Genomic DNA, 57281 nt, shown 5'->3' with positions numbered 1-57281 from the left:
GAAGCCGACGGCCCCCGTCAGCGGGTCGGCCGCCTGTCCGTCACAGCCCATGTGTGCATTGTCACCCGAATGCCGCGCAGGGGGGCGGGATCGTCTTCCCGAGGCTCAGTGGTCGGGGGTTCAGCGGGCCAAGAGGGAGTCGAGGCCCTGGCGCACCACCCGGTCGAGGTCTTCGCGGTACTTGAGCACCGCGCCGAGCGTCGCGGCGGCAGACTGCGCGTCGAGCGCGTCCTTACCCAGGGCGGACAGTGCGCGCGCCCAGTCGAGAGACTCGGCGACCCCCGGCGGCTTGAGCAGTTCCATGCGCCGCAGCGCCTGCACCGCGGCGGCCACCTGCGCGGCGAGGGAGGCGTCGATGCCGGGGATCCGCCGCCGCAGGATCGCGACCTCCTGGGGCAGGTCCGGATGGTCGAGCCAGTGGTACAGGCACCGGCGTTTGAGGGCGTCGTGCACGTCGCGGGTGCGATTGGACGTGAGCACCGCCAGCGGGGGAGCGGCCGCGCGCACCTCGCCGTACTCCGGGATGGTCACGGTGTTCTCGTCGAGCACCTGCAACAGGAACGCCTCGAACTCGTCGTCGGCGCGGTCCACCTCGTCGATCAGCAGCACGCACGGCGCATCGGTCAGCGCCTGCAACAGCGGCCGGGTCAGCAGGAAACGCCGGGTGTACAGCGAGCGCTCGGCCTCCTCCGGGTCCAGGCTGCCGGCGGCCTCGAGCGTGCGCAGATGCAGCAGCTGCCGCGGGAAATCCCAGTCGTAGAGGGCCTGCGTGGCATCGATGCCCTCGTGGCATTGCAAGCGGATCAGCGGCAGCCCCAGTGCCTCGGACAGCGCGGTGGCCAGCGAGGTCTTTCCGGTGCCGGGCTCGCCCTCGCAGAACAGCGGGCGCTGGAGCTGCAGCGCCAGGAACGCCGCCACCGACAAGCCCTCCCCGGCGAGGTACCCGGTGGTGTCGAGGGCCTGCGCGAGGTCCTGGGGTGAGCGTGGGGCGGTCACGGTGCGAGCCTAGGTGACCCGGCCGTGGCGCCGCAGCGCATCGGCGGTGTCGGCATCGTCGCCCGTCGCGAGGTCGTCGCACGCGACGAGGAGCACGTCGGTGCGTCTGTGCAGCCACGGACCGGCGCCACGGTCGCCGGTGACGGACGCGGCCAGGTCCGCCCAGTGCCGACGGCCGACGAGGACGGGATGGCCGGGCCGGCCGCCGTAGGTCGCGCGCGCCAGCACGCCGGACGGGTCGGGTGCGCGTTGTGCGGATTCGAGCAGGCGTGCGACGACGTCCGGCCCCACGTCCGGCAGGTCGGCGAGGTGGATCAGTGCGGCGTCGGGAGCGCCGGCCCCCGCGGGGAGGGCGCGGAGGCCGGCGCGCAGCGACGCGGCGAGGCCCGCCGCCCAGTCCGCCGCGAAAACCGTGCGTGCGTCCGGGGGCACCAGGGCGGACGCCTCGTCCGCCGCCGCCCCGAGCACCACGACGACGGGGGCGCACCCGCCGTGCGCGAGGGTGCGAGCGGCGCGTGCCACCATCGCCTCGCCGTCGAGCCTGGCGAGCGCCTTGGGCCGCCCGAAACGGCTGCCGCGCCCCGCCGCCAGCACCACACCGGCGACGGAGATCATGGCGCTGTCCGTGTGCCCTGCGCCGTGCCTGCGGTGCGGCGGCGCGGACGGAACGCGGGGGCGAGCGCCGCGAGTCCGACGGCGAACAGCAACGGCAGCACGAAGGCGGCCCGCAGGTTGCTCAGTGCCGCCACGCCGCCGACGATGCCGCCGCCGATGATCGTGCCCGCATAGTTGAACAGGTTGATGCGGGCGATGACGGCGTCCGCCTGCCCGGGGGCCAGCCGGCCGGCCGCGCCGAAGCACAGCGGTGCCACCAGCGGCGCGCCCAGGCCGACGATGAGGAAGCCGGCGAGCGCCATGGGGATCGACTGCGCGGACACCACCAGCGCCAGCCCGACGATCGCCACCGCCGCGCCCGCCCGCACCACGGCGATCTCCCTGAACCGGCGCACCCACAGATCGCCGGTGAGCCGTGAGAGCAACGCGGCCACCTGGTACGCGGCCATCGCGAGCGCGGCGGTGCCGGAACTGGCGAGGACCACGTCGGTCATGAACAGTGCGGACCAGTTGCCGACGGCGAAGTCGATCCCGTAGAACAGCGCCATCGCGGAACCAAGCGCGAGGAACGGCCACAAGGGGATGCGCGGATGCGCCGGGGCGTCGTTCTCTGTCGTGGTGTCGTTCTTCGTCGGCGCCGCTCCGTCGGTGGGCCGGAACAGCCGCGGGGACACGGCCACAGCGGCGAGCGCGACGAGTCCGATGCCCACGAAGAGCGTGACGTGCAGCCCCAGGTCCAGGCCGGAAAACGCGGCCACCCACAGGGCGCCGCCGATCGCGCCCACGCTCCAGGCCGCATAGAACGACGACATGATGAACCGTCCCGCGCGGTGCTGGAGGGACACGCCCTGCATGTTCGTCGCGGCGTCCACCATGCCCAGGCCGACGCCGTAGACGGCGAACCCCGCGATGAACACGATGAGCCCCGGCGCCACCGTCACGGCGAGCACGGCCGCGACGATGACGGCGAACCCGGTGCGCAGCGCCGCGCGGCTGTCGGTGCGGGCGGCGAGCGCCTCGGCGAGCAGGCTGCCCGCGCCGGCGATGACCGAAGCGAGCACCACGACGCCGACGATCGCGGCATCGTCCAGGCCGTACCTGTCGCGGAACTGCGGCAGCAGGGTGAGCAGCATCGAGAGCGTGAACCCCTGGAGCCCGAACGCCACCGAGACGGCGATGCGCGGGGGAGTGTTCGAGGGCTTCGAGGGTGGGGGCGGGGTGCTCACCCGTCGATTGAACCACCGCCGGAGCGGCGCGCGTCACAGTGCCCGGGAATTGCCGGTCATTCGTCCAGTATGGCGGCAGGGTGTCACGACCCGGGAGCGCGAAAACCCCGCGTCCGACTTTGGAGGCGGGGTTTTCGGTGTGGAGCGGACGACGGGATTCGAACCCGCGACCCCAACCTTGGCAAGGTTGTGCGCTACCAGCTGCGCCACGTCCGCATATCGCACCGTCGACGTCGGCCGTACGGCCGACGCACTCCGTGGTGCGAGGAGAACGATAGCGGACGGGGTGCCGGCGCACAAAGCGGGGGTGTGGGGTGCAGGGTACGGGGCGCGTGAGCGTGGCGTTCCCGCGCGGGTGCGAGGTCGGCGAGGGGGCGTGCGTCTGGTGGGGGCCTGCATCCGGGGGGCGCGTCCGGCAGGGGGCTGGATCGGGTGGCCAACGACTCTGCTCCGGCTGCGAGCCGGTCCGCGCGTCGTGTGGCATTCGCCGGTGCGCGGGTCCATCAACTCGGGGTTCGAGTGCCGGTCCGCAGTCCGCGAGCGGCTCGGGCCGGCTTCGCGGTTGAACGGTCTCGCGCATTGCAGGATGGCTCGCGTGTGGAAGTCCGGTTCGCAGGGGGTGCGGCTCGCAGAGGGAAGTCCGGCTCGGGGCGTGGAGAACCCGTACGCGCTCTGCGGTCCGGCTCTCGCGGAGCGGAACTGAGCAGAGTCGCCGAATGCGTACGTGCGTCAGTGCAGCACAGAAAGGCCCGGCACCCTGATCGGGGTGCCCGGCCTGCGTGGTGCGCGATACTGGGATTGAACCAGTGACCTCTTCCGTGTCAGGGAAGCGCTCTCCCGCTGAGCTAATCGCGCGGGACCTCACTGCGAGGTGGAGACGGGAATCGAACCCGTGTTCACGGCTTTGCAGGCCGTTGCCTCACCACTCGGCCACTCCACCGCGAGGGTTTGCGGACCCTCTCGAGCGGACGACGGGATTCGAACCCGCGACCCCAACCTTGGCAAGGTTGTGCGCTACCAGCTGCGCCACGTCCGCACGCTCCAAGGGAGGCCCAGCCACCGGCTGCGCTCTCCGTGGTGCGAGAAGAACATTAATGGACGCGGTCGCGGATTCACAAATCGACTGGTCACGGCGTGTCCGAAGCCATGTGGTGGAGGTGTCGGCCGGCCGTGCCCGGCAACTTGGCAGTGTCGTCCCGCGCCGGGCTCCGGTTCTGCTGCTGAAGGTGTGCCTGGCGTCGGCCGCTTCGCGCAGCGACGACGGCCGACCATGACGGTCATCGACGGTCTCAGCGCGTACGAAGCGGCGCGGCGCCCACGGCCGGATCGCGCGCTGGCCTGGCGATTTCACCGTCGGGATCCGACCGTGTTAGTGTTCCTCCTCGGAACGGCCCGCCGATGCGGGAACGTTCGCGGTCCCGTGGCTCAGTGGAAGAGCGTCCCGTTCACACCGGGAAGGTCGCTGGTTCGAACCCAGCCGGGACCACAAGGTCAGAGCTTTTTTGCAGGGTAGGCGGGCGGCAAGCGTGCCGTAGGCTCTTCGGAAAACAGTCAATCTGTGTCGTAGGTCGCGGATACGGTTCGTAGCGTGGACTCATTTGAAGCCTCGGGCACCTTCTGGTTGCCGGCGAACGACTCCAAACGTATCGAGGGAACTCTGGCTTGGGAGCCCGGGTCTCGGGCACGACTCATACTTAAGTCCCGCGTGGTCGACGAATTGGCGAGACCGTTAGAGGTCACAAGCACGGGGGCGACAGTAAGTCACAGTGGCGACCCCGCTCGGATTGTGGCCGACGGAGTGCCTCGGGTAGTACTCGGTGAAACCGGAGCAGGGCCAGTAACGTGCGTTGACTCGTATCTCATGCACCCTCCGATGAGCGGATTTGATGTGGCGTCGATGTTTCAACAGGTCTGGGACCCACTCATCTTGATCGTCGGGGCGCAGTTGCCCGATGGGCACGCCGCGACGCTCGACGCTGTGCGCTTCGTCCTGGATAGCCCAGGCTGGTGGGAGCAGCTACCCAACGCCGGTTCAGCGAAGAGTGAAGCGGGCGAGGTGCTGTGCGAACGCGGCAACGACGGGCTGATGCGGTTGGAGTTTCGACCATCGTTCACGCTCAGGCTGCGCTCCGCTGACCGGGCTGTGCGTTCGGTGATGACACTGATTAAGCTTGCCGTCGACGTCGACCTCATACCGCTGTGCGTTCAGGTCCGCGAGACTGGACAAACCGACTGGCTCGACGTGAAGACCCGAGACCAGGACTCGAACAAGACGTCGTGGCCCGACCCCGACAACCTCTTGCCGCCGGCGTCAGTAACGTTAGAGAGGATCGCCAGGTGGCTGGCAATCGAGCAGTCGATGGATGGGCTCGCCGCGGCGGTGGCCGATCCCGTCAAGGGCCAAGCGATTCAGGTCCAGGCTTTGGTTGCGTGCTCGCTGGTCGAGGGGATTCACAAACGAATAGATGGGCGGGAGCGTACCTATAGAGAGCGCGCCAGCGACCTGCACGAAATTGCTCAGAGGGTCGCGCCAAATGTCACCGATCCAGTCACGAGCTGGGCAGACCTAGTGAAGACGACTCGCCACGATCTGGCTCACCACAACACTGTCCGGTCATTTGAGGAGCACTTCTACAACTGGTTGATATCGGAGTCGTCGGTGAGTTGGGTGCTGAGGTTGTGCCTGTTGTCGCATGCCGGATTTGGCGACCAGGAGATCGCGGAGGCGCTCGTCAACCATCAACGGTACGAGTTCTATCGAGAGAACCTCAAGATGCATGTGCAAGAGCAAGCTGCGATCTAGTGGCCTATGGGTGGGGTTCTGTTCCGGTCGATCTGGGCGATAATGGTGTCGGCGTCCTGCGTCGATAGAAACGAGGTGGCACGGGGATTCGATCCGGTGATGAATGCGCGGACGGCCTGGGTCAGCTCGCGCATCGAGCGGAAGGTGCCGCGGTGGATGGCCTGGCGCTCGATGATCGCGAACCACGTCTCGACCAGATTCAGCCAGGACGCCGAGGTCGGCGTGAAATGGACGCGGATGCGCGGGTGGCCTTCGAGCCAGGCGTTAACGTCCGTCGTCTTGTGGGCGGCGTAGTTGTCCATCACCAGGTGCAGGTCGCAATCCGGGGTTGGCGATCCCCTGGAACCGTGGAAGCCTGATCTTGCTGGGTGGGCTTCTCACCGCTGGGGGTTTTCCGTCCCGGCTCCGCGGCGCCGCCCGCAGCCGGTGTCGAGGTTGGGTCGTACCCGCCGTCATCCCACACCCGCCGCGGCACTGAGCCGCGCGGCCATGGTGCGCATAGTCTCCCGCAACGATTCCGGTTCGAGTACCTCGACGGGTGCCGCGAACGCGGAGAGCTGGAACGCGAGCCAGGGCAGGTCCCGGGTGTGCGTGGTCAGCAGGCACCGCTGCGGCCCGTCGTCGTCGACGGTGCCGGCGTGCGACGGGACCACCCGACGTACCGCGCCGCCGGGCAGCCCCACCCGTACGCGCGCCACCACCTCGTCGCCTCCTCCCGTGACCGATTTCCGGATGTACTCGTCGGGGTCGGGGACCGGGCGCGGCGTGAAGCCGAAGGTGGTCGTGTACAGCGAATCTGCGGACACGCGGTCGAGGCGGAACGTCCGCCAGTCGCCGCGCCCGGTGTCGAAGGCCATGAGGTACCAGCGCTGGTGCAGCGACACCACGTGGCACGGCTCCACGTCGCGTTCGGTCTCCGCGCCCGTGCGGTCCTGGTAGGCGAACCGCATCCGGACCTTCGCCCGTGCGCCGCGTGCGAAGCCGAGGAGGACCTCGGGTCGCACCGTCTCCGGGCCGCGGGGGAGCACCGAGGTGGATCCGGACAGTGCCGAGACGACGGGACGCAGCCGGGCGGGCATCACCTGGTCGAACACGGTGAGCGCGCGCAGCGAGTCCTCGCCGAGGCCGTCGATGCCCGTGCCTGCGGCCAGCCGCAGGCCCACCGCGACCGCGACGGCGCTTGCGTCGTCGAACACCAGCGGCGGCATGGCGCTCCCGGAGGCCAGTCGGTAGCCGCCCCCGCGCCCGTGCGCGGACTCGACGGGGTAGCCGAGTCCCCGGAGCCGGTCGATGTCGCGGCGCACCGTGCGGTCGGTGACCTCCAGGCGGCGCGCCAGCTCGGCCCCGGACCAGTACGGACGCGCCTGGAGCAGACCCAGGAGCCGGAGCAGGCGGGCGGCGGTGTCGGTCATGGATCGATGATCGCACGGATCAACGGACCGATACTGTCCGCAGACACGTTCAGAGTGGTTCTGGCAGGACCAATCGGAAGCCGAGACACCTCGGGACCCACGTTGAAGGAGTGCACGATGCCGTTCCTCACTCGAACCGTCACCAGCGAGAACGACGGGCTGTCCGCATTCGCGGCGCAGCAGTTGCGGCAGATCGCGGCGAGCCTGCACGGCCTGTCCGACGAGCAGATCCGCTCGATCCCGAGCGCGTCGAAGATGAGCCTGGGCGCGCTCGCCCGGCACGTGCTGTTCGTCTCGTCGAAGGGGTTGCTGGCGCAGCTCGATCCGGACTTCGTCCCCGACGCCGGCGCTTACGACGACGCGGACTGGGCGGCCGGCGGCATCCAGCCCGGCGCGGTCCGCGACGGCGATACGGCGCGGAAGCTCATCGACGAGCTCCGGGCCCAGGCCGACTGGGTGGAGGAGCATCTGGCCGCCGCCGACCTGGAGCGCCCCGTCCCGGTTCCGGACCAGCCGTGGTTCCCCGACGATCTGGAGTCGTGGCCGCTGCGTTGGGTGGCCTTGCACGCCATCGAGGAGTACGCCCGCCACGCCGGGCACGCGGACATCATCCGGGAGTCGATCGACGGCAAGGGCGCCTACGAGCTCAACGACCTTGCAGACGGGGTCGCGGTGGCCACCGCCTGACGCCCGTCGCCGGACACGGATCGCGTCCGCACTTACACCGGCGCCGTATCTGCAGCGGACGGTACTCGGGCGCGCCACCTGCAGCGGCGCGCCCGAGTACCGATACGATCGTATGGATAGGCGGCTGCCGGGTATGCAGTCGCCGCGACGAGCGAGTAGGAGCCCCGCAGCCGTGTCTTCCGGAGCCGTGAACAGCCTTGCCGCCCCGACCGTCCGGGTCCCGGCCGGGACGTCCGTCGGGAGGGCGGTCCACGATGCGGGCCTGCCGGGCAAGGGCCCCGACGCGATCGTCGTCGCACGGGACGGCGAGGGGCGGCTGCGCGACCTGGCCTGGGTGCCGGACGTCGACGTCGAGGTGGAGGCCGTCGCGGCGGACACCGACGACGGCCGCAGCGTGATCCGGCACTCGTGCGCGCACGTGCTCGCCCAGGCGGTGCAGGTCGAGTTCCCGGAGGCGAAGCTGGGCATCGGCCCGCCCATCGAGAACGGTTTCTACTACGACTTCCAGGTGGCAGAGCCATTCACCCCGGAGGACCTCGCCCGCCTCGAGAAGCGGATGAAGAAGATCATCAAGGGGTCGCAGCGGTTCTCGCGCCGGGTGGTCGAGGATCTCGACGACGCCCGGGCCGAGCTGGCGTCCGAGCCGTTCAAGCTCGAACTGATCAGTGATAAATCGACAGGCGACAAGTCGCCATTCGACGACCCGGAGGTCATGGAGGTGGGCGGCAAGGAGCTGACCATCTACGACAACCTCGATCCCCGCACCGGTGAGCGGGTGTGGGCGGACCTGTGCCGCGGCCCGCACATCCCCACCACCAAGCACATCCCCGCCTTCAAGCTCACCCGCAGTTCGGCCGCGTACTGGCGGGGCGACCAGAGCCGCGAGGACCTGCAGCGGGTCTACGGCACCGCGTGGGAGTCCAAGGAACGCCAGGACGAATACCTGGCGCTGCTGGCCGAGGCGGAGAAGCGCGACCACCGTCGGCTGGGCGCGGAGCTCGACCTGTTCAGTTTTCCCGACGAACTCGGCTCGGGGCTGCCGGTGTTCCACCCGCGGGGCGGGATCGTGCGCAAGGAGATGGAGGACTACTCGCGCCGTCGGCACATCGAAGAGGGCTACGAGTTCGTCAGCACCCCGCACATCACCAAGGGGAACCTGTACGAGGTGTCCGGCCACCTGGACTGGTATCGGGAGGGCATGTTCCCCGCCATGCACCTCGACGCGGAGTACAACGAGGACGGCACGCTGCGCAAGCCGGGGCAGGACTACTACGTCAAGCCCATGAACTGCCCGATGCACAACCTGATCTTCCGTTCGCGGGGCCGCTCATACCGGGAGCTGCCGCTGCGGCTGTTCGAGTTCGGGTCGGTGTACCGGTACGAGAAGTCCGGCGTCGTGCACGGCCTCACCCGCGTGCGCGGCATGACCCAGGACGACGCGCACATCTACTGCACCCGCGAGGAGATGCGCGCCGAGCTCACCCGCACGCTCGAGTTCGTGCTGGGCCTGCTCAAGGACTACGGCCTGGACGAGTACTACCTGGAGCTGTCCACCAAGGACCCCGACAAGTACGTCGGCGACGACGCCACCTGGGAGGAGGCCACCGAGACCCTGCGCGAGGTGGGTGAGGCCTCCGGCCTGGAGCTGGTGCCGGACCCGGGCGGGGCGGCGTTCTACGGGCCCAAGATCTCCGTGCAGGTCAAGGATGCGCTGGGGCGCAACTGGCAGATGTCGACCATCCAGCTCGACTTCAACCAGCCCGAGCGCTTCGAACTCGAGTACACCGGCTCCGACGGTGCCAAGCACCGCCCGGTGATGATCCACCGGGCGCTGTTCGGCTCCATCGAGCGCTTCTTCGGCGTGCTCACCGAGCACTACGCCGGCGCCTTCCCCGCGTGGCTCGCGCCGGTGCAGGTGATGGGCATCCCGGTGGCGGAGGCCTTCGAGGACCACCTTTTCGGAGTCGTTTCGCGTCTCAAGAGGGCGGGCGTGCGCGCCGAGGTGGACACCTCCGATGACCGCATGCAGAAGAAGATCCGCACGCACACCACGCAGAAGGTGCCGTTCATGCTGCTGGCGGGTGAGCGCGACGTGGAGGCGGGAGCCGTGAGTTTCCGCTTCCGCGACGGCACCCAGGTCAACGGCGTGCCGGTAGACGAGGCCGTCGCGCTCATCACCGGATGGGTCGGCAGGCGTGAGAACGCCTCGCCCACGGCGGAAGCGGTGCAGGCTTCGTCCGAGCAGGGGGAGGGCCCGGAGTGACGGGGGAGAGCCCGGCGGCGCGGCGGGAACACACGGCGGATGCCGGTCCGAACCCGTTGGGCGGTCCCGGGGGCGCGGGGATCCGTTCCACGGGGGTGGGGGACGACGACCGGCTCGAGCGCATCTGGACGCCGCACCGACTCTCGTATGTGGCAGAGGCGCCCACCGTCGCGCCCGGCGAGTCCAGCGGATGCCCGCTGTGCGACATCCCGCGCATGCGCGACGAGGACGGCCTGGTCGTCGCGCGCGGCGAGTCCGTCTACGCCGTGCTCAACCTGTACCCGTACAACCCGGGGCACCTGATGGTGCTGCCGTACCGGCACGTCGCGGGGCTAGAAGACCTCGACGAGGGCGAGAGCGCCGAGCTCATGGCATTCACCCAACAGGCGCTGCGCACCATCCGCGCCGTGTCGCACCCGCATGCGTTCAACGTGGGGATCAACCTGGGCTCCGCCGCGGGGGGCTCGCTGGCCGCGCACCTGCACCAGCATGTGGTGCCGCGTTGGGGCGGGGACGCCAACTACATCACGGTCGTCGGCGGTACCAAGGTGCTGCCGCAACTGCTCGGCGATACCCGTTCGCTGCTCGCCGAGGCGTGGTCCGCATGCTGAGCGTCTTCGCCCGCGCGTCGGTGTCCAAGGTGACGCTGCCGATGGGCCGCAAGCTCGTGCGCATGGGCGTGACGCCCGACGTGATCACGGTCGCCGGCACGGTGGCGTCCATCGCCGCCGCACTGACGCTCTTCCCGATGGGGCACCTGTTCTGGGGTGCCCTGGTGATCTGGTTCTTCGTCATGTTCGACATGCTCGACGGTGCCACCGCGCGGGCCCGCGGCGGTGGCACCCGCTTCGGCGCGGTCCTCGATGCCACCTGCGACCGGATCGCCGACGGCGCCATCTTCGCGGGTCTCGCGTGGTGGGTGGTCTACAGCCTCGACGACACGACGCAGTACCGGCTGCTGCTCGTGGCCACGCTGATCTGCCTGGTCACCTCGCAGGTCATCTCCTACGCGAAGGCCCGAGCGGAGGCCAGCGGGCTCAACGGCGACGGCGGTCTGATCGAGCGGCCGGACCGGCTCATCATCGTGCTGGTCGGCGCCGGTTTCACCGGGATCTTCGACCAGCCGTGGATCCTCTTCGCAGCCATGTGGATCCTCGCCGCCGGCAGCGTGATCACCGTGGGGCAGCGCATGCGGTCGGTGCGCGGCTCGCCCGGCGCGCGCGACTTGATCCCGCTCGACCGCCCGTCGCCGGAGGGCCCGTCGCCGGAGGGACAGTCGTGACGGCGCAGCCGCGCCCGACGGCGCACTCCCGCCCGGCCGCGCAGACGAGCCGGTCCGAGAAGTTCAGCGACGCCGGGTACGCGGCAGGCTGGCGGGCGGTGCGCCTGCTGCCGGAGCGGGTCGCGCGCGGCGGCTTCGACCTGGGCGCCGACCTGGCGTGGCGGCGTGGTGCGGGCCAGGGCCAGCTGCGGGCCAACCTGGCCCGGGTGATGGGCTCGACGCCCGAGCGCGTGCCCGACGCCCTGATTCGCGCTTCTCTCCGCTCGTACGCGCGGTATTGGCGCGAGGCCTTCCGGCTGCCGTCGATGGACCTGGCACGGATGGCCGCGGACGTCGACTCGGCGGTACAGGGCCAGGAACATCTGAACACCGCGATGAACGCTGGCCGGGGCGCGGTGCTGGTGCTGCCGCACTCCGGCAACTGGGACGTGGCCGGCGTGTGGCTGGTGCACGCCTGGGGGCAGTTCGCCACCGTCGCCGAGCGGCTCAAACCGGAATCGCTCTTCCAGCGATTCGTCGACTACCGCGAGCGCCTGGGCTTCGAGGTGTTCCCGCTCAGCGGCGGCGAGGAGCCGCCGTTAGGCGCGCTGCGCTCGCGGCTCGAGCAGGGCAAGGTGGTATGCCTGCTCGGCGAACGCGATCTCACCGGCCGCGGCATCCCCGTCGACTTCTTCGGCGAGCGCACGAGCATGCCCGCCGGCCCGGCCCGGCTCGCGGCGGAGACCGGCGCTGCGCTGCTGCCGGTGCACTGCTGGTTCACCGACGGCGGCTGGGGCTTCTCCATCGCGCCGCCCGTCGATGCCACCCGGGGCGTGGAGGCGGCCACACAATCGGTGGCGGAAGTCTTCGCCGCGAACATCGCTGCGCATCCGGCCGATTGGCACATGCTGCAGCCGCTGTGGTGGTCGGACCTGTCGGACGAGCGACGCGCCCGGCTCGGTAACAGGTAGGCGACGGTGACCGAGAGGGATCCGGGGCGCCGGCTGAGCATCGGGATGATCTGCCCGTACTCGTTCGACGTGCCCGGCGGGGTGCAGGCGCACGTGAGCGAGCTGGCGCAGGTGTTCCTCGCACGCGGCCACCACGTGAGTGTGCTCGCCCCGGCCTCGCAGTCGGTGGAGCTGCCGCCGTACGTCGTGTCCGCCGGGCGCGCCGTGGCCATCCCCTACAACGGGTCGGTGGCGCGGCTGCGCTTCGGCGTCGGCACCTATGCGCGCATCCGCCGGTGGATCCGCGACAACGACTTCGACGTGCTGCACGTGCACGAGCCCAACGCGCCGAGCCTGTCGATGCTGGCGCTCAAGGTGGCCGAGGGGCCCATCGTCGCCACCTTCCACACGTCCACCACGCGGTCGCTGGTCCTCGCCACCTTCCAGGGCGTGCTGCGGCCCTACCACGAGAAGATCTCCGGGCGCATCGCCGTGTCCGAGCTGGCGCGGCGCTGGCAGGTGCAGGCACTCGGCGCCGACGCGGTGGAGATCCCCAACGGCGTGGACGTGTCCTCATTCGCGGACGCCCCCGTGCTGGACGGGTATCCGCGGAGCGGCGGGACGGTGCTGTTCCTCGGCCGCTACGACGAGCCGCGCAAGGGTATGGGGGTGCTGTTGGACGCGCTGCCTGCGCTGGTGGAACGCCATCCCGACCTGCAGGTGCTGGTGGTCGGCCGCGGCGACGAGGACGAGCTGCGCTCCCGCGCCGGGCGCCTGGCCGGGCACCTGCGGCTGCTCGGTCAGGTCAGCGACGAGGAGAAGGCGTCGGCGATGCGCAGCGCCGACGTGTACGTGGCACCCAACCTGGGCGGCGAGAGTTTCGGCATCGTGCTCGTCGAGGCGTTGTCCGCGCACACCCCGGTGGTGGCGAGCCGCCTCGACGCGTTCCGCCGCGTGCTGCGCGACGGGGAGGCGGGGGTGCTCACCGAGATCGGCGATCCGCGCTCGCTGGCCGCCGGGATCGACCGGGTGCTCACCGACACCGGGCTGCGCGACGGTCTGGTGGCCGCCGGGGACCGCGTGGTGCGCGGCTACGACTGGCCCGTGGTCGCCGACCAGATCCTGCGGGTGTATGAAACCGTCATGGTGGGCGACAGGCGCGTGCGGGCGGTGGGCGAATGACGATCTCCGCACTGACCATCACCGTCGTCGGCCTCGTCGTCGCGCTGCTGGTGCTCGCCGCGCTGTGGGCGTACGGCACGGCGAACCGGCTCGACCGGCTGCACGTGCGCACGGACCTGGCCTGGCAGGCGCTCGACGCGGCGCTCGCCCGGCGCTCCGTCGTCGTCCGGGCTCTCTCCCACGACCTCGAGCTGTCTTCGGCGGGCGAGGAGTCGTCAGCGGGAGAGGAATCGTCTGCGGCACGCGGCGACGCGGCGGTGCTCGTGGACCTGTCGCTGCGGGCCGAGCGCGCCGACAGGTCCGATCGGGAACGGGCGGAGAACGCGCTCTCCCGCGCCCTGGCGGGGGTCGACGCCTCGACGGTGCGCGCCGTGCATGCGGCGGAGCTCGCGGACGCCGATGCGCGGGTGCTCATCGCCCGCCGCTTTCACAACGACGCCGTCCGGGACACGCGTGCGCTGCAAGGCGGGCGGCTCGTGCGGTGGCTGCGGCTCGGGGGCACGGCGCAGATGCCCGCCTACTTCGACATCACCGAGGAGTCGCTGCGCAACGCGGTGTCCGCGTACCCCGCCGCCGGGGCGAGCGGCTCCGACGAAGCGGAGAACGGTAAGGATGCGCACGTATCCGCCGGCAACGGCAACAGAATCTCGGCCCGGGTTCTGCTGGTGGACGACGCGGCGCGGGCGCTGCTGGCGCGCGGACGCGACCCGCACCGCTCCGAGGCGCCGTTCTGGTTCACCTTCGGCGGCGGCGTCGAGGCGGGCGAATCGTTGCGGGAGGCGGCGGTGCGCGAATTGTGGGAGGAGACCGGCCTGCGTGTGCGGCCCGAGGAGCTGTGCGGGCCCATCTGGCGTCGGCTGTCGTTGTTCCCCTGGAACGGGTCGATGATGCATTCGGAGGAGCACTTCTTCGTGCTGCGCACGGAGACTTTCGAACCGCAGCCGGGGGCACGGACCGAGCTCGAGCGCGACGCGTTGCTGGGGCACCGGTGGTTCTCCTCCGACGAGCTTGCGGACCTGGCGGGATCGGCCGTCGCGGTCTACCCGCAAGACCTCGCCGAGCTGCTTCCCGACGCCCTCGAGTGCCTCGGCGGGCAGCGCGCCCACGAGGTCCGCACGATCCGCTGACCGGCTTCCCGACCGCAGAATCAGGGTGCGGGGGGTAACGGCATAAGATGGGCAACGACACCCCGCGACAACACACCAGGGAGCACTTCGTGACCAACTCCGCGAACAATTCGACCAACGGTTCCGAGTCGACTGTCGGCACCGCGCGCGTCAAGCGCGGCATGGCCGAGATGCTCAAGGGCGGGGTGATCATGGACGTCGTCACCCCGGAGCAGGCGAAGATCGCCGAGGACGCGGGCGCCGTCGCCGTCATGGCGCTCGAGCGGGTCCCGGCGGACATCCGCGCCGAGGGCGGCGTATCCCGCATGAGCGACCCGGACATGATCGACGGCATCATCGACACCGTCAGCATTCCGGTGATGGCCAAGGCACGCATCGGCCACTTCGTCGAGGCGCAGATCCTGCAGTCGCTCGGCGTCGACTACGTCGACGAGTCGGAGGTGCTCACCCCCGCCGACTACACCAACCACATCGACAAGTGGCAGTTCACCGTGCCGTTCGTCTGCGGCGCGACCAACCTGGGCGAGGCGCTGCGCCGCATCACCGAGGGCGCGGCGATGATCCGTTCCAAGGGCGAGGCCGGCACCGGTGACGTCTCCAACGCCACCACGCACATGCGCAGCATCCGCGCCGAGATCGCCAAGCTCACCACGATGGCCCCGGACGAGCTCTTCGTCGCAGCCAAGGAGCTGCAGGCGCCGTACGAGCTGGTGGCGGAAGTCGCGAAGGCCGGCAAGTTGCCCGTCACCCTGTTCACCGCCGGCGGCATCGCCACGCCGGCCGACGCGGCGATGATGATGCAGCTCGGCGCCGAGGGCGTGTTCGTCGGCTCCGGCATCTTCAAATCCGGCAACCCCGCCGAGCGTGCGTCCGCCGTGGTCAAGGCCACTGCGTCCTACGACGATCCGGACCAGCTCGCGAAGATCTCCCGCGGCCTCGGCGAGGCGATGGTGGGCATCAACGTCGACGACATCCCGCAGCCGCACCGCCTGGCCGAGCGCGGCTGGTGAGCTGACAGGCTCCGACTCCGGCCTGCGTGTCGCGCCGGACGGAGTCGGGTGCATCGTGCCGGTCACCCGGCTCCCGCGGGCGGGTCCCGACGGGCCTGCACTACGCTGGGCGAATGACGGATATCCGCGCGGTCCTCGATCTCGAACGCCTGGAACGGGACATCTACCGTGGGCCCGTCGTCGACACCCTCCTCAAGCGCACTTTCGGCGGCCAGGTGGCCGGGCAGGCCCTCGTTGCGGCGGAACGCACCGTGGATCCGCGCTTCCAGGTGCACTCGCTGCACGCGAATTTCCTGCGGCCCGGCAACCCCGCGATGCCCACCGTGTACCTGATCGACCGGGTCAAGGACGGCCGCAGCTTCTGCATGCGCAGAGTCAGCGGCGTGCAGGACGGCGAGACGATCTTCGCGATGTCCGCGTCGTTCCACGTCCACGAGGATGGTCTCGAGCACCAGGACCGCATGCCGGACGTGACGGGGCCGGAGCAGCTACCGGATCTGCGCAGCAGCGGTGACCCGGACGACGGCCTGTGGTTCGGTCAGGAGTGGGGCGATTGGGACCTGCGCATGGTGCCCGCCGAACAGTCGGCGACGTCCGGCACCGCCTCGCGTCAGCGGGTGTGGATGCGGCACCGTCAGGCGCTCCCGGACGACCCGGTACTGCACATCTGCGCGCTCGCCTACATGAGCGACATGACGCTGCTGGACTCGGCGAAGGTCCCGCATCGTGATCGGGAGACGGCCAACGCGTCGCTGGATCACGCCATGTGGTTCCTGCGGCCGTTCCGCGCCGACGAGTGGCTGCTCTACGACCAGACATCGCCGTCGGCGGGCTTCGGCCGAGCGCTGACCCAGGGCCGCATCTTCACGCTCGACGGCAGGCTGGCGGCCGCGGTGGTGCAGGAGGGGCTCATGCGGCCGGTGGCGCCGGGCGGCGGGACGTCGATCATCACCCAGGACGGCGCGGCCTCTACCAAGGACGGCGCGACCATCGACAAGGACGGCGCATGAGCACGACCACGGGGACCGTGCCCGTCGACGGAGCGCTGCACGCGGCACCGCCGGCCTCCGGCAGCCGCGGTACCGCACCCCGGATCGGCGTGCTGGCGCTGCAGGGGGACGTGCGCGAACACCTCGCCGCGCTGCGCTCGTGCGGTGCGGAGGCTATGCCGGTGCGGTCCGCGGAGGACCTCGGCTCCGTGTCGGGGCTGGTGTTCCCCGGCGGCGAGTCGACGGCGATGAGCCGGCTGCTGCGCGTGTTCGACATGGTCGGCCCCGTGCAGCAAGCGGTGGCGGACGGGCTTCCGGTGTACGGCAGCTGCGCGGGGATGATCCTGCTCGCATCCGAGGTGCTCGATACGCGCGACGACGCGGTGCATTTCGGCGCGCTGGACGTGACGGTGCGGCGCAACGCCTTCGGCCGGCAGGTGGACTCGTTCGAGGCGGACCTGCGCATCACCGGCATAACGGGGGACCCGGTGCGCGCCGTGTTCATCCGCGCACCGTGGATCGAGCGCGTCGGGCCGGGGGTGGAGGTGCTCGCTTCGGTGGACCGGGACGGTGCGGAGCGGGCGGTGGCGGTGCGCCAGGGGGCGGCGCTGGCCACGTCGTTCCACCCCGAGATGGGCGCGGACCTCCGGATTCATGGGCTGTTTGTCGATATGGTGCGGGCGGCCGCATAGAATCGAGTGTCAACACAGTCGGCCACCGCCTGGCGTGTGGTTCCGGCTGCTCTCGAATGCGAGAGGAACCGATGCTAGAGGAACCTCGGAAGGGGCGTACTGCATGTCGGGCCACTCCAAATGGGCCACCACGAAGCACAAGAAGGCCGCGATCGACGCCAAGCGCGGCAAGATGTTCGCGAAGCTCGTCAAGAATGTCGAGGTGGCGGCCCGCACGGGCGGTGGCGATCCCGCCGGCAATCCCACGCTGTACGACGCCATCCAGAAGGCCAAGAAGTCGTCGGTCCCCAACGACAACATCGAGCGCGCACGCAAGCGCGGGGGCGGCGAGGAGGCGGGCGGCGCCGACTGGCAGACGATCATGTACGAGGGTTACGGACCCAACGGCGTTGCCGTGCTCATCGAGTGCCTGACGGACAACAAGAACCGCGCCGCGGGCGAGGTCCGCACCGCGATGACCCGCAATGGCGGCAACATGGCCGACCCCGGCTCGGTGTCCTACCTGTTCACACGCAAGGGCGTGGTGCAGCTGGAGAAGGGCGACCAGAGCGAGGACGACGTGCTGCTCGCCGTGCTCGAGGCCGGCGCCGAGGAGGTCAACGACCTGGGCGAGTCCTTCGAGGTCATCAGCGAGCCCACCGACCTGGTCGCGGTGCGCACCGCGCTGCAGGAGGCCGGCATCGACTACGACTCGGCGGAGGCCAGCTTCCAGCCGTCCGTGTCTGTTCCGGTGGACGTCGACGGCGCCAAGAAGGTCCTCCGCCTCATCGACGCGCTCGAGGACAGCGACGACGTGCAGAACGTCTACAGCAACGTCGACCTGAGCGACGAGGTCCTAGCGGCGCTCGACGAGGACTGAGCGGACCGAGCGCGGACCGGGCCGGGGCGCATCCCCGGCCGCGCCGCCGCACGACACCCCGTACGTCGCCGGTGTTCGACGTACGGGGTGTCGTGCATTAGTGTCTCGAACAGTAGTTCGGAGTTGCGTGTCGGCGAGGGGAGAGTGGGCAGGGTGAGGATGGTGCCGGCGTGCGGGTGATGGGCGTCGACCCCGGGCTGACGCGCTGCGGCATGTCCCTCGTCGAGGGCGGCACGGGGCGGAAGGTCACGGCTCTGGACGTGGACGTGGTGCGCACGCCGTCGGACCTTGACCTGGCCCGGCGGCTGCTGCTTGTGGCGGACGCCGCCGAGTACTGGATGGACACGCACAAGCCGCAAGTGGTGGCGGTGGAGCGTGTGTTCGCCCAGCACAACGTGCGTACCGCGATGGGGACGGCGCAGGCGGGGGGAGTGGTGGCGCTGGCGGCGGCGCGCCGGGGCATCGACGTGTGCTTCCACACCCCCAGCGAGGTCAAGGCCGCGGTCACCGGCAACGGCACCGCGGGCAAGGCGCAGGTCACGGCCATGGTCACGCGCATCCTGGGATTGCAGAAGCCGCCGTCGCCCGCGGATGCCGCGGACGCGCTGGCGCTGGCCATCTGCCACTGTTGGCGGGCGCCCATGATCGCCCGGATGGCGGAGGCGGAGGAGCGGGCGCGCGAGCAGGAGAAGGCTTTCAAATCGCGGCTGGCCCGGGAGCGGCGTGCGCGGCGGCAGGCGGGGGCGCAGCGGTGATAGTGGTGCGGCGGTGACGGGGCGGCCGCGCGGGGCGTTCGGCCGCGAGCGGACGGTGCCGCCGGGCGATGGATGGACAGTCTCGACGAGTGATGAAGGGGTGACGGGCGCGCGATGATCGACTCGGTGCGCGGCGAGGTGCTGCACGTGGGCCTCGACCACACGGTGATCGACGTGGGCGGCCTGGGCTACCGGGTGCACGCCACGCCCGCCACGCTGGGCGCGCTCCGGCGGGGTGAACAGGCCGCGCTGACCACCACGTTGGTGGTCCGCGAAGACTCGATGACGCTCTACGGGTTCGACGGCCCGCCGTCGCGCGAGCTGTTCGCCCTGGTGCAGACGGTATCCGGGGTGGGCCCGCGCCTGGCGATGGCGATCCTCGCCGTGCTGGAGCCGGATGCACTCTCCGCCGCGTTGAGCGCTGAGGATGTCAAGACGCTCACGCGGGTGCCGGGCATCGGCAAGCGCACGGCGGAACGGATGATCGTCGAGCTGCGCGACAAGGTGGCAGCGGTGTCCGGCCCGGCGCCCGCCGGGATACCGGGCGCACCGGAGCCTGTGCTGTCCGGCGTGCGCGAGCAGGTGGTGGACGGCCTGGTGGGGCTGGGCTTCCCTGTCGCCGGGGCCGAGCAGGCCACGGACGTGGTTCTCGCCGAGTCCACCGGCGCCCCGGGTGCGGAGGACGTCTCTGCGGTGCTGCGCAGCGCGCTGTCCAAGCTCGGGCGCGCGCGATGAGCACGGACGGATACGGGTACGGATCCGATGCCGGTGCATACGATGCCGGGAGCTTTGACGACGAGGCCTTCGACAACGGGGCGGCCGGGGATTCAGCGTTCAACGGCGGGGACGCTCCGGGAGGATTCGCCGATGGCGACGAGACGATGCGCGCGACGATGATCTCCGGCGACGGCGACACCGATTCGGGGCTGCGTCCGAAGACGCTCGACGACTTCATCGGCCAGCCGCGCGTGCGCGAACAACTGCACCTGGTGCTCTCCGGCGCCATGAAACGGGCCGTCACGCCGGACCACATCCTCCTGTCCGGTCCGCCGGGCCTGGGCAAGACGTCGCTGGCCATGATCATCGCCACAGAGCTGGGTACGTCGCTGCGGATGACCTCCGGCCCGGCGCTGGAGCGGGCGGGCGACCTGGCCGCCATGCTGAGCAACCTGGTCGAGGGCGACGTCCTCTTCATCGACGAGATCCACCGCATGGCCCGGCCCGCCGAGGAGATGCTGTACCTGGCGATGGAGGACTTCCGTGTGGACGTGGTGGTGGGCAAGGGGCCCGGCGCCACGTCGATTCCCCTGGACGTGGCGCCGTTCACCCTGGTGGGGGCCACCACGCGGTCCGGGGCACTGACGGGGCCGCTGCGCGACCGGTTCGGCTTCACCGCCCACATGGACTTCTACGAGCCGGGCGAACTCGAGCACGTCCTGCGGCGATCCGCCACCATCCTCGGGGTGGACCTGCAGCCGTCGGCGGCGCGGGAGATCGCGGGCCGTTCGCGCGGCACGCCCCGCATCGCCAACAGGCTGCTGCGCCGGGTGCGCGACTACGCGGACGTGCGATCCGACGGCACGGTCACCCTGGCCGTCGCACGGGCGGCGTTGCAGGTCTACGACGTCGACGAGGCCGGGTTGGACCGGTTGGACCGGTCGGTGCTGGCCGCGCTCGTCCGCAGCTTCCGCGGGGGCCCGGTCGGCGTCGGCACGTTGGCGGTGGCGGTGGGGGAGGAGTCCGGCACCGTCGAGGAGGTCTGCGAGCCGTTCCTGGTGCGGGCGGGCATGATCGCGCGGACGCCCCGAGGCCGGGTCGCCACCGCGGCCGGCTGGCACCATCTGGGGCTCACGCCGCCGGAGGGGCTCGTGTACGGCGGGATTGAGGTGCGGCCCGCCGAGTGATCCGGCGGTACCGTGGCGGCGCGCCTATGCCGCAGGTGGCACACTGGTGGTTCGTGCGATCACGCGCACGAAGTGACGTTTCGAGAGTTGGGCGAGGTCGATCGCGTGGACGGAATCATTTTCATTCTCATCCTTCTGGTGCTCATGGTGCCGTTGTTCTTGACGACGCGCCGCCAGAAGAAGGCGATGCGCCAGACGCAGGAGACCCAGGCGAACCTCGCTGTCGGCGACGAGGTGATGACCACCTCGGGCATGCACGCTGAGGTCACGGACCTGCAGGAGACCACGGTCGATCTCGAGATCGCGCCCGGCGTCGTCACCCGCTGGGAGCGCATCGCCATCCGTGAGCGCCTCACCGGCGACACGGCCGAGGACGCGGACGCCGGATACGACCGGTCCGACGAGGACGACGTGCAGGACGGGTTCACCGAGGACGACATCGAGGGCTTCTCCGCGGACGACCTCACGCCTGAGGACTTCGCGGGCGACGCGCAGGACGACGGGGCACGCCGCGGATCGGACCGGGGCCGTCGCGATGGCGACGCGGCCGAATCGTGACAATCTGACCGGAGGCGCAACGCGGATCACCCCCGTGGCGGGACAGTCGAGTAGATTGCCACAGGGGTGTCCGCCGATGCGCAGCCGTGGGGCGCGTCCGGTTCGGTAGGGGGGAACCGGGGCGCGGCATGCCCCGGCACAACCACACCAACACCGTTCCACCGACACCACCGAGGGGATTCGCGCGTCGTGGCGAAAAAATCCGGGCAGTTCCATCCCGCCCGCTACCTTGCGTTGTTCGGCGTCATCGTCGCAGTGCTGTACGCGCTCGTGTTCTTCACGGGCGACCGCGAGCCGACGCCTCAGCTGGGTATCGACCTGCAGGGCGGGACGTCCGTCACGCTCACCGCGCGCACGCCGGACGGCAGCAGCCCCAGTGATGAGAGCCTGGACCAGGCGCGCAAGATCATCGAGTCCCGGGTCAACGGCCTTGGCGTCTCCGGTGCCAGCGTGGTGGTGGACGGCGACAACATCGTCATCACCGTTCCCGGTAGCGACGGCGAGGCCGCCAAGAGTCTCGGGCAGACGGCCAAGCTGACGATCCGCCCGGTCCTGCAGTCGCAGCCCATCGGCGCGGCCGCCGGAGCGCAACCCGCCCCCGCGAATCCCGCTGCCCCCGCGGCACCGCCCGCGCCGGAGAACCCGGCCGCGCCGTCCGTGCCCGCGTCGGGATCATCCGGCGGGGCGCCGGCCCAGTCTGACGGGGCGCCCGCCCCCCAAAACCGCGTTTACCCGCTCGCCGCGCCCGGCGACGAGTCCGCTCCGGCGTCCGGCGAGAACGCCCCGGCCCCGACTCCGGCCCCGGCAGGGGGCGACGTGTCGACCGCGCCGGGCACGTCGACACAGTCTCCGGCCGAGGCTGCGTTGACGGACAAGGCCCGTGAGGAGATCGAAGCCGCCAAGAAGACCCGGCAGAGCACCGACCCTGCGGTGCAGCAGCAGTCGATGAGCGACCTCGCGGCCACCGGGTGCGTCGGGGAGGACCCGCTGCGCGGCAACGACGACCCGGCGCTGCCGCTCGTCGCCTGCAACGCCAACGGGCAGGAGGTGATGCTGCTCGGCCCGGCCATCATCAAGGGCGAGCAGATCTCCAACGCTCAGTCGCAGTTCGACCAGCAGCAGGGCGGCTACATCGTCTCGCTGGAGTTCAAGCCGGACGCCAGCCAGGTGTGGGCGGATTTCACCCGCGAGAACCTGCAGAAGCGCGCCGCCTTCGTCCTCGACACCGAGGTGATCAGCGCACCGGTCATTCAGGGCGTCACGCCCGCCGGCAGCGCGACGTCCATCTACGGCAACTTCTCGCAGTCCGAGGCGCAGTCGCTGGCCAACCAGCTCAAGTACGGTTCGCTTCCGCTGTCGTTCTCGCAGTCCGACGCCAAGACGGTCTCGGCCACACTGGGGCTCTCCTCGCTCAAGGCCGGCCTCATCGCCGGTCTGGTCGGTCTGATCCTCGTGCTGCTGTACTGCCTGGCCTACTACCGCGTGCTGGGCGTGCTGATCTCTCTGTCGCTGATCCTGTCCGGCATCCTCGTCTACGCTCTGCTGGTGCTGCTCGGCAGATCGATCGGATACAGCCTGGACCTCGCGGGTATCGCGGGTCTCATCATCGGCATCGGCACCACGGCCGACTCGTTCGTCGTCTACTTCGAACGAGTCAAGGACGAGATACGCGAGGGGCGCAGTTTCCGCTCGGCGGTGCCGCGTGGATGGGCGCGCGCACGCCGCACCATCCTGTCCGGCAACACGGTGAGCATCATCGGCGCGGCGGTGCTGTACTTCCTGGCGATCGGCGACGTCAAGGGCTTCGCGTTCACGTTGGGCCTCACGACGATCCTCGACCTCGTCGTGGTGTTCCTGGTGACGCACCCGCTGCTGCACATCGCGTCCACCAAGGCGTGGGCGGCGAACCCCCGCTGGAACGGACTCGGAGCGATGTCCGACGTGGCCCGCGAACGCAAGGCGGCGGCTATGGCCGCGGCTGCGAAGGAGAGCTGAGATGGGCGAGAACACCACCGCGGCGGTCAAGACCCCGCCGCCGTCGAGTGGGGGCCGGGGGTTCTTCGCCAGGCTCTACACCGGCACCGGCGCGTTCCGGATCATCCCGCGGCGCAGGCAGTTCTACATCGTCACCGGCGTCGTGGTGCTCGTGTGCGTCCTGAGCATCGCCATCCGCGGGTTCACCTTCGGCATCGACTTCGAGGGCGGGTCGCGCATCACCTTCCCCACCACCTCGCAGACCACCACCAGCGAGGTCTCGGACGTGTTCGAGGACACCATCGGCAACGAGCCGGTGTCGGTGCAGACGGTCGGCTCAGGCGGGTCGGCGTCGATCCTCATCCAGGCGGAGACGCTGAGCGTGCCGCAGTCCGTGGAGCTCCGGCAGGCACTGTTCGACGCGTTCCAGCCCGTGGGGGCGGACGGCGCGCCCACGATCGACACGATCGGCGTCTCGGCCGTCAGCTCCACCTGGGGCGGAGAGATCACGAAGAAGGCGATCTTCGCCCTCGTCGTCTTCCTGGTGCTGGTGGGGGTGTACATCGCCATCAGATTCGAACGCGACATGGCCTTCGCTGCACTGCTGGCGGTGCTGTTGGACCTGATCGTCACGTCCGGCATCTACTCGCTCGTCGGATTCGAGGTGTCGCCGGCGACGGTCATCGGTCTGCTGACGATCCTCGGCTACTCGCTTTACGACACGGTGGTGGTCTTCGACAAGGTGGAGGAGAACGTCGAGGGGTTGTTCCACCAACGCAGACGCACCTATGCGGAGCAGGCGAACCTGGCGGTCAACCAGACGCTCATGCGCTCGATCAACACCTCGCTCACCACGATCTTGCCCATCCTCGCGCTGATGGTGATCGCGGTGTGGATGCTCGGCGTGGGCACGCTCAAGGACCTGGCGCTGGTGCTGCTCATCGGCATCACCGTGGGCACCTACTCGTCCATCTGCACGGCCACGCCGCTGCTTGTGACATTCAAGAAGATGCACGCGAGGATCAAGGGACACAACAAGAAGGTCTTCGAACGGCGCGCCCGCGCCGAGGAGCGCGCCGCGACGGCCGCCCACATCGCAGCCGGTGAGGCCGAAGACTCCGCCGATGACGCCTCCGCCGATGACGCGGGCGGCGGCGCGGACGCAGGCGATGCCGATGCGGCAGGCGGCGACAGGCCGCGGGCGGGCGTACCCGGCACGGCGACGAAGCCGCGCCCCGGGGCGCGGCCGTCATCGAAGCGGCGGAAGCGGCGCTGATCGTGCGGGCGCGGCGGCCGGTGCGGGCACTCGCGGCGCTGGTGGCGGCCGGCACGGCGATGGGCCTGGTCGCGTCGTGCACATCGGGCGGATCGCCTGCCGCGGGTATCGGATACGTCATCGACGGCGCGGTGCCCACCTACAACGTCTCCTCCACCACCGGTGCGAGTTCCGCGGCGCGGCAGGCGTTCGTCCGGGTGCAGACGGGCTTCAGCTACCCGGGGCCGCACGGCGAGACCATCGCGGACACCGACTTCGGCACGGTCACCCCGGTGCCCGGCGACCCGTCCAGCATCCAGTACCGGATCAACCCGGCGGCACAGTACTCGGACGGGGCGCCCGTCGTCTGCGACGACATGGTGCTGGCCTGGGCGGCGCAAAGCGGGACGTTCACCTTTCCCGGCGCGGACGGCGCCCCGGTCCCGCTCTTCGACGCGCCGGTAGATCCGGCGATGGCGCAGATCGCCGCGATCGACTGCGAGCCGGGCGGCCGCGACGCCGTCGTGCACTACGAGGGTGACCGCGCCGTCACCGGCTGGCGGTCGGTGTTCGGGGCCACGAGCATGCTCCCGTCGCACGTCGTCGCGCAAGGGGCTGCGGGGATCGACCCCGGGGCCGACGCCGCGGACGAAGACGGGCAGGACGCCGGCGCAGGCGCGCCCCCGGGGCCGGCCGCCGCCGGGGTGGACATCGTGCGGGCGGTGCAGGACAAGGACCTCGACGTCCTGCGGACCGTCGCGGACTACTGGAACACCGCCTTCGCGCTGACTCCGGGCAGGGTGGACCCGGACGTGTTCGTGTCGTCGGGCCCGTACCGGCTGGACTCGGTGGACGAGGACGGCAGCATCGAACTCGTCGCCAACGCGTCATGGTGGGGGGACAAGGCCCGCACCGAGCGGATCGCGATCCACCCGCGCAACGCGTCGGTGAACACCCTCGCCTCCGACGGTGAGATCGAGGTGGTCGGCGCCGGCGCCGGCGCCAAGCAGGCCATGGAACTGGGCGACGGCTACACGACAACAGTGCACGCGACCGATGACGTCGAGCAGCTCATCTTCGCCGACCGCGGGCCGCTGGCCACGTCCGCGGCCCGCCGCGCGGTGGCAGCGTGCGTGCCGCGCGGGCGGATCGCCGCCGAGTTCGCGCCGGACGTTTCTGCACCGGACGGCCCGACGCAGGAGAGCGCGGCACCGGACGCCGCATCGCCCGACACGGGTCCAGCGGGCACCCCGCCGGTGCAGAACTCGCGCAGCACCCTTCCCGGCACGCTCGCCTACGGATTCGTCGCCGGCACCGCGGGAGGCGGGTTCATCGAACCGGACGTGGCGGCCGCGCAGGCCGCGCTAGACGAGGCCGGCCTGGACGGGCTCACGGTGCGCGTCGGATACCTGGCACCGGATGCGCGCCGCGCCGCCGTGGTGGCGCTGATGGCGAAGGCGTGCGCGCCGGCCGGCATCCAGATCCACGATTCCGGCGCGGCCGGGTTCACCCCGCAGGCGCTCACGGACGGCACGGTCGACGCGGTTCTAGGCGGCACGGGCGGGTCGCAGGCGGGGCCGCCGCGCGGACCGGCGACCCCGGTGGCCCGGCTGGCGGCGCTGACCACCGGCGCGTCAGGCAACATCGGCGGCTTCTCCCACGGCCGCTTCGACGAGATCGTCGCGCAATTGCAGGTCACCCCGGAGGGCGCCGACGCCCTGGGCCTGACCCACGAGGCCGAGCAGATCCTGTGGGACGAGATGCCGACACTGCCGCTGTACCGCACGCCGCGGCAGACCTCCTTCGTCGGTGGCCTGCACGCGGGGGCCCCGACGACATCATGGGCGGGCGCCGGGTGGAACATGGACCGGTGGATGGTACTGAATTGACAGCCCCGGAACCGCTCGATGCGCGCGCGGAGGTGGCGGCGGCGGTCGAGGGAATCCGGCGGCTCGCCCGGCACGTTTCCGACTTTCCCCAGCCGGGGGTGCTGTTCACCGACCTGACACCCGTGTTCGCGGACGGTCCGGCGCTCCGTTCGATCATGCGCGCGCTGGCCGCGCCGGTGGCGGGCCGGGTGGACCTCGTCGCCGGCATCGACGCCCGCGGTTTCCTGCTGGGCGCCGGCGTGGCCCTGGAATTGGGCACCGGCGTCCTGGCGGTGCGCAAGAAGGGCAAGCTGCCCCCGCCGGTGCACGGCGAGGAGTACGCCCTGGAGTACGGCAGCGCCGCGCTGGAGGTCCCGGCGGAGGCGATCGAGCTCGCGGGGCGCCGCGTGCTGGTGGTCGACGACGTGCTGGCCACCGGGGGCACGCTGCGGGCCTCGGTGGATCTGCTCGAGCGCTGCGGCGCCATCGTGGAGACGGTGGCCGTGGTCGCCGAGGTGCCGGGGCTGGGCGGCCGGGAGCGCCTCGACGGTGTGGGACTGCACTGCCTGACCACGGTCTGAGCGATAGAGTCGTGGCAGCACGACGATCCGGTGGGCAGGAGGTGGCCTCGTGGGCAAGAAGGTCGATTCCGGCGTGACAGCGTCGCGGCCGGACCATGCCGCGAGCCGGTCCGGTACCACTGGTTCCGGCGACGCGAAGGACCAGGCGGGCGCGATGGGTTCGACGGAGACTGCGGGTGCGGCGAGGCACGGGAGCGCACGCACCTCCGGTGCGGCGGCGGAGGCCGGCCAGGCCGGGGCGCCGGCCGCCTCGCAGGGTTCCGGGGTCTCGGCGTCCGCCTCGCGCCGGGTGCGGGCGCGGCTGGCCCGGCGCATCACCGGCCAGCGTCACGCGGCCGTGGCGCCGGTGCTCGAGCCGCTGGCCGCACTGCACCGGGAGGTCTACCCCAAGGCGGACTTCTCGCAGCTGCAGCGCGCCTACGACGTGGCCGCCGAGCGGCACGCCACGCAGATGCGCAAGTCCGGGGACCCGTACATCACCCATCCGCTGGCGGTGGCCACGATCCTCGCCGAGCTGGGCATGGACACCACCACGCTCACCGCGGCGCTGCTGCACGACACCGTAGAGGACACCGGCTACACCCTCGAGCAACTCACCGCCGAGTTCGGTGAGGAGGTGGCGCACCTCGTCGACGGCGTCACCAAGCTGGACAAGGTGGACTTCGGCGCGGCGGCGGAGGCCGAGACCATCCGCAAGATGATCATCGCCATGGCGCGCGATCCGCGCGTGCTGGTGATCAAGGTGGCGGACCGGCTGCACAACATGCGCACCATGCGGTTCCTTCCGCCGGAGAAGCAGGCGCGCAAGGCCAAGGAGACGCTCGAGGTCATCGCGCCGCTGGCGCACAGGCTGGGCATGGCCACGGTCAAGTGGGAGCTCGAAGACCTCGCCTTCGCCATCCTGCACCCCAAGAAGTACGACGAGATCGTGCGCCTGGTGGCCGACCGCGCCCCGTCGCGCGACACCTACCTGGCCAAGGTGCGCTCCATGGTGAGCCGCAACCTGGTGGCCTCGCGCATCCAGGCCGTGGTCGAGGGCCGGCCCAAGCACTATTGGTCGATTTACCAGAAGATGATCGTCAAGGGCCGCGACTTCGACGACATCCACGACCTGGTGGGCATCCGGATCCTGTGCGACGAGGTGCGCGACTGCTACGCCGCCGTCGGCGTGGTGCACTCGCTGTGGCAGCCGATGGCCGGGCGGTTCAAGGACTACATCGCCCAGCCCCGCTACGGCGTCTACCAGTCGCTGCACACCACCGTGGTGGGCCCCGAGGGCAAGCCGCTGGAGGTGCAGATCCGCACCCATGAGATGCACCGGACCGCCGAATTCGGCATCGCCGCCCACTGGCGGTACAAGGAGCTGCGCGGCAAGAACGGCGCCAAGGCGGGCAAGGAGTCCTCCGAGCTCGACGACATGGCGTGGATGCGTCAGCTTCTGGACTGGCAGCGGGAGGCGGCCGACCCGGGGGAGTTCCTCGAATCGCTGCGTTACGACCTGGCGGTGCGCGAGATCTTCGTTTTCACCCCCAAGGGCGACGTGGTGACGCTGCCCTCCGGCTCCACCCCGGTGGACTTCGCCTACGCCGTGCACACAGAGGTGGGCCACAAGTGCATCGGCGCCCGCGTCAACGGGCGCTTGGTGGCGCTCGAGCGGCAGCTGGAGAACGGCGAGGTGGTCGAGGTGTTCACCTCCAAGGCGCCCAACGCGGGGCCCAGCCGCGACTGGCAGAATTTCGTGGTCTCGCCGCGCGCCAAGGCCAAGATCCGGCAGTGGTTCGCCAAGGAGCGCCGCGAGGAGTCCCTCGAATCGGGCAAGGAGGCCATCAGCAAGGCCGTGCGCCGCGAAGGCCTGCCCCTGCAGCGGATCATGAACGCCGACTCGATGGCCGCCGTGGCCAAGGAGCTGCGCTACCAGGACGTGACGGCGCTGTACACGGCGGTGGGCGAGCACCAGGTGTCCGCGCAGCACGTGGTGAGCCGGCTGATCGCGCACTTCGGTGGCATCGGCGACGTGGAGGAGGAGCTGGCCGAGCGCTCCACCCCGTCGACGGTGCCCGCGCACAAGCCCGCCAGCAGCGACACCGGCGTACTGGTGACGGGCATGGAGGGGGTGATGACCAAGCTGGCCAAGTGCTGCACCCCGGTGCCCGGCGACGAGATCATGGGCTTCGTCACCCGCGGCGGCGGCGTGAGCGTGCACCGCGTCGACTGCACCAACGCGTCGTCGCTGCGCGAACAGGCCGACCGCATCCTCGAGGTGTCCTGGTCGCCCACTTCGTCGTCGGTGTTCCTGGTGGCGATCCAGGTGGAGGCACTCGACCGGCACCGGCTGCTGTCAGACGTCACCAAGGTGCTCGCGGACGAGAAGGTCAACATCCTGTCCGCCGCGGTCACGACCTCGGGCGACAGGGTGGCGATCAGCAAGTTCACCTTCGAGATGGGCGACCCGAAGCACCTGGGCCACGTGCTGGCCGTGGTACGCAACGTCGAGGGCGTCTACGACGTCTATCGGGTGACCTCGGCGTCGTAGGACTGGCCCGCGGGGGGCGTGGCGCGCGCGGACGGGGTCGTGCCTGATGGGGGAACGTCACCCGGCGGGCAGGACGATGGCGCGCAGCATCACCGGCTCCAGCGGGTGGCCGTCGCCGGGGGACGAAGCGCCGTCGGTGTCCGCGGCCGCGATCGCGTCGAGCACCGGAAGGGACGCCGCGTCGACGCGCCCCAGTACGGAGTAGGTCGGCGGCAGCGGGCTGTCCCGGTACACCAGGAAGAACTGGCTGCCGCCTGAATCCGGCACCCCGTGGTTGGACAACGCCACCGTGCCGCGCGGATACACGACCATGCCGCGTGCGCCGGGCGCGGTTGCGAGCCCGGAGGGCGGCTCGTCCTGCACGGCGTAGCCGGGGCCGCCTGCCCCGGTGCCCGTCGGATCGCCGCACTGCAGCAGGAACACGGTCGCCGGAGGGGTGGTGAGACGGTGGCATGGGGTGTGGACGTAGAACTTCTGGCGGGCCAGCGATACGAGGCTGTGCACGGCGCACGGGGCCGACGCGCGGTCCAGGGTCACGCCGATCTCGCCGGCGCTGGTGCGCAGCGTCACCGGGAGCGTGCCGGTGGCGGGCACGCCCAGGCTTTCCGGGCGTTCCACCGGGCGCGCGGGGGAACCGGAGTCCGGGTACGAACAGGAGACGCCGGCGGGCTGTCCCTCCGTGCCGCCCGCCGGGCCTGTGGCGTCTGGCGCAGCCGGGCCGCCCGACGAGCACGACGCAGCGAGCACGGAGGCGGCGAGGATGGTCGCGGCCACGGAGGAAGCGGCCGGTACGGCCGGCGGACGGGGCCGACGTGCGCGACGCCGGGGCACCGTGCGCATCGCGGCTCCTTCCGTCGCAGGGCCCGCGGGCGGCGGCAGTGGGCGGTGGCGGCCCGCACTCGCAGGCGGTCCGGGGTCGAGCGGCCCCGCCGAGCAGCATAGGCTTGAGAACCGGGACCCCGTCGGGCAGCACGCCGCAGGGCGGCCCGCAGAACGTCGGCCGGCCGGCCGCAGCGAGAGGAGGGCGCCGTGCTCATCACCGGATTCGCCGCCGGAATGTTCCAGACCAACTGCTACCTCGTCGCCCCCGGCGACGGCGGCGAGTGCGTCGTCGTCGACCCAGGACAGGACGCGGTGGAACCGTTGCGCGAGGTGCTCGCCCAGCACGGCCTCACGCCCGTCGCGGTCCTGCTCACCCACGGGCACCTGGACCACACCTGGTCGGTCGCGCCGGTGTGCGCGGAATTCTCCGTCCCGGCCTACATCCACCCCGAGGACCGCCACATGCTGGCCGACCCGGGCCGCGGGATGGGCCCGGGCATGGCGCAGATCATCGGCGACGCGGAGTTCGTCGAGCCCGACGAGGTCATCGCGCTGGCGCAGGGAGACCACCTCGAGCTCGCCGGCCTGGAGTTCGACGTGCTGCACACCCCGGGGCACACGCAGGGCTCCGTCGACTTCCTCACCACCGCGCAGACCGGGCAGGGCCCGGTGCCGGTGGCGCTGACCGGGGACACGCTCTTCGCCGGCTCCATCGGACGCAGCGACCTGCCCGGCGGCGACCACCAGCAGTTGCTCGATTCGATCGCCGCGCGTCTGCTGCCGCTGGACGAGCAGACGGTGGTGCTCCCCGGCCACGGCGGCCAGTCCACCATCGGGCGCGAGCGCGCCACCAACCCGTTCCTGGCAGGCTTGAGCGTCGGCTGAACCGGCCCCGCACCCACGACCACATCCACGAAAGGCGCTACGCCACAGTGAGCTCGAGCAGCATCTTCCGCGCCCCCAAGGGGATCCCCGACTATTATCCGCCGGACTCGGCCGCGTTCACGGCGGTGCGCGACGCGCTCACCGGTGCCGCGCGGCTGGCGGGCTTCGGGCATATCGAGCTGCCGATCTTCGAGGACACCGCGCTGTTCGCCCGCGGCGTGGGGGAGTCCACGGACGTGGTGTCCAAGGAGATGTACACCTTCGACGACCGCGGCGACCGCTCGGTGACGCTGCGCCCGGAGGGCACCGCCGGGGTGATGCGCGCGGTGATCGAACACGGGCTCGACCGCGGCGCGCTGCCGGTGAAGCTGAGCTACGCGGGCCCGTTCTTCCGCTACGAGCGCCCGCAGGCCGGCCGGTACCGGCAGCTGCAGCAGGTGGGCGTGGAGGCCATCGGCGTGGACGACCCGGCGCTGGATGCCGAGGTGATCGCCGTGGCGGACGCCGGCTTCCGCGCGCTGGGACTCAGTGGATTCCGCCTCGAGATCACCTCGCTGGGCGACGCGCAATGCCGGCCGCGCTACCGGCAGGCGCTGCAGGATTTCCTGTTCGCTCTGCCCCTGGACGAGGAGACCAAGCGCCGGGCGGAGATCAACCCGCTGCGCGTGCTCGACGACAAGCGCACCGACGTGCGCGCCATGACCGCCGACGCGCCGCTGATGCGCGATCACCTGTGCGAGGCGTGCAAAGCGCACTTCGACCGGGCGCTGGGGCACCTGGAGGCGATGGGCGTGCCCTACGAGATCAACCCGCGGATGGTGCGCGGCCTCGACTACTACACCAAGACCACGTTCGAGTTCGTGCACGACGGCCTGGGCGCGCAGTCCGGGATCGGCGGCGGCGGCAGGTACGACGGGCTGATGGCGCAGCTCGGCGGCCAGGAACTGTCCGGTATCGGGTTCGGCATCGGCGTGGACCGCACGATGCTGGCGCTGCAGGCCGAGGGGATCGCCGTCGCCGGCGCCGACGCGTGCTGCGAGGTTTTCGGCGTGCCGCTCGGTGAGGATGCCGCGCGCACGATGGCCGTGCTGGGCCGCGATCTGCGCGCCGCCGGGGTCCGGGTGGACATGGCCTACGGGGGCCGCGGGCTCAAGGGTGCGATGAAGGCCGCCGACAAGTCGGGCGCGCGGCTGGCGCTGGTGCTGGGCGAGCGCGACCTGGAACAGGGCGTCGTCGGCGTCAAGGACCTGTCGACGGGCGAACAGTCGCCGGTGACGCTCGGCGACGCCGTGACCGAGGTGCGTGATCGCCTTGGGTGACGGCGCCGTCAACGTCAACCTGGTCGCGCCCGCGGAGGTGCGGCCCAAGCTGCAGCGCCTGCTGCTCATCGCGGTGGGTGTCGGCGTGATCCTCGGCATGTTCTTCGGGATCAACTTCAGCTGGTGGGCCGGCGTGATCGTCGCGCTGGTGATCGCGGTGCCGCTGGTGGTCATCGCCGTCGCCGGGATGCGACGAAACCAGTCGATCGACGGCACGGTGCTCACCTCGCGGTCCGGACCCACCCGAGTGGTGGACCTGGCCACGGCGGATTCGGTGACGATCACGGTCAATCGGTCGCGGGTGGACCAGGCGATGCTGCGCGCCGACAACGTGGCCGTGACCCTCGCGGTGTATTCGGGGGAGCGGGGCCGCGAGCTGCCCATCGATGCGGTGGCGGCGCTGGAACGGGGGCTGCGCGCGGCCGACACGCTCGCGCGCCACGAGGTGATCGAGCCCCGGGCGGACGACGCGGCGGCCGACGCCGGTCCTGGGGACGGTCGCGCGGACGGTCCGGCCTCGCTGACAGAGCTCGCCGGACTGCTCAAGGCCCACCTGCGCGCCGAGGCGATGGGTACGCCGCTGGCCGAGCGGCCTCTGCACAAGGCGATCCAGGCGACCGGGGCCGGGCACGCGGGGACGGCGGTGACGAGCGCGCAGGTCCGGGAGATCACGGAGTAGTTCCGGCGGCGGACCCGCCGCCACGCTTGACAGGGATGCCAAACAACTGTTCGACTGTGCACATGCGGTGGATCGAACAGACGCTCGATGTGGATGACGGGGCGCTGCCGGGGCTCGGACGGGCGGGGCTGGTGCGCACCGTCGCCACGCCCGAGTTCGAGGGGGTCACCTTCCACGAGGTGCTGTGCAAGAGCGCCCTGACCCAGGTGCCGGAGGGGGCGCGGCTGCCGTTCCGGTGGACCGTCAACCCCATGCGCGGATGCCTGCACCAGTGCCGGTACTGCTTCGCCCGCCCCACGCACGAGTACCTGGATCTGGACGCGGGGAAGGACTTCGACACCCAGATCGTCGTCAAGATGAACGTCGCCGCCGTCCTGCGCCGGGAACTGGCGCGGCGGTCCTGGCACGGCGAGCCGGTGGCGCTGGGCACCAATACCGACCCCTACCAGCGCGCGGAGGGGCGGTACCGGCTCATGCCGGGTATCATCCGCGCGCTTGCCGGTTCCGGCACCCCGTTCTCCATACTCACCAAGGGCACGCTGCTGCGCCGTGATCTTCCGCTGCTCGCAGCGGCCTCCGAGCGGGTGGACGTGTCCGTGGCGGTGTCGCTGGCCATGCTCGACCCGTCGGTGCAGAAGGCCATCGAGCCGGGCACTCCCTCGCCGGCGGCGCGCCTGGAGCTGATCCGCGCGGCGTGCCAGGCGGGGTTCACCCCGCACGTGATGGTGGCTCCGGTCATCCCGTACATCACCGACGGGCAGCGCGAGCTCGACGTACTGTTCGCGGCCGTAGCGGCGGCAGGCGCCCGGTCGGTGACGGTGATGCCCATGCACCTGCGCGGCAGCACGCGCGGATGGTTCATGGAGTGGCTGGCCCGCGAGCACCCGAAGCTGGTCGGCCGCTACCGGCGGCTGTACGGGCACGGCGCGTATGTGCCGGTCGAGTACAAGATCTGGCTGCGCGAGCGCGTGACGCCGCTGCTGGACAAGCACGGGCTCGTGAGTGGAGGCAGCGGCGCGCCGGAGCGCGGTGCCGGGCCGGACGGGGGGACGGCCCGTTCAGCGGAGCGTAGCCGCGCGGACCGCGAGCCGGAGCCGATGCTCTTCTGAGTGTGGACCCGTGCCCCGCTGGGAACTCCGGGCCAGAACCGGGAACTCCGGGTGTGGTTCAGGGGAGTCCCGGATGCTCAGGGCACGGCCGCGCGACATCCTGGAGTCGTGACTGGAACGTGCAGGCGCGCGTCGACGAGGAGGCCGAAGTGACATTGTCGAGGAGCCGCGATCAGAAGATGATCGCCGGCGTGTGCGGAGGGATCGCGGAAAACTTCGGCTGGAACGTGAGCACCGTACGACTGGTGTTCGTGCTCAGCTGCTTGCTGCCCGGGCCGCAGGTCCTGCTGTACCTGGTGCTATGGATCGTGATGCCTAAGGAGACGTGATGTGCGATCGTCCATGATGCGCACACGGGCAAGCCCGGCCGTCACGGCCGGGCGAAGCTCAGTTCCACGCAGTCGGATGTGCAGGCGTCCGCCGGCGTCGCGTCGCCCGCCGCCTCGCCGGAACGGTGCAGGATCGCGCGCGCGACGGTGAGGAACAGGCGGTCTTCGGCCACGGAGGCGCGCCCGTCCACGATCAGCGCGCGCCCGCCGGGGTCGGTGGCCGGCCACAGCACGGTGACCTCCGGCCGAGCCTGGGCGTTGGACGTCGATCTGCGTCCGTGCCCGCGCACCTCCAGCAGCCCGGCGGCGAGCCGCGCGGACACCTCGACAACGTGCGGGCGGGCCGCGTCGGAGACGGTGAGCAGGTAGGCGCTGCGATAGCCCGGCAGCGCCTGCTCCAGAGTCGCCGGCGTCGGTTTCGCCGCGGTCCTGTCGGTCATCACGATCCTCCGTCCAAAGATTCAGCGGGGGAGCACCTTGCGCATCTTGTCCATCCACGTGCGGGCCTCATCGGTGAGGGTGCCCAGCTCCTGGGCGCGCTCGCACCAGCGCATAGCCATCTGCGCGAACTCCATCGGGTTGTACACATCCTCCTCCCCGGACCACTTTCCGTCACCCGCATAGGTGTAGATGGAGATGTTGGTGGCTGTGTGCACGGATCCGTCGCCGGGGTCTCGCATCGGATTGTCGACCTCGGCGACGATCCGGCCGCGCTCCTCGTCCACCAGGTACCAGAGCGGCGGGAACTCGGTCATGTGGTTGCCGGGGAACGAGGTCATGGTCTTCACCGACCAGTCGCGCACCTGCTCGCGCGTGGTGAACCGCCCGAAGGCGTGCTCGATGTAGACGACGTCGTCGGTGAACAGGTCGGCAAAGCGTTCCCACTGCCCCGCTTTGTGCAGGTCATCGACCTCGGCGAGGAAAGCGGTGAAGGCGTCGGTCAGTTCGGTCCCCGAAAAATGGCTCATGCCTCCGGACAGTAGTGGAGGAACACCGTGGCTATGAGGATTCCCGAACGGCCGAAGGCTCACGAAGCGCGCGGACGACGCCGGATCGCCTCTGCCTGCCGAGGCGATGCTGACCGCCGGGCGGCGAAGTCATGAACGATGCAGGCGTCCTTTCCCGCGGGATCGCAACGCGGATCGAGGGCTGCCTTCGGTGCGCCGTCGACCCGAACACTCCGTTCGGCTACAACGTTGCCGAACGGGAAATCCGCATGGCCGAACTCCGGCAGAAGGTCTGCGGCGGTGTGCGCACCCTCGCCGGCGTGGAGCACTTCGCCGCGCTACGCAGCGATGTCGCGACGACCGCGATGCGCGGCATCGACGGACTCGACGCGTGACCCGGCTGACCTGCGGCCCCCGGGCGCCCCGCCATCACCTGACCAGTTGCAAGACCGGAGGCGCCGGTGCAAGTGCGGCGCCCCGTTCCTGCGACGGCAGCGCCGTCGCAGTGCTCGCCGGGAAGGGACTCTCGAAGCTCCCAGAACGGCGACAGGTGCTTGACTGTGAATTGGGCCATAGCTACCGTATCAAGCGCTTGCTCAATTGACTAGGTCGCGTCACGGTCGGCAACTGGCGCGCGAACAGGGGAAGGAGGCATCGGCTTGGAGACTTTCGCTGAGGTGGTGCGGTCCAGGATCGGTGACACGCATGAGGGTATGCGGTTCGAGGGGCAGTCCTGGACCTGGAACGAAATCGTCCACGAGTCCGCGGTGCGGGCGGCGCTGCTGCGTGATTTCGTGCAACCGGGTGCCGGCCGCACACAACGTCACGTGGGGGTCCTGCTGCAGAACATCCCCGACTACGTGTTCTGGCTGCTCGGTGCGGCACTCAACGGCGACGTGATCGTCGGGCTCAACCCGACGCGCAGAGGCGCGGAGTTACGGCACGACATCGTCCACGCGGACTGCGACATGGTGCTCACCGAGCCGCTGTATCTGGAGACCGTTGCCCTCGAGGATCTGGCGGTCGCGTCCGACCGCGTCGTCGACGTCGAATCCGCCGAATACACTGCTCTGCTGGGCAGGTTCTCCGACGCGGCACCGCCGGAGGGCCTCCCGGATCCGAGGGCGATCTTTCTGCTGTTGTTCAGCTCGGGGTCCACTGGAGCGCCGAAGGCGGTGATCTGCACCAACGGCCGTCTCGGCCGGCTGACCGAGAAGATGGGCGAGCGGATCTCGCTGCACCGCGACTCGGTCACCTACATGATGCTGCCGCTGTTCCACGGGCACGCGATCATGATGAACCTGGCCACCGCGATGCAGGAAGGCGCCACGGTGGTGATGGTCCGCAAGTTCTCGGCCAGCGCGTTCGCCCCCGATGTCCGTCGGCATAACGTGACGTTCTTCAACTACGTCGGCCGGGCCCTGAGCTACATCCTCGCCGTTCCGCGCGACCCGGAGGAAGCGGACAACCAGCTCGAGGTGGCATTCGGCTCGGAGGCCTCCCCTGCTGAGGTCGACGAGTTCCGTGAGCGTTTCGGCTGCGAGGTGCGCGAGGGCTACGGGGCCAGCGAGGGGGCGATCCGGATCGTGCCGACGGCCGAGTCGCCGCGCAACGCGCTGGGCCTGCCGGCGTCGGGCATGTCCGCCCAGGTGCGCGACGAGGAGGACAACGAGTGCCCGCCGGCGCGGTTCGACGGGGCCGGGGTCCTGCTCAACGCGGAGGAGGCGACCGGCGAGATCGTGGTGATCGGCCGCGGTAAGACCTTCGAGGGCTACTACAACAATCCCGAAGCGATGGCGGACCGGCTCAAGTTCGGCGGCGAGGATTTCTGGACCGGCGATCTGGCCTACCGTGACGAAGACGGGTACTTCTATTTCGCCGGCCGTTCGTCGGATTGGCTGCGGGTCGACGGGGAGAATTTCGGCGCCGCGCCTGTTGAGCGGATTCTTGCACGCTACCCGCGGTTCGGCGGCGCCCACATCCTCGGCGTGCCGGACCCGAAGACCGGCGACCAGGTGATGTGCGTAGTGACGATGTCCGACGGCGCCCGTTTCGATCCCGCTGATTTCGCGGCGTTCACCGACGCACAGCCGGACATGGGCACCAAGTGGCGCCCGACGTTCGTGCGGGTGGTCGACGCTGTGCCCATGACCGGCAGCGGCAAGATCAACAAGGCGCCGCTGCGCGCGACCGCATGGGAAGCCGACGACGTCTGGTACGCGCCGTCCCGCTCGAGCGCGTTCGCGCGTATGGACGCATCGGATCGCGCCGGGCTGCGGGACCAGTTCGTAGCGGGCGGTCGCGAGAACGCCATGCCGGCCGAGTCCCGGAAGCTGCTGACGAAGGCCGCCGAATGAGCGGCGGAACCGTCGGCCGTATGCATGCGCTGGAGCCGGCGACATATCGGTCGCCGCAGCAGGTCCAGCTGTTCGGCGACGCGGCGCCGCGCCTGCCGTTCCCGGTCTACCTGATCGAGCACGACGACGGTCTTGTGCTCTTCGACGGCGGCCTGGATTCGACCGCGGCCGGGGGACCGTCCGCCGTGTACGGGGAGATGGCCGAGCGTATCGACATCCGTTTCACAGTGGAGCAACGGCTGGACCGTCAGCTGGGCCGCCTGGGCTTCACGGTCGACGATGTGCAGACGGTGATCGCCTCGCACCTGCACTTCGACCATGCAGGCGCATTCAAAGAGTTCCCGCATGCGCGGACGATCCTCGGCTCTGGCGAACTCGAATATGCCCGTGCTCCGGAGTTGTTCGCACGCGGATGGTTCCGGCCGGAAGACTTCGATGATCGTCACTGCATCCGGTGGGATGTCATCGACACCGACGTCGACGTGTTCGGCGACGGGGCGGTCACAGCGCTTTACCTGCCGGGGCACACCCCGGGCTCACTCGCGGCGATGGTGCGGTTGCCCGGCGGCACGATGATCCTCGGCGCGGATGTGGTGCACGCGCGCGGCGCGCTCGAGACCGAAGCCGCTTACCAGGGCGATGTGGACACCCTTACAGCCCGCGCGTCGATCCGCCGGCTGAAAACGATCGCCGCCGACGCGCGCGCGGAAATCTGGGTCTGCCACGACCCTGACGACTGGGCACGGTACGGCGCCGGCGCGATGGAGTAGTAAACGGGCCCTTCGATGTTGAGCGGGCAGTCAGTACGAGTGCCGGGATGCGGCTTCCCGCTTTTCCCAGGTGCGGTGGAATCGCGTCCGGAGCGTGCGGATCACCGCCGATGCAGCGGACCGACGTGATGACGGCGGCGTCGCCCACGAGGCGATCGTGGCAGGTGTGAACCCGCATTCGGACGAAGGGCCGATCGCCAAGTCCATGCTGGCCCGCGGCGGCGCCTGGCGCTGCTATCCGTCCCGAACTCGCCCTCGGTATGACACGAATGCCTTTACCGCGAAGGGAGCGGGAGTCGCGGAGCTTCACGCAAAGGTCGCGGAATCGGCACCGGGAGGTGCCCGCAGGCGGGATAGTGGAGCGATGACGCGGCCCGCCGGTGCGGGCCCTGACGGGATTGTGCGAGGTGACGATGACTCCGGCCCTGGAATTCGTGCGGCGCGGCGTGGCGGAACACGGGGATGGCGCTGCGGTGCGGTTCGGCGACAGGACGTTGAGTTTCCAGCAGGTCGACGACCTGTCGAACCGGATAGGCGCCGCCTTCGGCGAGGCCGGGCTGCACAAGGGCGAGCACGTGGGCCTGCTCTACGGGAACAGTCTCTGGACGGTGCCGGTGGACTTCGCGACGATGAAATGCGGCCTGGTGCGTGTCCCGATGAATCCGCGGCTGGCCACGGACGAGCAGGCACGGATGCTCGGCGAGGCGGACGTGTCCGTCATCGTGCACGACGGGCCGAGTGCAGGCCGGGCCTCGGAGCTGCTCGCCCGGATGCCTGGGCTGCGCACGCTGGGCCTCGACTGCCTGCCCGCAGACGGGACCGGTTGCGACGTGCTGGACATCCGCTTCGCCGCGGCCGGCGAGCCGCGGGTGGACGTCGCGCCCGATGATCCGATGCTGTTGTTGTACACCTCCGGGACGACGGGCACGCTCAAGGCCGTCGTGCACACGCACGCCACCTATGGCGCTATCGCCGACAACATCCTGGCCGACCTGGTGGACCCCGGACCGGGTTCGGTGATGTTGCACGCCGCGTCGCTCATCCACGCCAGCGGCACCTTCGTGTTGCCCTATTTCGCACGCGGGGGGATGGCGGCGGTGCTGCCGGGCTTCGAACCGCGCGGGTTCGTCGATGCGATCGCACGGACGCGTGCCACCGAGGTGAACCTGGTGCCGACGATGCTCGCGATGCTGCTGAACTCGGGCGCCGCGGAGGAGGCCGAGCTGTCGTCGCTGCGCACCGTCATCTACGGGGCGAGCCCCATGCCGCGGCCGGTCCTGGAACGAGGCATGGAAGTGTTCGGCCCGATCTTCTGCCAGTACTACGGGCAGACGGAGGCGCCGCTGGCGATCACCGTGCTCACCAAGGACGACCACCGCGACGCCGGGCTGTGGGGCTCATGCGGCAGGCCGTCGTCGGACGTCCGTCTGCGCATCGCTGACGAAACCGACACGCCGGTGCCGACGGGGGAGATCGGCGAAATGCAGGTGCAGGCGCCGTTCGTGATGCAGGGTTACTACAATGCCGACGAGCTCAACGCGCAGATGCGCACATCCGACGGCTGGTTGCGCACCAGGGACATGGCCCGGTCCGATGAGGACGGCTACGTCTACCTGGTGGATCGCAGTAGCGACATGATCATCACCGGTGGTTACAACGTATACCCCCGTGAGGTCGAGGATGCTCTGCTGCGCCATCCCGCCGTCGCCGAGTGCGCCGTGGTGGGCGCTCCGGATGCCACGTGGGTGGAGGCGGTGACGGCGTTCGTGGCACTCGCGCCCGACGCGGAGGCGACGGAACCGGAACTGCAGGAACTGGTGCGCGCACATCTCGCCGGCTACAAGGTGCCCAAGTCTGTGCGTTTCGTCGATGCGATACCGAAGTCGCCCGTGGGCAAGCTGCTCCGCCGCGAGCTGCGGGCGCGATTGCAGAGCGAAGCGTGACGGGCGGCGACGGCGGACGGAGGACGACGGACGGAAGGCAGGGGCGGAGCGGAGACGGGCGGCAGGAACATGGCGGATGACGGCAGCACGACAGACGACAGCGTGACGGGCGACAGCGTGACGGGCGACAGCGTGACGGGCGACAGCGTGACGGGTCACAACGTGGTGGCCGGGCGCTGGGGCGACCGCGGCGCACAGGACTTCCACGACATCACCGTGCACACCGAAGGCCATGTGACGACGGTGACGATGGCGCGCCCGGACAGGCGCAACGCCGTCGACGGCCGGATGGCGGCGGAGCTGGCGGTCGCGTTCCGCGCGTTCGAGCACTCCGATGCCCGCGTCGCCGTCCTCCATGGCGAGGGCGGCACCTTCTGCGCCGGGGCGGATCTCAAAGCGGTGGGCGGGCCCACGGGCAACCGTCTCGCCGCGGACGGCGACGGCCCCATGGGCATCTCCCGGATGCACCTGGACAAGCCGGTGATCGCCGCCGTCAGCGGATACGCCGTCGCCGGGGGCCTCGAGCTTGCGGCGTGGTGCGACCTGCGCGTGGCCGAAGAGTCGGCGGTTTTCGGCGTTTTCTGCCGGCGCTGGGGCGTACCGCTCATCGACGGGGGCACGGTGCGGCTGCCGCGGCTGATCGGACAGTCCCGTGCGATGGACATGATCCTCACCGGCCGGCCCGTCCCCGCGGCCGAGGCGGAGTACATGGGGCTGGTCAACCGGCTGGTGCCGGACGGCACGGCGCTCGAATACGCGCAGCACCTGGCGGAGCGCATCGCGGAGTTCCCGCAGACGTGCATGCGCGGCGACCGCTCGTCGGTGCTGGACCAGTGGGGGTCCTCGGAGCGTGACGCGATGGCCGGGGAGTTCGCCATCGGCATGCGTTCACTGGCGGCCGACGGCATCGACGGCGCCGGGCGCTTCGCCGGCGGGGAGGGGCGGCACGGCGCGTTCGATTGAGAGTCCGCACGCGCCGCATCATGGGCGCGGTCATGCCGGGAGGAGCCCACCTTCCTGGTCCGCAGTCTCGGGGAGCGTGCGGTCGATGCCGCGGAGCGCGTAGACGGCGGCGCGGAGACGATCGGCCGAGGACGTACCGGAACATGAGTGTGGCAGCGTGTGCAGCACAACCTCGACCAGGCGGTCGGCGGACGGGCCCGCTGCGGGGCGCCGGCCAGGCCTGCTGTCGACGCGCAGCGCCGGATCGGTGACGCGGGTGGCGGCGGAGATGTCGCCCAGCACGTGCTCGAGCACACGGTCGAACGCGGAGGCAGTACCCGGCGGGAAGTGGTCGTCGGCCGGCTCCGCCTCGAGAACGGCGGCACCGACGAGCTCGTGGGCGAATCGGTTGTTCGCCTGCAGGCACCGATGCCAGCGTGCGGCATCGCGGCGATGCTGCCGGTTGCCGACGGTCTCCAACGGGTCGGCCGCCTTTCCCACGGCGGCCAGGGCCGCGTCCAACGAACGGGAGGCGCGTCTCAGGTCGTGCTGGGTCCGGCCGTGGAGTAGCGCCGCGCTGCACTGCGTGACCAGGTCGGCGAGCTGGGCGAGGTAGTCGCAGATGCGCGTGGTGAGGACGGGTGTCGATCGGGTCGACATGACGAAGAAGGCGGCCGCGATCCCTACGGCGGCGCCGGCGAAAGTCTCGTCGATGCGGATCTCCATCACCCGCAGGTCGAAGACTCCCATCAGCTCGTAGAGCGTGGCGAGGATGAGGGTGATGAAGAAGACGCGGTACGCGTAGTTGAGCGGTCCGAGATACTGGGACGCCAACGCGTAGACGGCGATCAGCGGCAGCAGGACGTCGGGATGGCGGCCGATCGCGTAGACGATGACGAGTGCGGCCACGACGCCCAGAACGGTGCCGAGCACTCGCCGCCAGGCCCTCGCCAGTACTTCCCCACTGGTGGTTGTGCCGTAGAAGATCATGAACGCTGCCAGCACGGCCCAGTACCACCGGTCCGCGGAGATGACCCGCCCGATGACGGTCGCGACGGACGCGGCGACGGCGCACTGCACGGCGGCCCTGGTGGCCGGATCCCACGACTGCCAGGCGAGTACTGGCTGCCGGGCGAGGCGGAGTCGGGAGTCCGGGCTATGGGTGTCGGAAGCTCCGTTGTGGCGGGACGCCGACGCGGTTCCGTCAGCCACGTCTGCTCTGCACGATTCCGGACCAGGATCCGGAGCGGGTTTCGGATCCACCGCCCGGGCACGCCCTGAAGGAAGAACCCTCGCGACCCGGCCGGGTGCCACGTGCACGGATTGGAGATGCAACTGTGCCTGTGCCGCCCGATGCACCGCCCACGCAGCGTCGCCGGCCGCCCCGGCGAGAGCCGTGGCGGCTGCGGTGCATTCGAGTGCATCACGTGATCGCTGCCGGAAGGGCGGGGCGCCGGTGGGCATCGTGGCGGGGATCATCGTCGAGCGCAGCGCCTCCACGGCTGCGATCAGAGGCCCCGGGTAGTCCCTTCGCGGGCCCGCACGGTGCAGCGCGTGTGCGGCGTGCTCCATCGACATCTGCACATCGAATACGACCTGAGCCAGCTCCGGCGCGGTGACGTTCGCGTGTCGTCCGGTGTCGAACCTGTCCTGCCAGTCGTAGATGGCGGCGGCGGCCTGGCTCAATGCGCCCAGGCGTACCCGCAGAGTCCTGGCGGTCGCGCCGCCGGAGCCGTTCGGGCGGTCCCCGGCGGCAGCGGCGGCGGGAGAGCCGGCTGAGGAGGAAACGTCGACGATAGCGGCGTCGAGCAGGTCGGCCGACGTGTTGCGCAGCGTGGGAAGCAGGGTCCGCAGCTGCATGTGCGGGCGTTCCGGAAGCACAACGGTACGCACGAACAAGGCCGAACTGATTCCGACGACGATGGCGACGAGCAGCAACGGCAGCGTGTCGGGCTTCGTCGCCGTGAGCACCGTGAAGAAATACGCGAAGAACCCGATGATCCCGCACGCGGAACCGCGTGGCCCGTAGCGGCGCAACCACACCGAAAAGAATACGATCGCCACAATGCCGACGTCACCGGCCGCAGGGTGGGGCATGGTAACCGCGGCGAACGTTGCCGCCGCGGTGGACGGCAGGATCGAAAGCGCCATCGTCACCTGCCGTTGCCGGAGGGTCGCATCGCTGACGAGGGTCACCACCTGCATTGCCATGAACCCGGCGACCGAGACGAGTTCCGGGCCCTTGCGGGCCGACTCCGCCACCGCGCCCATCGCCGCGATGGCGATGATGACGGCCAGTGCTGTAGCCCACGCGCTGCGCAGCCGGATGCGCCCGGGGTCGGCGTCGACGACGATCCGCCGCAGGGTGGGCCGCAGGCCGCGCCTGGCCATGCCTGCCCGCCGACGATCGGCCGCAACGCGGCCCGTGGCTGTTTCGCGGTCCGCAGACGCTGGCGCATCACGCCTCATCGGCTCAGCCACTTCGCGGTCCGGTGTCTTCCGGCCGAAACGGCCCGGGCACTGCGTGCACTCGGTTCATGGGGGGCGGTGCAGCTGTCCTCGGCGGAGTCATCGTCGCGGATCGGCTCGTCGAACCGGCCGCTGCAGCCGGCGCGGGACTCGTCGCCCGGCTCGCCGGCGACCGTCGGCGTGACGTCCGTGCTCCGAAGGCCGTGCCCGGTGATCTGCTGGCCGGTGAAGGTCATGGACGAGTCGATGGGGAAGGGGTGCTGGCGCACGGGCGCATTCCTCCCGTTCAGCCGTAGGTCGATGTATGCCGTGGCAGCGCGCCACGGAAGTGTGCGGGAGGCAGCGGCCGTGTTCAGGGGCGCGGCAGTCTGCGGTGCAGCGGATTCGTCGACACAGGTGTGCCGGCGGTGCGCCGGCGGCCGGGGGCGGTCTCGGAGACGACGGCGGGCTCGGAGGCGGAGCGGGCGGCGGCGTCGAGCAGGCGCATCGGTGCGGAACCGTCCCGGCCGAGGGCGGGCGCCGTGATGGACCTGCAGGAGGCTGCCCCGCACGCGGGGCATAGGTCCGCATCTGGCACGGCGGCCATGGTGTGGAGAGCGTCGAAAGGGCCGCATACGGGGCACCGAAACTCGTAGACGGGCAAGGGAACCGCCTTTCATTCGCACGCCTGGTGCAATAGGTCACGCCTGGTGCAAAAGGTCACGCCTGGTGCAAAAGGTACTGCACCGGAGCGTAGCAACGGACGGCCCGTTCCGGGTCGGTTTTCGGCATCGAGGCTGAGCATCGGAGCGGCCGGCGGATCTCCGTGGCTCCAGTACGACCTCCATGGCTCAGAACCCCGTTCTACCGCACTTCGTGCCGAGGTTGATGGTTCGGTCCATTCTGCGGTCCTGATCATTCCGTCGGGTAGCATCGCGGCAATCCCGAGCGCGCCCACAGATTCCTTGACCCGTACTATTTAAAGTCCTTTGTCCAGATGCTACTGTGATGCGACCCGGCCATAACCAGCGGCTCGCAAGCCCATCGGAGCGCGACGGCATGAAGCGGATCTGCAATTTCCTCATTCCGGTCACCGCCATCGTCCTGTTCATGGGGGGTTGCTCGTCAGCCGGTGAACCCGCGGCGCCGGCCGCGGCATCGTCCGCGCCGGCATCTGCGAATCAATCGGCCCCGCCGAATCCCAACACCGTTCCCGGCGTGCCCACCGATGATCAGCGGGTCGCAGACGCCATCGCCAGGGTGGACGGGCTCGCCCAGGACCTCATGACTAAGTCCGGAACACCGGGCATGGCGGTCGCGGTCGTCCACAACGGCGAGACGGTGTTCGCCCAGGGCTACGGTGTCCGGGAAGTCGGTGAACCGGGCAAGGTGGACAAGGACACCACGTTCGCCGTGGCATCGGTGTCCAAGCCGATCGGTGCGACGGTGATCGCGAAGGAGGTCGGTGACGGCACCGTCGCCTGGGACACGCCGCTGGTCGAGTCCATGCCGGACTTCAAGCTCTCCGATCCCTGGGTCACCCGCAACGTCACGATTGCGGACATGTACGCCCAGTGCTCCGGTCTGCCCAGCGAAGTGCCGGACAGGCTTGAAGACCTCGGCTACGACCAGGAACAGATCATCAACCGACTCCAGTACCTGCCGCTTGACGAGTTCCGGACCGTATTGCACTACACGAATTTCGGTATCACCTCCGGTGCGCTGGCCGTCGCGGCCGCGGCCGGCACCGACTGGGCAACGCTGTCGGAACGTGATGTCTACGGGCCGCTGGGGATGACGAACACCAGCTCCCGGCACAGCGATTTCGAAGCCGACCCCGATCACGCCCCCGGGCATGCCCTGGTGGGGGAGAATACGTACGAGGCGAAGTTCAACACCTCGCACGATGCGATGTCGCCCGCCGGCGGGGTCAGCTCATCGGCGTCCGATGTCGCGACGTGGCTCGCGATGGTGATGCGCGGTGGACCCTCGGCGGACGGCACGCGGATCGTCGATTCCGATGCGCTCACCGCGGCGGTCACTCCGCAGATCCGGTTGAACCCGGTGAGTACGGATGACACTCGCCAGACCTTCTACGGCTACGGATTCGAGATCGACGAGGACGCGTCCGGGCGGATCCGAATCCACCACTCCGGCGGCTACAGCCAGGGCACCGGTACTGCGGTCATGTTCGTCCCGAACCTCGACATCGGCATCGTCGTGCTGACCAACGCGGCCGCCAACGGGGTCGCCGAGGCGCTCACCAACGAGTTCGTCGATATGGCTGAGTTCGGCAGCGTACAACAAGACTGGTACTCCGGATTCCACCAGGTCCTCGAGGCCACTCTGACAGATCCCGTCGGTTCCCTGGTGGGGCGGACGCCGCCGGCGAGCCCGTCTCCGGCAGCGGCCAACCCCGCCTACGTCGGCACCTACGAAAACGACTTCTACGGTCCTGCGACGGTCACCGACCCAGGCGGCGCCCTGACACTCACCCTGGGGCCCGACCACACGAAGTTCCCGCTCACCCATTGGGACGGCCAGACGTTCACGATGGTGCCCATCGGCGAGAACGCGCCCGACGGCAGCATCTCGAAAGTCACGTTCGAGCAGACGGGAACCGCCCCGGCGTCCGCGGTGACCATCGAACACCTCGACCTCGACGGCATGGGCACCTTCCACCGTTGAGCTCCGCGTGCGTGTCGGCGCAGGAGCCTCGGCGCACAGCGTCGCATCCGGCTTGAGAAAGGAGGGCGGAAGTGCGAATTCTCGACGCGCAAACCTCCCGCCGAAGGTTCCTCATGGGCGGGGTGGCCGTCGCAGGTACCGGCTTGTGGGAGTTTCTCTCCCCATCCGCCGTGACCGCGTCGCCGACGGGAGGCTTCGGCAGCCTCGGCTCGCTCGGATCGGCGGGTTCATCGGCCGCGGAACGGGTCGAACGCGAATTGCTCGCGGCGATGCAGGAACTGCACGAGGCCGAGGGCGGGCCGCCCGCCGTCGTGGTGGCTATCGGTCGCAGGACGCAGGACGCGCTGTATGCCGTGGGAACCGCCGACATCAACCGGAGAGCGCAGCCGACGGCCCGCGATCACATGCGTCTTGCAAGTGTCTCGAAGGCGTTCAGCGGGGCCGCTGCGCTGGCGCTCGTCACAGACGGAACGCTGTCACTGGCGGACAATATAGGAGAGAGGCTTTCCAGCGAGGCACTACCCGGACAATGGTCGGCAATCACCCTCGAACAGCTTCTCGGACATACCAGCGGCATCCCGGACTTCTCTGCGACCAGCGGCTTCCTTACCGCCTTCCAGTCGTCCTTGCAGCACGCTCCGCCGCCGCGGGCGTTGCTGGATTTCATCACCGACCCGACGCTGAAGTTCGAACCGGGCACCGCATTCGCCTATTCCAACTCGGACAACATCCTCGTCGGTCTGATGATCGAGGCCGCTACCGGCCGGCCCTACGAGGCGGTGCTGCGCGATCGCGTGTGCAGGCGTCGCGGGTTGCCGCAGACGACCCTGCCCGCGGGATCGGCGATACCTGAGCCGTACCTCCACGGCTACGACACCACGACCCCTGACGAGCCAGTGGATGTGAGCACGCTCTTTGCGGCCGGCTGGGCCTGGGCGGCCGGAGGCGTGGTTTCGACGCCCATGGACACGCTGCGCTTCGTCCGATCGTATGTCCGGGGCGACGGATTCGATCAGCGGAGCCGTAGGGCCCAGTTCCGGTTCCGGCCGGGATCGTCGGAGCCGCCGGGACCGGGGACCAACAGTGCGGGTCTGGCCCTGTTTCGTTACGACACGGAGTATGGCCGGGTGTTCGGCCACACCGGCAACACCTCCGGTTACACGCAGTTCGCTGCGGCCACCGAAGACGGGGCGTGCGGCGTCGTGGTGAATGCCACGACGCAACTTTCCCCGGGCAGAGATGCCCGAACCGACGCGTTGTTCGCCAAGCTCCGTGCGGTCTACGAACGGGCTGTGGGTACCGCGCTGGTCTGACTGCGCGTCGGTGGTCGGTCGGCACCCCCTATCCGCGGCTGCCGGGGGTCCTGGCGGCCTCAGCTGCCCGCCCACGCGAGGAACTCGTCGGCGGAGACCACCGGCTTCCCCCACTCGCGGGCCTTGCGCGCCTTGCCGGACTGCGAACCGATCTCCGCGGTGACGAGCGCGTCGCACCTGGTTTTGGACACGTTCTTCACCGGAGTGAGCCCGCGCGCCTCGGCGAGCATGAACATCTCGTCGCGGGAGACGAACCGCCCGTCCGCACCGAACGTGTCGCCGGTGAAGCACACGCGCGTACCGGGGGTCAGCATGCGGTCCGCGGAACCGGCCTCGAGCGCGGCCAGGCCCTCCGTGAGTTCCGCACCCAGCACCGCCTCGGCAGAACTCAGGCGGTCCAGCGTTTCCGCTGTGAGAGGCACGCGCGCAGCCGCCGCGCGCACCTGCTCGGCGACGAGAACCCGCGCCTCGCGCAGGATTTCGGGATCGACGCTGCCGGTTGCTTCCGCATCCGGGTCGGAAACTCCGCCTTCGCGTCCCAGAAGCACCGCGCCGATCCGGCGGCCGACAGCCAGCATCGCCGAGAACTGGGGCAGCAGCGCCGATTCCGGGGTCGGGGCGTCGGGCGTGCGGGTGAGCAGGTATCCGACGGCGCCGCCGGAACCGGCCGTTCCGGGATCGTGCGCGTCCCCCACCGGGTCCGCTTCGTCGGCTGCTGCGTCGGCGTCGAAGACGCCGGCACCCGGATCCTGTGCGCCCAGCCGGTCGCGCGCCCGCAACGCCGCATGCGCGCGCTGCACCGCGGACGACGAACGCAGCGCCGATCGTTCCCCGGCCGACAGCCGCCCGGCGGGCACGTCGACGCCGAGCGGCATCGGCATCGCGCTGCCGAGCCGCTTGAGCTCGAAGTCGATGTGGCCGAGCGCCTTGTCCACGCCGACGCCGACGGGGGTGCAGCCATCGAGCAGCGGCAGGATCATCGCCCACGCCTCGAGCAGGGTCGGGGCGAGCAGCACGTCGGACACGCTGATCCCGTAGGCGCGGCGGGCGTCGGCCAGGTCGCGCTGCGGATTGATCACCGAACTGACGGAAGTGCCGTCCTCGAAGGCCACCGCCAGCTCGACGGGCCGCGGCTTGCTGCGGGCGCCGTCGTCGCCCACGGTGAGCGCAGCGATCGCGCAGTACCGCTGCACGGCAGCAGGTTCGGTGGCGGCCCGCAGGAACCGGAGGATGCGACGGTCGGTCTTGAGGTCCTTCGGCAGCACCGGCCGGGTCAGCACCAGGCCGTCCATCGACGTGCACCGGCTCAGCGCCACGTAAAGCTGGCCGGTGGCGAAGGTGCCGCCGGTGAGGTCGACGACGAGGCGGTCGAGCGTCTGCCCTTGGCTCTTGTGGATCGTGATCGCCCAGGCCAGCTTGAACGGGAGCTGTGCGAACGACCCGATCACCTCGTGGCGTAGCCCGCCGCCGTCGAGCACCGGGCGGGTGACCTCCCAGCGGTACGCCGCCACCTCCGCCATGTCGCCGCCCGGAAACCGCACGGCGACGACGCAGCCGCGCTCGCCCCACTCGGCGTCGACGATCCGGCCGATGGTGCCGTTCACCCACCGGTCCGACGGGTCGTTGGTGAGCATCATGACCTGCGCGCCCACCTTGAAGTGCAGGACGTCGTCGGTGGGCGCCTCGAAGCGGTCGAGCTCACCGATGCGCTCGGCGTGATGCGTGAATTCCTCGCCCGCCAGGCGCTCCAGGCGGGCGCGGTTCCGGGACGTGGCCATGCGGTTGGTGGTTGTCAGCGTCAGCCAGAACTCGTCGTCGGGCGGTTGGAAATCGGGCCGCGTACGGGAGTTGAGTTCGGCGCGCGAGCGGGAGACGAGAGTGCCCTCGCGGATCGCGTTGAGGATGGTGGCCATGCGCGGATCGCCCGACTGGCGGAACACCCGCGTGAGGTCGACGGTGGGGAAGGCCGCGCCGCGGTACGCGTCGGCGGAGAAGAAGTACGGGGTGCTGTAGCGGGTCTCGAAGTACGCGGCCTCGGCCTCGGTGACCACGGGCGGCAGCTGGAACAGGTCGCCGACGAGCACGATCTGCACGCCGCCGAACGGGGCGGACGGGTCCGGGCCGTACCGGCCCAGCGCGGCGGCGAGCATGTCGAACAGGTCCGCCCGCACCATGGACGCCTCGTCGATGATGAGGGTCTGCAACTCGGACAGGGCCTTGGTGAAGCGGCCCGGCCGGTAGGCGCCGCTCTCGACGTCGGCCAGGGTGGTGCCGGCGCGGAAACCGAACACGCGGTGGATGGTGTAGCCGCCGACGTTGAGGGCCGCGATGCCGGTGGGAGCGGACACGAGCACCCGGCGGTCGGTGTCCGCCAGGAACCGCCGGACGAGCGTCGACTTGCCCGTGCCGGCCTTGCCGGTGAGGAACAGGTGGCCGCCCGAGCGCAGCAGGTCGAGCGCCTGCTCGAATTCCTCGGTGAGGACGAACGTCGGGGCGGGCATGAAGCTGCCTCCTGCGGGGGTGTGTCGGGTGTACGTGCGAACGACGGTAGCCGAGGGGCGTGCTCGGCACGCGGTGCCGTGTCCGCCGCGTCTTCCGGTGGACCTGGCCCGGCACGCCCACATGGCGGATGTGGGCGGTGGTGCGGAACACGCCCGGCGCGGGATGAACCGGTACCGCCCGCCCGTTAGTCTTTGCGTAGGAAACAATCATGCCCGGTGCGTCGCCGCCGGGCCTTCTCCTCGATCGGAAGGGTCTGCACATGGGCAACGCCGGGGCGCCGAAGCTGGGCATCATCATCGCGAGCGTGCGTGAGACGCGCGTGGGCCACATGCTGGGCGAGTGGATCGCCGCGCAGGCGCGTGAGCACGGCGGGTTCGACGTGGACGTCATCGACCTCGCCGAGGTCGCGCTGCCGATGACGACATCCGAGCCGCACCATCCGCGCATCGGCCGGTACGTCAACGACGCGACCAAGGCGTGGAGCGAGCGGATCGCCGGCTGCCAGGCCTTCGTCATCGTCACCCCGGAATACAACTTCGGCATGCCCGCGCCGCTGAAGAATGCGCTGGACCTGGTGTCCACGGAGTGGAACTACAAGCCGGTGGCCTTCGCCTCGTACGGCGGCATCTCCGGCGGCCTGCGGTCGGTGGAGCACGCCAAGCTGGTGGTGCTGCCGCTGCGCATGGTGCCGGTGTTGGAGGGGATCGTGGCGCCCATGGTGTTCGACCAGTTCGTCGACGGCGCTTTCGAGCCCAACGAGATCCAACTGGGCGCGGCCAAGCAGATGTTCGACGAGTTGACGCGGGTCACCGCCGCCCTGCAGCCGCTGCAGAACTGATCCGCGGCGCGGAGTCGTCGTCGGCGCGCCGGCCGGCTCGCGTCGGGCCTCCGAGGATCAACCGCCGAGCGAGCCGGTCAGGCCGCCCAGTGAACCGGCGCCCAGTGAACCGGCGCCCAGTGAACCGGCGCCCAGTGAACCCCCGCCGGGCGCGGGCTCGCCCGATGGCACGAAGTCGAGATACGGGCCGGTCCCCGGTTGCGTCGGAACCGCCGCGCGGAACGCCCAGGCGCCCCCGGACCTGCGCAGTACGTCGAGCGCCCAGCCGGCGCGGTCGTTGACGTACATCGTGCCGCCGTTGACGGCGACGTCGGTGGTGTCGTGGTATCCGCCCGGACCGGACGGGTCGGCGGCGTCGATGTCGGTGCGGCCCTGCACGTCCACGGTGCCGTCGGCGGCCGTGGGCGCGAGCAGGTCGCCGGACACGGTGGACGCGGTGCCGGCCTGGGCCGTCCCTGCGGCCGCGACCAGGATCGCAGCGCCGCACGTGGCCACGGCGGCGGGCCGCAGAGTGCGTACACGGAATAAGCGGCTGCGGAAGGCCATGGGGAGCCTCCTGGATGGTGCAGATGCGTCCTTCGACGGTACGTCCGCAGGGCCCCTTCGGGGGTGTCCGTCGCGCCGCTGCTCGTCCGGCCCCTGACTGCCGTTGGGCGGGACGGTACGTTTCCTCCGCCCGTGCTGCGCAGGAAGCTGGACGTGTCGAACGATCGAGGAGGCGCCGGAGATGTCGTCGGAATGGGAATGGACCGCCCGCGGAGTGCTCGTCGACGTCGCGCCGGAGGCCGCCGCCGTGCTCGACCGGCTGGCCTGCGGCGTGGTGCCCGGCATGGCCGCGCTGACGGCGCTGGCCCGCGTGACGTGCGCCGGAGCGCTTGGGCTCGAGCCTCTCGCGTCGGTCTCGGCGCCCGCGGTGGAGCCGGCCGCCGTGGTGTTCGCCGAGCAATTCAGCCTCGACGTGTCGGCGGTGACCGCCGCGCAGCACGCGGATCTCGAGGCGGTGCTCGGCGGCCGGGCCGGCGAGTTCGCCCTCGCTGTGTATGCGGCCGACTGGGTGCCGCGCGTCCGCCGGACGCTGGCCGAGCTGTTCGGCGGGGCAGGGGAGTGGCCGGCGGATGTCGAAGAAGTGGACGGTCTCTGGCCCGCCGTCGGCGAGTATGTCGGCGCCGTGGCGCGCTTGCCGCTGCTGGAGCCGGTCCTCACCGAGCTGGTGCGCTTGCGCGGGGCCCGCCAGCACGAGTGCCGGATGTGCAAGTCGCTGCGTTCGACACCGGCGATGGCCGCGGGTGCCGACGAGGACCTGTTCGACGCGATCGACGACTATGAGGATGCCGGTTTCACTCCCCGGCAGCGGGCTGCGCTGGCGCTGACGGACGCGATGATCTGGCGTCCCGCGTATCTGCCGGGCGAACTTCCGGGGACCGTGCGCGAGCACTTCACCCCGGCCGAGGCCGTGGAGCTGGTGCTGGACATCTCGCGCAACGCCGTCAACAAGGTGGCGGTGTCGCAGGACCGCGACCAGGCACGGATTCCGGGCGGGCTGCAGAGTTACGAGGTGCACGCCGACGGGACCATCGAGTACGGCGAGCCGATACGGCTCGGCTGACATCGGCGACGCCGGGACCTCCGGCAGTGCGCCTGGGAGGCTCTGCATTGCGGAAGGAACCGTGCACTCCGGGCCACGCGGCAGGACGCGCGAAACCGCACGACAACGGCATGAACTCGGAGGGCTACGCGCAACGCGGCAGTGCACGGCGTTGGCGGTGTCCGACGCGAATCCTTCCGCAATCCAGAGCGTCGAGAAAGACATGCCTGGACCGGCTTCGAGGCCTCACCCGGTGTGCCGGTCCGCCCGGCGTGTCCTCGGTCGGTGCTCATTGCGGCTCGCGCACCGCCAGCTCCCGCACCCGTGCCTTGGCGATCTTGCCGCCCGCGGCCAGCGGCAGCGCGTCGGTGACGACGAGCTTTTCGGGCAGGTACTCGCGGGTGACGCCCCGCTCCTGCAGCCACGCGGTGAGTGCGCCCAGCGACAGCGCAGCCCCGGGCGCGAGTGCGACGACCACGCACAGCCGCTCCCCGAACACGGTGTCCGGCACGCCGACCGCCGCGACCATCGACACCGCCGGGTGCTCGCGCACCAGGTCCTCCGCCTCGGCGGCCGAAATGTTCTTGCCCCCGCGGATGATCACGTCCGCGACCCGGCCCACCACCCGGAGCCGGTTCTCCTCGTCCACTTCGACGACGTCGCCCAGCAGCAGCCAGCCGTCGTCGGTGAACAGCTCCGCATCGGCGGCCTCGTCGCGGAAGTACCCGGGAGACGCCAACGGTCCGCGCACCGCGGGCTGCCCGCGCCGGATTCCCGGACCGCGCACTTCGCGCCCGGCGTCGAAGAGGCGCAGGCGCATCTCGTCGAGCACATGCCCGCCGGTGCCCAGCCGCGTCTCGTCGCCGTCGAACACCGTCGTGGCGCTGACCCCGCCCGCCTCGTTGGACCCGTAGAACTGGAGAACCTTGGCGCCGGTGAGCGACTCGAAGCGCTCGGCCTCCGTACGGGGCACCGCTTCGCCGCCCGTGTACATCACGCGCAGTCCGTCGAGTCGGGCGAGTCCCTCCGGGTCGGCCTGCAGCATCATCCGGAACTGGGTGCTCACCGCGCCCAGGAGGGTCGCGCGGTACTCGGCGAGGAGTCGCACGGCGGCGGTGGCGTCGAAGCGGTCGAGCACCACCGCCGGCCGACCGAGCAGCGCCGGCAGGAAATGCGCGGTCCATAGGCCGAAACCGTAGGGCGAGGGCACGAACGACGCGACGACCTCGTCGGGCCCCAGATCCGCGCCCCGGCAGGCGATCGCCGCGAACGTCGTCCAGCGCCGCTGCGTGTGGGTGACGAGCTTCGGCAGTCCGGTCGTGCCGGAGGTGGCGTTGAGGTAGGACACGTCGTCGACGGAGAACGCCCTTTCCGGAACAGCGGGACGGCCCGGGGTCGCACCGTCGACGGTGACGCGTCCCGGCTCGACGACGAGGGTGTGCGCGATATTCGCCCCACGCGTGCGCAAAGCGTCGGCCAGTGCGTGCGCGGTCGCCCCGCGCATCTCGTGCGCGGTGACGAGGACGGTGGCGTCCGATGCGGAGGCGATGTGGGCGAGCTCGGCCGCGCCGGAGCGCGCGCCGGTGGCGGCCGCGAGCACTCCCGCCCGGTACAGGCCGACGATCGCGGCGTGGAACTCGGCGGTGTCCGGCAGGAAGACCAGCGCGGTGGCGGGCCCTGGCAGCGTCAATGCGGCGTCGCGGACCGCGTCGGCCAGCGCATCGTACTCGGCCCAGGTGGTGGTGCCCGCGGGGGAGAGGTAGGCCGTGTCGTCGGGCTGCACGGCCGCGCGGTGGTGCACGAGTTCGCTCGCCGACAGGTGCGTCCACGCCATCGGGTCGGAGGTGAACAGCGGCAGCGCGTGCAGCGCGCGCTCGGAATCCATCGGAGGCATGGCGCCTATGATCGTCGTCGGCCCTGGCGACCGCGCGCCGGGGCGGGGGCTGAGGGCGGCAGGCGGCGGACGGTCGGCGCGCAGGGGCCCACCTCGATAGGCTGAACGCCGCCGGATCTGTGACGATAGGCGTGACGGATCGGTACGGACACTGGAAACGGGGGAACGATGGGCGGATGGACGTCGCTGCTGGGGAAGCCCGCGGCCGCGGTGCGCCGCGCTCTCACGCCGGGGCCGGGCGGGCTGGAGGGGCGGGACCCCGAGTTCATCCGGGAGATGCTGCCGCGGTTCTGGCTGGCCGCACGCCTGTATTTCCGCGCCGAGGTGGACGGTTTCGACAACGTGCCGGACGAGCCGGTGCTGTTCGTGGGCAACCACAGCGGCGGCGCCGACATCCCGGACACGTTCGTGTTCCTGCTCGGATATCACACCTACTTCACCGTCGAGGGGCGGCCGCTGGTGGGGCTGGCGCACAAGATCGTCACCCGCATGCCGGTGGTCGGCGATTTCGCGCGCAAGTTCGGGATGGTGCAGGCGGATATGGACACCGCGGCGGAATTGCTCCGTGGCGGTGCGAACGTGCTCGTCTACCCGGGCGGTGACGTGGAGGCTCTGCGCCCGTGGCGCGACCGGAACCGGATCGTGTTCGACGGGCGCAAAGGATTCCTGCGTCTCGCCCACGCCAACGGGGTCAAGATCGTGCCGGTGGTCGCGACCGGCGGCCAGGAGACCTTCTACGTGTTCAACGACGGGCGCAAGACCGCGAAGCTGCTGCGGTTCGACAAGCTGCTGCGCGTCAAGTCGGTGCCGATCAGCCTGAGCGTGCCGTGGGGGCTGCTGCCCGCCGACCTGCCGCACATCCCGCTGCCGGCGAAGATCCGCATCCAGGTGCTCGAGCCCATCGACCTGCACGAGCGCTACGGGGATGATCCCGACTGGGACGAGGCCTACGAATACGTCACGTCGGTGATGCAGGTGGCGCTGTCACGGCTGGCCGCCAAGAGCGTCATCCCGGTGGTGAGCTGATGTCGTCCATGACCCGTTCGGTGACGGTGCACCGGCCGCTGCCGGCGACGGAAGCCGTGCTGGCATGCCCCGACGAGGTCATGGCGGTGATCGCGGACCTGGGGCGCACTGCACGCGTCGAGGACACGGGCGGCGACGCCGAGCACTGGGAGGTGTTCATCCTCCTGGGGACGATGTATGTCGGCGGCCGGGTGCGCATCGAGGAGGCGGGCGACGGGGTGCTGGCGTGGCATTCGGAGAGCGGTTTCCACCACCGCGCGCGGTTCGAGGCGGTGGCCGACGGCGATGACACCCTGATCCGGCTGCACGTCGACTTCCGCATCGACGGCGTGTTCACGGGGTGGCTTGCGGCCACGCTGGTGCAGGGATACATCGGGCGTTTCGCCGACGCGGTGCTCGAGAGCCTCCGGCACCGCATCGAGTACGGAGTCGCCGGCCGATAGCCGCCTGTCCGCCGATCGGGGGACACGCGGACTCCACCGGAGTTTCGTTCGGTAGCGGGACATACGCGGCGCGGTTCTCCCCGGATAGTGGAGTCATCGCCGGAACACACCGGCACACCGCATCACCGACTCGCACAGGAGCTACCGCCATGAGCATCACCACCCGCGCCACCGCCACCGTCCTCGCCTCCACCGTCCTCGTCGGCGGCGCCGCCACTGCGGCGCTGCTGGGCACCGGCGTGGCGCAGGCGATGCCCACCGAGCACGACGCCACCGCTGTCATCACGGTCAACAACAACACCGACTCGACGATGTTCTACGACGGCGGTTTCGCCCGGGACGGGCAGTGGGTGGACGCGCCGCTCACGCAGATCAATCCGCACAGCAGCGAGACGATCACCGTGGAGGGGGTCGGCGGCGGCAACGGGGTGTCGGCGACCATGAGCTACCACCTGTCCGGCACCTCGATGGCGCCGCGCGGCGACGTGACCCTGGTGGCCGACGACTACGCGGACAACACGGGCACGGCAGGCACCAGCTGGCAGCAGCCGCTTGACGTCACGTCGTTCGTGCAGGCCGGGTATCCGCACTCGAGCTTCGTGTTCACCATCGACTGATCGGGGTACGGGATCGGACGGCCGGCCGGGGCGAGCGGAATCGCCCCGGCCTGCACGAATATGCGCGACGCATCGGCCGCACGACCGCGGAGTTTCAACAAAGCGGCCACCGCGGGTATGGACGACTGGTCTACTGCGAGACGACGGATCAGGTGACGAAGGGAGGATGCAGTGGCACTGCGAGTAGTGGAGTGGTCGACGGGCACGGTGGGGCGGCATGCGATCGCCGGCATCGACGCACGTCCGGAACTGGAACTCGTCGGCGTGTGGGTCTCGAACCCGGACAAGGCCGGAAGGGACGCGGGCGAACTCGCCGGGCTGGGCA

At 70.3% G+C, this 57281-nt stretch carries 54 protein-coding genes and 5 tRNA genes (2 of these 59 cut by a window edge); 40 read left to right on the top strand and 19 right to left on the bottom strand.

The features are described 5' to 3' along the window. From JJ683_RS03320 to JJ683_RS03285, 8 genes are all read right to left on the bottom strand, one after another. Window positions 1–51: the 5' portion of a vWA domain-containing protein gene (locus JJ683_RS03320; RefSeq protein WP_200171237.1), read on the bottom strand. The gene continues 1086 nt to the left of window position 1, outside the view; only the first 51 of its 1137 coding nucleotides appear in the window; its start codon is at window positions 49–51; its stop codon lies beyond the left edge, outside the window. 69 nt (window positions 52–120) lie between these two features. Continuing rightward, window positions 121–996, bottom strand: coding sequence for an AAA family ATPase (locus JJ683_RS03315; protein ID WP_200171236.1), 876 nt, complete (start codon window positions 994–996; stop codon window positions 121–123). 9 nt (window positions 997–1005) lie between these two features. Next, the gene (locus JJ683_RS03310) at window positions 1006–1611 is read right to left on the bottom strand and encodes a nucleotidyltransferase family protein (protein ID WP_200171235.1); all 606 of its coding nucleotides are present in this window, start codon (window positions 1609–1611) and stop codon (window positions 1006–1008) included. Then, complete coding sequence (locus JJ683_RS19575; protein WP_307810660.1) at window positions 1608–2837, bottom strand: MFS transporter; 1230 nt, start codon at window positions 2835–2837, stop codon at window positions 1608–1610. The genes JJ683_RS03310 and JJ683_RS19575 overlap by 4 nt, the downstream gene beginning before the upstream one ends. Window positions 2838–2977: 140 nt before the next feature. Then, window positions 2978–3053: transfer RNA gene (locus JJ683_RS03300), tRNA-Gly, on the bottom strand. A gap of 564 nt (window positions 3054–3617) precedes the next feature. Further along, window positions 3618–3692 (bottom strand) — tRNA-Val (locus JJ683_RS03295). Between the two features lie 14 nt (window positions 3693–3706). Then, window positions 3707–3777 (bottom strand) — tRNA-Cys (locus JJ683_RS03290). 23 nt (window positions 3778–3800) lie between these two features. Then, window positions 3801–3873, bottom strand: a tRNA-Gly gene (locus JJ683_RS03285). A 378-nt stretch (window positions 3874–4251) separates the two neighbouring features. On the opposite strand from JJ683_RS03285, the gene JJ683_RS03280 reads away from it, so the two are divergent. Together JJ683_RS03280 and JJ683_RS03275 are read left to right on the top strand one after the other, a co-directional pair. Further along, window positions 4252–4323, top strand: a tRNA-Val gene (locus JJ683_RS03280). 102 nt (window positions 4324–4425) lie between these two features. Further along, on the top strand, window positions 4426–5640 hold the full coding sequence (locus tag JJ683_RS03275) for an ApeA N-terminal domain 1-containing protein (RefSeq protein WP_307810659.1): 1215 nt from the start codon (window positions 4426–4428) through the stop codon (window positions 5638–5640). Here JJ683_RS03275 and JJ683_RS19380 read toward each other — a convergent pair. Then, the gene (locus JJ683_RS19380; protein ID WP_372435227.1) at window positions 5637–5942 is read right to left on the bottom strand and encodes a transposase; all 306 of its coding nucleotides are present in this window, start codon (window positions 5940–5942) and stop codon (window positions 5637–5639) included. The two genes, JJ683_RS03275 and JJ683_RS19380, sit on opposite strands and share 4 nt — an antisense overlap. A 150-nt stretch (window positions 5943–6092) precedes the next feature. Beyond that, the gene (locus JJ683_RS03265; RefSeq protein ID WP_200171232.1) at window positions 6093–7052 is read right to left on the bottom strand and encodes a helix-turn-helix transcriptional regulator; all 960 of its coding nucleotides are present in this window, start codon (window positions 7050–7052) and stop codon (window positions 6093–6095) included. A 117-nt stretch (window positions 7053–7169) separates the two neighbouring features. On the opposite strand from JJ683_RS03265, the gene JJ683_RS03260 reads away from it, so the two are divergent. The 20 genes from JJ683_RS03260 (at window position 7170) to JJ683_RS03165 (ending at window position 29500) form a co-directional block, all read left to right on the top strand. Beyond that, the gene (locus tag JJ683_RS03260) at window positions 7170–7739 is read left to right on the top strand and encodes a mycothiol transferase (protein WP_200171231.1); all 570 of its coding nucleotides are present in this window, start codon (window positions 7170–7172) and stop codon (window positions 7737–7739) included. Between the two features lie 172 nt (window positions 7740–7911). Further along, window positions 7912–10002, top strand: a complete 2091-nt coding sequence (gene thrS, locus JJ683_RS03255) for a threonine--tRNA ligase (protein WP_372435225.1) — start codon at window positions 7912–7914, stop codon at window positions 10000–10002. Between the two features lie 56 nt (window positions 10003–10058). Beyond that, entirely contained in the window at window positions 10059–10613 is a 555-nt protein-coding gene (locus JJ683_RS03250) for an ATP adenylyltransferase (RefSeq protein WP_200171261.1), read from the top strand. Continuing rightward, entirely contained in the window at window positions 10607–11284 is a 678-nt protein-coding gene (gene pgsA, locus JJ683_RS03245; RefSeq protein ID WP_200171229.1) for a phosphatidylinositol phosphate synthase, read from the top strand. The genes JJ683_RS03250 and pgsA overlap by 7 nt, the downstream gene beginning before the upstream one ends. Continuing rightward, window positions 11281–12234: a phosphatidylinositol mannoside acyltransferase gene (locus JJ683_RS03240; RefSeq protein WP_200171228.1), complete on the top strand. Its 954-nt coding sequence runs from the start codon at window positions 11281–11283 to the stop codon at window positions 12232–12234. The genes pgsA and JJ683_RS03240 overlap by 4 nt, the downstream gene beginning before the upstream one ends. A gap of 33 nt (window positions 12235–12267) precedes the next feature. Further along, window positions 12268–13395, top strand: a complete 1128-nt coding sequence (locus JJ683_RS03235; protein ID WP_200171260.1) for a glycosyltransferase family 4 protein — start codon at window positions 12268–12270, stop codon at window positions 13393–13395. Beyond that, a complete protein-coding gene (locus JJ683_RS03230) occupies window positions 13392–14522 on the top strand; it encodes an NUDIX domain-containing protein (RefSeq protein WP_200171227.1) in 1131 nt (376 codons plus the stop codon). The genes JJ683_RS03235 and JJ683_RS03230 overlap by 4 nt, the downstream gene beginning before the upstream one ends. A gap of 89 nt (window positions 14523–14611) precedes the next feature. After that, window positions 14612–15532, top strand: a complete 921-nt coding sequence (gene pdxS, locus JJ683_RS03225; RefSeq protein ID WP_307810658.1) for a pyridoxal 5'-phosphate synthase lyase subunit PdxS — start codon at window positions 14612–14614, stop codon at window positions 15530–15532. 113 nt (window positions 15533–15645) lie between these two features. Beyond that, complete coding sequence (locus tag JJ683_RS03220; protein ID WP_200171225.1) at window positions 15646–16542, top strand: acyl-CoA thioesterase; 897 nt, start codon at window positions 15646–15648, stop codon at window positions 16540–16542. Beyond that, the gene (gene pdxT / locus JJ683_RS03215; RefSeq protein ID WP_200171224.1) at window positions 16539–17213 is read left to right on the top strand and encodes a pyridoxal 5'-phosphate synthase glutaminase subunit PdxT; all 675 of its coding nucleotides are present in this window, start codon (window positions 16539–16541) and stop codon (window positions 17211–17213) included. Before JJ683_RS03220 ends, pdxT begins: the two co-directional genes overlap by 4 nt. 103 nt (window positions 17214–17316) lie before the next feature. Continuing rightward, window positions 17317–18072 (top strand): YebC/PmpR family DNA-binding transcriptional regulator, encoded by a 756-nt coding sequence (locus JJ683_RS03210; RefSeq protein ID WP_200171223.1) that lies wholly within the window; start codon window positions 17317–17319, stop codon window positions 18070–18072. A 170-nt stretch (window positions 18073–18242) separates the two neighbouring features. After that, the gene (ruvC, locus tag JJ683_RS03205) at window positions 18243–18827 is read left to right on the top strand and encodes a crossover junction endodeoxyribonuclease RuvC (protein WP_200171222.1); all 585 of its coding nucleotides are present in this window, start codon (window positions 18243–18245) and stop codon (window positions 18825–18827) included. Window positions 18828–18941: 114 nt separating this feature from the next. Beyond that, the gene (gene ruvA, locus JJ683_RS03200) at window positions 18942–19562 is read left to right on the top strand and encodes a Holliday junction branch migration protein RuvA (RefSeq protein ID WP_200171221.1); all 621 of its coding nucleotides are present in this window, start codon (window positions 18942–18944) and stop codon (window positions 19560–19562) included. A 146-nt stretch (window positions 19563–19708) separates the two neighbouring features. Further along, window positions 19709–20731 carry a Holliday junction branch migration DNA helicase RuvB gene (gene ruvB / locus JJ683_RS03195; RefSeq protein ID WP_200171259.1) on the top strand — a complete coding sequence of 341 codons (1023 nt, stop codon included), beginning with the start codon at window positions 19709–19711 and terminating at the stop codon, window positions 20729–20731. Window positions 20732–20836: 105 nt separating this feature from the next. Continuing rightward, window positions 20837–21289: a preprotein translocase subunit YajC gene (gene yajC, locus JJ683_RS03190; protein ID WP_307810657.1), complete on the top strand. Its 453-nt coding sequence runs from the start codon at window positions 20837–20839 to the stop codon at window positions 21287–21289. A gap of 189 nt (window positions 21290–21478) precedes the next feature. Further along, window positions 21479–23284 (top strand): protein translocase subunit SecD, encoded by a 1806-nt coding sequence (gene secD, locus JJ683_RS03185; RefSeq protein ID WP_200171220.1) that lies wholly within the window; start codon window positions 21479–21481, stop codon window positions 23282–23284. Between the two features lies 1 nt (window position 23285). Then, window positions 23286–24539 carry a protein translocase subunit SecF gene (gene secF, locus JJ683_RS03180; protein ID WP_200171219.1) on the top strand — a complete coding sequence of 418 codons (1254 nt, stop codon included), beginning with the start codon at window positions 23286–23288 and terminating at the stop codon, window positions 24537–24539. 20 nt (window positions 24540–24559) lie between these two features. Continuing rightward, on the top strand, window positions 24560–26407 hold the full coding sequence (locus tag JJ683_RS03175) for an ABC transporter substrate-binding protein (protein ID WP_200171218.1): 1848 nt from the start codon (window positions 24560–24562) through the stop codon (window positions 26405–26407). Beyond that, window positions 26389–26967, top strand: a complete 579-nt coding sequence (locus tag JJ683_RS03170; RefSeq protein ID WP_307810656.1) for an adenine phosphoribosyltransferase — start codon at window positions 26389–26391, stop codon at window positions 26965–26967. The genes JJ683_RS03175 and JJ683_RS03170 overlap by 19 nt, the downstream gene beginning before the upstream one ends. Before the next feature lie 154 nt (window positions 26968–27121). After that, window positions 27122–29500: a RelA/SpoT family protein gene (locus tag JJ683_RS03165; RefSeq protein WP_200171257.1), complete on the top strand. Its 2379-nt coding sequence runs from the start codon at window positions 27122–27124 to the stop codon at window positions 29498–29500. Between the two features lie 57 nt (window positions 29501–29557). On the opposite strand, the gene JJ683_RS03160 is transcribed toward JJ683_RS03165, so the two are convergent. Further along, complete coding sequence (locus tag JJ683_RS03160; protein WP_307810654.1) at window positions 29558–30274, bottom strand: peptidylprolyl isomerase; 717 nt, start codon at window positions 30272–30274, stop codon at window positions 29558–29560. A 255-nt stretch (window positions 30275–30529) separates the two neighbouring features. Between JJ683_RS03160 and JJ683_RS03155 the strand changes: the two genes are divergently transcribed. From JJ683_RS03155 to JJ683_RS03135, 5 genes are all read left to right on the top strand, one after another. Next, a complete protein-coding gene (locus JJ683_RS03155; protein ID WP_200171215.1) occupies window positions 30530–31207 on the top strand; it encodes an MBL fold metallo-hydrolase in 678 nt (225 codons plus the stop codon). Between the two features lie 47 nt (window positions 31208–31254). Beyond that, window positions 31255–32526, top strand: a complete 1272-nt coding sequence (hisS, locus tag JJ683_RS03150) for a histidine--tRNA ligase (protein WP_200171214.1) — start codon at window positions 31255–31257, stop codon at window positions 32524–32526. Beyond that, complete coding sequence (locus JJ683_RS03145; protein WP_200171213.1) at window positions 32510–33205, top strand: hypothetical protein; 696 nt, start codon at window positions 32510–32512, stop codon at window positions 33203–33205. The genes hisS and JJ683_RS03145 overlap by 17 nt, the downstream gene beginning before the upstream one ends. 62 nt (window positions 33206–33267) lie before the next feature. After that, entirely contained in the window at window positions 33268–34314 is a 1047-nt protein-coding gene (locus JJ683_RS03140) for an Rv2578c family radical SAM protein (protein WP_200171212.1), read from the top strand. A gap of 149 nt (window positions 34315–34463) precedes the next feature. Further along, a complete protein-coding gene (locus JJ683_RS03135) occupies window positions 34464–34643 on the top strand; it encodes a PspC domain-containing protein (RefSeq protein ID WP_307810653.1) in 180 nt (59 codons plus the stop codon). A gap of 41 nt (window positions 34644–34684) precedes the next feature. On the opposite strand, the gene JJ683_RS03130 is transcribed toward JJ683_RS03135, so the two are convergent. Together JJ683_RS03130 and JJ683_RS03125 are read right to left on the bottom strand one after the other, a co-directional pair. After that, the gene (locus tag JJ683_RS03130; protein ID WP_200171211.1) at window positions 34685–35083 is read right to left on the bottom strand and encodes a pyridoxamine 5'-phosphate oxidase family protein; all 399 of its coding nucleotides are present in this window, start codon (window positions 35081–35083) and stop codon (window positions 34685–34687) included. A gap of 21 nt (window positions 35084–35104) precedes the next feature. Next, on the bottom strand, window positions 35105–35611 hold the full coding sequence (locus tag JJ683_RS03125) for a nuclear transport factor 2 family protein (protein ID WP_200171210.1): 507 nt from the start codon (window positions 35609–35611) through the stop codon (window positions 35105–35107). A 131-nt stretch (window positions 35612–35742) separates the two neighbouring features. On the opposite strand from JJ683_RS03125, the gene JJ683_RS03120 reads away from it, so the two are divergent. From JJ683_RS03120 to JJ683_RS03100, 5 genes are all read left to right on the top strand, one after another. Beyond that, a complete protein-coding gene (locus JJ683_RS03120) occupies window positions 35743–35985 on the top strand; it encodes a transposase (RefSeq protein ID WP_200171209.1) in 243 nt (80 codons plus the stop codon). Between the two features lie 264 nt (window positions 35986–36249). Beyond that, complete coding sequence (locus JJ683_RS03115; protein ID WP_200171208.1) at window positions 36250–37947, top strand: AMP-binding protein; 1698 nt, start codon at window positions 36250–36252, stop codon at window positions 37945–37947. Further along, the gene (locus JJ683_RS03110; protein ID WP_200171207.1) at window positions 37944–38717 is read left to right on the top strand and encodes an N-acyl homoserine lactonase family protein; all 774 of its coding nucleotides are present in this window, start codon (window positions 37944–37946) and stop codon (window positions 38715–38717) included. The genes JJ683_RS03115 and JJ683_RS03110 overlap by 4 nt, the downstream gene beginning before the upstream one ends. A gap of 413 nt (window positions 38718–39130) precedes the next feature. Further along, window positions 39131–40660, top strand: coding sequence for an AMP-binding protein (locus tag JJ683_RS03105; protein WP_200171206.1), 1530 nt, complete (start codon window positions 39131–39133; stop codon window positions 40658–40660). A 69-nt stretch (window positions 40661–40729) separates the two neighbouring features. Then, a complete protein-coding gene (locus JJ683_RS03100) occupies window positions 40730–41623 on the top strand; it encodes a crotonase/enoyl-CoA hydratase family protein (protein ID WP_200171205.1) in 894 nt (297 codons plus the stop codon). A 30-nt stretch (window positions 41624–41653) separates the two neighbouring features. Here the strand turns inward: JJ683_RS03100 and JJ683_RS03095 are convergent, their stop codons facing one another. The 3 genes from JJ683_RS03095 to JJ683_RS03085 all read right to left on the bottom strand — a co-directional run bounded on the left by JJ683_RS03095 (window position 41654) and on the right by JJ683_RS03085 (window position 44714). Next, complete coding sequence (locus JJ683_RS03095; protein ID WP_200171204.1) at window positions 41654–43993, bottom strand: FUSC family protein; 2340 nt, start codon at window positions 43991–43993, stop codon at window positions 41654–41656. Window positions 43994–44067: 74 nt separating this feature from the next. Beyond that, a complete protein-coding gene (locus tag JJ683_RS03090) occupies window positions 44068–44340 on the bottom strand; it encodes a hypothetical protein (RefSeq protein WP_200171203.1) in 273 nt (90 codons plus the stop codon). A gap of 83 nt (window positions 44341–44423) precedes the next feature. After that, on the bottom strand, window positions 44424–44714 hold the full coding sequence (locus tag JJ683_RS03085) for an FmdB family zinc ribbon protein (RefSeq protein WP_200171202.1): 291 nt from the start codon (window positions 44712–44714) through the stop codon (window positions 44424–44426). A 554-nt stretch (window positions 44715–45268) separates the two neighbouring features. Here JJ683_RS03085 and JJ683_RS03080 point away from each other — a divergent pair. Beyond that, the gene (locus JJ683_RS03080; RefSeq protein WP_307810652.1) at window positions 45269–46738 is read left to right on the top strand and encodes a serine hydrolase; all 1470 of its coding nucleotides are present in this window, start codon (window positions 45269–45271) and stop codon (window positions 46736–46738) included. A gap of 71 nt (window positions 46739–46809) precedes the next feature. Beyond that, window positions 46810–48051, top strand: coding sequence for a serine hydrolase domain-containing protein (locus JJ683_RS03075; protein WP_200171200.1), 1242 nt, complete (start codon window positions 46810–46812; stop codon window positions 48049–48051). 59 nt (window positions 48052–48110) lie between these two features. On the opposite strand, the gene JJ683_RS03070 is transcribed toward JJ683_RS03075, so the two are convergent. Next, window positions 48111–50552, bottom strand: a complete 2442-nt coding sequence (locus JJ683_RS03070) for an AAA family ATPase (protein ID WP_200171199.1) — start codon at window positions 50550–50552, stop codon at window positions 48111–48113. 209 nt (window positions 50553–50761) lie between these two features. On the opposite strand from JJ683_RS03070, the gene JJ683_RS03065 reads away from it, so the two are divergent. After that, a complete protein-coding gene (locus JJ683_RS03065; protein WP_242474356.1) occupies window positions 50762–51391 on the top strand; it encodes an NADPH-dependent FMN reductase in 630 nt (209 codons plus the stop codon). A 57-nt stretch (window positions 51392–51448) separates the two neighbouring features. Here the strand turns inward: JJ683_RS03065 and JJ683_RS03060 are convergent, their stop codons facing one another. Continuing rightward, window positions 51449–51937, bottom strand: coding sequence for a hypothetical protein (locus JJ683_RS03060; protein WP_200171198.1), 489 nt, complete (start codon window positions 51935–51937; stop codon window positions 51449–51451). 181 nt (window positions 51938–52118) lie between these two features. Between JJ683_RS03060 and JJ683_RS03055 the strand changes: the two genes are divergently transcribed. After that, a complete protein-coding gene (locus JJ683_RS03055; protein WP_200171197.1) occupies window positions 52119–52997 on the top strand; it encodes a carboxymuconolactone decarboxylase family protein in 879 nt (292 codons plus the stop codon). Between the two features lie 268 nt (window positions 52998–53265). Here the strand turns inward: JJ683_RS03055 and JJ683_RS03050 are convergent, their stop codons facing one another. Further along, complete coding sequence (locus tag JJ683_RS03050; RefSeq protein WP_242474355.1) at window positions 53266–54870, bottom strand: class I adenylate-forming enzyme family protein; 1605 nt, start codon at window positions 54868–54870, stop codon at window positions 53266–53268. A gap of 168 nt (window positions 54871–55038) precedes the next feature. On the opposite strand from JJ683_RS03050, the gene JJ683_RS03045 reads away from it, so the two are divergent. The 4 genes from JJ683_RS03045 to JJ683_RS03030 all read left to right on the top strand — a co-directional run. Beyond that, window positions 55039–55896, top strand: a complete 858-nt coding sequence (locus tag JJ683_RS03045) for a lysophospholipid acyltransferase family protein (protein WP_200171196.1) — start codon at window positions 55039–55041, stop codon at window positions 55894–55896. Continuing rightward, complete coding sequence (locus JJ683_RS03040) at window positions 55896–56339, top strand: SRPBCC family protein (RefSeq protein ID WP_200171195.1); 444 nt, start codon at window positions 55896–55898, stop codon at window positions 56337–56339. The genes JJ683_RS03045 and JJ683_RS03040 overlap by 1 nt, the downstream gene beginning before the upstream one ends. 149 nt (window positions 56340–56488) lie before the next feature. Next, the gene (locus JJ683_RS03035) at window positions 56489–56956 is read left to right on the top strand and encodes a hypothetical protein (protein WP_200171194.1); all 468 of its coding nucleotides are present in this window, start codon (window positions 56489–56491) and stop codon (window positions 56954–56956) included. A 171-nt stretch (window positions 56957–57127) separates the two neighbouring features. Next, a protein-coding gene (locus tag JJ683_RS03030) for an NAD(P)H-dependent amine dehydrogenase family protein (RefSeq protein WP_200171193.1) crosses the window boundary here: on the top strand, window positions 57128–57281 show its 5' end (the start). The gene runs 920 nt beyond the window's last position; the window shows 154 of its 1074 coding nt (coding positions 1–154); its start codon is at window positions 57128–57130; its stop codon lies beyond the right edge, outside the window.

The sequence above is a fragment of the Tomitella cavernea genome, from assembly GCF_016599145.1.
Classification (GTDB): Bacteria; Actinomycetota; Actinomycetes; order Mycobacteriales; family Mycobacteriaceae; genus Tomitella; species Tomitella cavernae.
The sequence above is the reverse complement of the archived record's forward strand: the minus strand, read 5'-3'. Positions and strand labels throughout refer to the sequence as shown.

What these genes read in the sequence shown, in the direction of transcription:
- ruvB (WP_200171259.1), top strand. Translation starts at nt 19,709, where the DNA reads ATGCGCGCGACGATGATCTCCGGCGACGGCGACACCGATTCGGGGCTG.
- JJ683_RS03045 (WP_200171196.1), top strand. Translation starts at nt 55,039, where the DNA reads ATGGGCGGATGGACGTCGCTGCTGGGGAAGCCCGCGGCCGCGGTGCGC.
- JJ683_RS03105 (WP_200171206.1), top strand. Translation starts at nt 39,131, where the DNA reads ATGACTCCGGCCCTGGAATTCGTGCGGCGCGGCGTGGCGGAACACGGG.
- JJ683_RS03265 (WP_200171232.1), bottom strand. Translation starts at nt 7,052, where the DNA reads ATGACCGACACCGCCGCCCGCCTGCTCCGGCTCCTGGGTCTGCTCCAG.
- JJ683_RS03065 (WP_242474356.1), top strand. Translation starts at nt 50,762, where the DNA reads ATGCCCGGTGCGTCGCCGCCGGGCCTTCTCCTCGATCGGAAGGGTCTG.
- JJ683_RS19380 (WP_372435227.1), bottom strand. Translation starts at nt 5,942, where the DNA reads ATGGACAACTACGCCGCCCACAAGACGACGGACGTTAACGCCTGGCTC.
- JJ683_RS03120 (WP_200171209.1), top strand. Translation starts at nt 35,743, where the DNA reads ATGAACGATGCAGGCGTCCTTTCCCGCGGGATCGCAACGCGGATCGAG.
- JJ683_RS03110 (WP_200171207.1), top strand. Translation starts at nt 37,944, where the DNA reads ATGAGCGGCGGAACCGTCGGCCGTATGCATGCGCTGGAGCCGGCGACA.
- JJ683_RS03070 (WP_200171199.1), bottom strand. Translation starts at nt 50,552, where the DNA reads ATGCCCGCCCCGACGTTCGTCCTCACCGAGGAATTCGAGCAGGCGCTC.
- JJ683_RS03140 (WP_200171212.1), top strand. Translation starts at nt 33,268, where the DNA reads ATGCGGTGGATCGAACAGACGCTCGATGTGGATGACGGGGCGCTGCCG.
- JJ683_RS03165 (WP_200171257.1), top strand. Translation starts at nt 27,122, where the DNA reads ATGGGTTCGACGGAGACTGCGGGTGCGGCGAGGCACGGGAGCGCACGC.
- pgsA (WP_200171229.1), top strand. Translation starts at nt 10,607, where the DNA reads ATGCTGAGCGTCTTCGCCCGCGCGTCGGTGTCCAAGGTGACGCTGCCG.
- JJ683_RS03050 (WP_242474355.1), bottom strand. Translation starts at nt 54,870, where the DNA reads ATGCCTCCGATGGATTCCGAGCGCGCGCTGCACGCGCTGCCGCTGTTC.
- JJ683_RS03310 (WP_200171235.1), bottom strand. Translation starts at nt 1,611, where the DNA reads ATGATCTCCGTCGCCGGTGTGGTGCTGGCGGCGGGGCGCGGCAGCCGT.
- JJ683_RS03210 (WP_200171223.1), top strand. Translation starts at nt 17,317, where the DNA reads ATGTCGGGCCACTCCAAATGGGCCACCACGAAGCACAAGAAGGCCGCG.
- JJ683_RS03260 (WP_200171231.1), top strand. Translation starts at nt 7,170, where the DNA reads ATGCCGTTCCTCACTCGAACCGTCACCAGCGAGAACGACGGGCTGTCC.
- JJ683_RS03035 (WP_200171194.1), top strand. Translation starts at nt 56,489, where the DNA reads ATGAGCATCACCACCCGCGCCACCGCCACCGTCCTCGCCTCCACCGTC.
- secF (WP_200171219.1), top strand. Translation starts at nt 23,286, where the DNA reads ATGGGCGAGAACACCACCGCGGCGGTCAAGACCCCGCCGCCGTCGAGT.
- JJ683_RS03095 (WP_200171204.1), bottom strand. Translation starts at nt 43,993, where the DNA reads ATGGCCAGGCGCGGCCTGCGGCCCACCCTGCGGCGGATCGTCGTCGAC.
- JJ683_RS03220 (WP_200171225.1), top strand. Translation starts at nt 15,646, where the DNA reads ATGACGGATATCCGCGCGGTCCTCGATCTCGAACGCCTGGAACGGGAC.
- ruvA (WP_200171221.1), top strand. Translation starts at nt 18,942, where the DNA reads ATGATCGACTCGGTGCGCGGCGAGGTGCTGCACGTGGGCCTCGACCAC.
- JJ683_RS03230 (WP_200171227.1), top strand. Translation starts at nt 13,392, where the DNA reads ATGACGATCTCCGCACTGACCATCACCGTCGTCGGCCTCGTCGTCGCG.
- JJ683_RS03130 (WP_200171211.1), bottom strand. Translation starts at nt 35,083, where the DNA reads ATGACCGACAGGACCGCGGCGAAACCGACGCCGGCGACTCTGGAGCAG.
- JJ683_RS03100 (WP_200171205.1), top strand. Translation starts at nt 40,730, where the DNA reads ATGGCGGATGACGGCAGCACGACAGACGACAGCGTGACGGGCGACAGC.
- JJ683_RS03040 (WP_200171195.1), top strand. Translation starts at nt 55,896, where the DNA reads ATGTCGTCCATGACCCGTTCGGTGACGGTGCACCGGCCGCTGCCGGCG.
- JJ683_RS03055 (WP_200171197.1), top strand. Translation starts at nt 52,119, where the DNA reads ATGTCGTCGGAATGGGAATGGACCGCCCGCGGAGTGCTCGTCGACGTC.
- pdxT (WP_200171224.1), top strand. Translation starts at nt 16,539, where the DNA reads ATGAGCACGACCACGGGGACCGTGCCCGTCGACGGAGCGCTGCACGCG.
- JJ683_RS03125 (WP_200171210.1), bottom strand. Translation starts at nt 35,611, where the DNA reads ATGAGCCATTTTTCGGGGACCGAACTGACCGACGCCTTCACCGCTTTC.
- JJ683_RS03060 (WP_200171198.1), bottom strand. Translation starts at nt 51,937, where the DNA reads ATGGCCTTCCGCAGCCGCTTATTCCGTGTACGCACTCTGCGGCCCGCC.